The following is a 48,932-nucleotide window of genomic DNA, read 5'->3' on the forward strand; positions in this document are numbered from 1 at the left end:
TTTTCCACGCAGCCCACGCCTCACGAGTGTGCCTTGTGTCGCGTGGGCTCGGAGAGGTGTATAAGACACAGCTGCATAATCGCATCTTCAGACGATCCACTCGGACCTTGTGGGAGCGGGCTTGCCCGCGAACAAGGGCGAAGCCCTTGCCAGGCACCGGTGGTGTCGGGAGGGCCGCTGGCCGGCCAGGCAGGGCCTCCCGGGCCGGCTCAGAAGTAGTACGGGAACTTCAGGCTGAAGGTGAAATCCGGGGCGTCGTCGGTCAAGCCGATCGCCAGGTTCGGCACGATGGTCAGGTTGTCGGTGGCCGCCAGGGTCATGCCGATGTTGAAGTAGGCGGCGTTGGCGTCGCTGCTCTTGACGTCGGCCCAGCGGTCGCCGGTTTCCGCCGACTTGATCCGCGAGCGGCGGGCGATCAGGTCGGAGACCGAGAACGACATGGACATCTTCTCGTTGAGGGCGAAGGCGATACCGGCACCGATCTGGAAGCTGTCGCCGATCTTCACCTTGCCCGGCACTTTCTGGTTGACCGTGGAGCTGACGTCGCTGAACGACTCCTCGAAGGTGTGGGTATACGACAGGCTGCCGAACAGCACCGCCGGATCGTAGGTCTTGACCAGCGAGATCCCCGGGGTGATCGACCAGACACCGTTGCCGGTGGGCAGGTCCTCGGGGTAGCTGAGGTTGTCGTTCTCCGCGTCGCGCAGCAGCTTGATGCCGAACGGGTCCTTGCCGGTGGGCGCCTTGACCCGCACGCTGAACACCGCATCGGGGGTGTTCTCCGACTCGTCGAGGAACTTGTAGGCGATGCCGAAGTTGACGTCGCCCAGGGTCGGGTCGCGGGTGACGGTGTGCTCGGAAACCCCCTGGGCGTTGCCGCCGACGCCGCCGGATTGGTAGGTCGACTCGCGGTAGACGATCGGCACGTTGACGTCAAACTGCCAGCGCTGGTCGTAGTTGTAGCGGGCGGTCAGGTCCAGGGTCCAGTTGTCGGCCTTGATCCGGTCCAGGTTGATGTTGCCCAGGAAGATCGAGTCCAGCGCCAGGAAACCGTTGAGGATCAGCTGGCGGGTGTCGTAGCGGGCATAGGTGATGCCGGTCTCGACACTGAACTTGCCGCCGCCGAAGAAGCCGCTGGCCTCGTCGTACAGGTTGGAAACGCTCTGCGCCGGTTCCGAATCTTCCTTGAGCGACTCACCGTAGGAAGAGCCCGTGCCGGAGGCGGCGATGGCCTGGTTGTTGCGTGGCTGCGAGGCGGGTGAACGGGTCAAGCGCTGGGGTTGCGGCGTGGCGGGCTGCTCCTCCACCTGACGGACCCGCTGTTCCAGGACCATCAGGGCCTGCTGTTGGGCCTCGTAGCGCGCCTTGAGCGCCGCCAGTTCGGCTTTGAGGGCTTCCACCTGGGGATCGGCTGCCGCGTACAGCAGCGAAGAAGGCAACAGGGTCCCCAGGCAGACAACTGCTTTCAACGACATCGAACGATGCATAAGTTAGCCGTCCCTTCCAACTGCGATGATTGAGACGAAGCGTAGATCAATATCCCGAGATCCGTAGGCCCTTGAGCTGATCAAGGTTGCAGTTCAGCGCACCGGCCGAAGGCAGGTTGTCGCGCAGCACCACGTTGAGCTGGGTCAGGTTGTTGACCGCGTTGCTGCCGCCGAGCAAGGTGGTGGTCTGCAACAGGCCGCCATTGGACAGGCGTTGCAGGCTCTGCCCCTGGTTGTTGTTGGCCTGGATGGACATCTGGATGCCCTTGCCGGTGTTCGACACGCTGAGGGTGCCGGCGTTGTTGCTGTTGGTCAGGGTGGTGCCGGCGGCCAGGACCTGGCCTTGCGGCACGGCCGTGGGCGCCTTGCCGCCTTCGCTGACGTTGATGGCCACGTCGTTGTAGGCGCTATTGTTGTCGCCGGCGGCACGTACCGATTGGGTCACCCCCTGGGTATTGACCAGTCCGGCGCCGCCGTTGACCAGGCCGTTGCCGCGCCCGGGCGCCGCGCCGCTGCCGTTGTCCCCGGACATGGACACGTAGAACTGGGGCTTGAAGGTGTTCTGCTGGACCTGCAAGGTCGTGGTCGCGCCGATACGGTCACCGGCGGCGTTCTGCCAGGTACTGCTCATGACCACGCCGAAACTGATGATCCGCCCGGGCATCACATAACGCCCACGCAGCTCGGCCAGTTCCTGGTCCTTGATCTCGATGGGCTTGAACAATTGCGCCTGGGCGGGGAGGCTGGTGGCCAGGCACGCGGCGACCAGCCAGGTGGTAGTCTTCATCGCTGCTCCCCGGGGCTCCATGCCCCTTGTAATCATTAGAAGAAATCGCTCTGGATGAAGCCGAACTCCATCAACTGCGCGTCATCCACCGGGTAGAAACCGTTGATACGGTTGCGGGCGGTCACCGGCGCCGGCGGGTCGAGCAGGGCGTTGGCCTTGTCGTAGCCAGGGCCTATGACGGCGAAGATGATGCCGTTCCAGCCTTTTACGAAATCGTCGAAGGTGTAGCGTTTGTGGCCCAGCACCGGGTCGCCGATGTAGACCCAGCCCTTGTCGATGCGCTGCAGCACGACGAAGTGCTTGTAGCCACGGATGTCCATCAGCACCACCACCGGGATGCTCACCCGGTGCAGGCTGTCGGGGTCGACGCGGTAGCCACGGGCACGCATGCCGATGCTTTCCACGTAGCGCTTCATGTCGAGCATGGAAAAGCCCTGGACCTGGACGGTGTCCTGGTCGGAATGGGCGAGCATGCCTTCGATGACCTGGTGCTCATCCACGTCCAGCCAGTAGGCCTGCTTGAGGATGGTCGCCAGGGCGGCGGCGCCGCAGCTGAAATCGGTCTTCTGTTGCACCAGGTCGGCGAAGCGCCGCTCCCGTATGCTCTGCACCGGCTTGTACACGAGGGTACCGCCAGGCAGTGCCGCGATAGGCATCTGCGCGGCCTCGACGATGCCGGCAAGGAACACGAGCGTGGCAAGCAGGACAATGCGCATGACCCTCTCCACCTGGCAGAGACAGGGAAAGGGGCCCCGAAGGGCCCCGATCGACTGGTGTTACATGCAGGCTTTGCAACCTGCGGCGATGGACAGCGAGTTGCTCTGCTGGTTGCCGGAACCGGCCGAGACGTTGGCACCGACGTTGCCCGACACGCCGTTGAGCGAGTTGGACATGACGGCAGTGTTGGTCACAGGGTTTTTCCAGCCGTTGGGGGTCAGGACCTGGTAGGAGGCGACGCCAGCCAGGCCGAAGGTGCCCTCTTCGTGGAACTTCAGAGGATCCTTGTCGACCTTGCCGCCTTTGTGGCCATGGCCACCGCTGCGTTCGTCTTCCACGTAGCCCCAGCCGTTACCCTCGTAGCTGCCCCAGGCGGCGAAGCCTGCATGCAGGGTGTCCTTGCTGTAGGTGCGGTCGGCGTTGTTCTGCACGTTCAGGCCACTGGTGGTCTGGTTGGCGCCGGCGCTGGCCACGGCTACACGGCCGCCGGACACGGCGATCGCCAGGTTGTTTTTCTGCTGGTTGAAGTCGCCAGCGGTGACGTTGACGCCGATGTTGCCCGAGCTGCCATTGGCCGAATTGGTCAGGCTGGCGTTGTTGTAGGTGGAGTAGTTGGCAACGGTGTTGCCGCCGTTGGTCTGGGTCGCGGTGGACAGGGCCATGGCGCTGCCGAAGATGAAGTTTTCGTCGGCGGTGGCGATGGCGGCGACGTTGTCCTGCTGGTTGCCGTCACCGGCGGCCACGTTGGCGCCCAGGTTGCCTTGGGAGCCGTTGGCGGAGCTGTCCATCCGGGCATCGTTGCGGGTGGCCTGGTTGAGCACCTGGTTGCCACCATTGCTCTGGATGTCGGTCACGGTGGCGGCGGAGCCGGCAGTGATCAGCAGTTGCAGGAGCAGGTTGTCGTTGTTGTTGTGGCCGTTATGGCCGCCGTTGTGGCCACCGTGGTTGTCGTGACCACGTCCGCCGGCTTGTGCAGCAACTGCCATGACCGCAGCGAGGGCGAATACCAGAGGCTTGAGTGCCATTTTTGGTTTCATGGTGTTTCTCCGCTTTTCGTTGTTAAGTGTTGTGTTGCCACTCGGGTCAATCCGCGACCCGTACGCTCAGGGTGTTGGCCATTCGGTTGCCCACCCCGGCGCTCTGATTCAACTGGATCACTCCGCGGCTGCCGGTGAAGGCCTGGTCACTGGTGGTGACCTGGCGACTGCCGGGTGCGCGATCAGTTGCGTCGGAGCCGTTGGCCAGCGAGACGTTCTGCTGGCTGAGAAGGTTGTCGTCGATGCTTTGCGGCGCGGCGCTGATGCCGATCCGCACGGCATTGGCCTGTTGCGTGGCGGCACCGGCGGACTGGTTGATGCCGAGCATGCCGCTGCCGTGGCTGAAGGCATTGCCGCTGATGCTGGCGCGGGCATCCAGTGCCGGATTGGCCTGGAAGTCGCTGCGCTGGCGGATCTGCGTCGAGGCGTTGGCCTGGGTGCCGATGGCGATCGCCCGGGCGTTGGCCTGTTGCAGGGCATCGCCGGCGGCCTGGTTGATGCTCAGGTTGCCCTGGTAAGCGCGGCCACTGGCATCGAGGGTGGCGTTGTCCACCACCGGCGATGCGGCCAAGGCATGGCCTGCGGAGGCAGCCAGGCACAGCAGGGAGAGGGTGAGTGCGCGCATGTCATTGGCCCCGGGTCAGGATCTGCAGCGGCGCCAGGCCGCGCTGGACGTTCTGGTTGACCGTGTTGGCGATGCTGTTGCCGCCACTGGCACCGGCGGCCGAACCGCCGGCCATGCCCGGCAGTTGCGACTGGACGGTGCCCATGCCGCGCAGGTTGCCTGAGTGGTCGGGGGTGAGCATGCGGTTAAAGGTCGAGCCACTGGCCACGTTGGCGAAGTCACCATCGGTCAGCTCGTTGGTCTGGGCGATCACCCGAGGCGACTGGTCGGTGTTGACGGTGGTGGGGTAGGGGTCGGGTGTGCCGGTCGCTCGGGCGGCCTGGCGGGCCTGGACGTCGCGGGTCAGGACGATGATCCCGTTGCCGCCGGCCTCGGCCGGAAGAGGAAGGGTTGCGGCGGTCAGGCAACCCAGGACAAGCAGTGCAGGCAGTGTATTGTTCTTGTTCCCCACGGCGATGCTCCCTTTCTCTGTACGCTGGCCCTTGAGCGTTGGCAGAGGTAGAGCGAAAGCCGTGCCGCTTTTGCTTTTTGCTTGTTAATCAATAGCTTGTGGTGTGAACAGGGCGATGCCGGTGTTGACCTGTGTCACGGTTGATACACCACGGCCCCCGGTGAGCCGCCAAGCGTTGAAGAACCTGGCCCCGAGGGCTATTCGCAGCGCTGTATCAGCCCTGAGACACTTCCCCCGGATTTGCGTCAGCGGCCCCAGAAATGGGGCTTTGCGTCCCCGTCGCTGTATCAGCGCGTTAACACTCGGTGGCACAGGCTGGCAGCTGGCCATCGAGCAGCTTCGACACCGCGGCCAGGGCCTGGGCCTGACGTTGCGGCCAGCCGCCCTCGATCACCTGTAGCGGCTGGCGGTGGCGGCGTAGCCAGTCCAGGCTGTCGGCGAAGAACGCCTGGCGCTGCGGCAGGCCTGGCTGGCAGCGCTGGCCGTCGCCGACCCAGTCGACGCCGTGCGGGCTGAGCAGCAGGTGCAGGTCGTAGCGGCGTGCGAGCAGGGCTTGTTCGATCCAGGGCGGGCAGTCGCCGAACAGCACGCGGCTCCAGAGCAGGTTGCTGAGCAGGTGGGTGTCGAGGATCAGCAGTTCGGGTGCCTGCTGGCGGGCCAGGTCTTCCCAGGCGAGCTGGCCGCGGGCGATCGTCGGAATATCGGCGTAGCAGGTATCGCGTTGCTCGCGATCGATGAAGTGACGCACGTACTCGCCCACCACCAGGCCACCGAAATGCGCCTGGAGCTCGCCGCTGAGCCAGCTCTTGCCGCTGGACTCGGGGCCGCACAGCACCAGGACCTTCATGCGGCGCAGGCCAGCGCCGGGTCGCGCCGCCATTCCAGCCAGCCGCGCAAGGCGATGAGGGTGAACAGGGCATAGAGCGCGGCGGTCAGGTACAGGGCCTTGTGCAGGAACAGGCCGACGAAGACCACGTCCACCACGACCCACAGCGCCCAGCACTGCAGGCGCTTCTGCGCCATCCACAGCTGCGCCACCAGGCTCAGGCCGGTCAGGGTGGCATCCAGCCAGGGTTGGGCGGCGTCGGTCCAGTGCGCCATGGCCGCGCCCAGGCCCAGGCCGGCCAGCAGGCCGATCCCCAGGCCGCCGAGCAACGGCGCGGTGCCGAGGCGGGTCACCTGGCGCGCGTCCTCGACCCGGTCCGGGCGCGTCCATTGCCACCAGCCATAGAGCTGCAGCACGGCATAGACCAGTTGCAGGAGCATGTCGGAATACAGCTTCACCTCGTAGAAGACCCAGCTGTAGAGCAACACCATCACCAGGCCGATCGGCCAGCACCAGGGGTTCTGCTTGACCGTGAGCCATACGGCGATGACGCCGAGCGCGGCGGCGAAGAGTTCGAGGCCGGACATCGGCGATCCTTGGGGGAGGGAAAGGGCGCGATTGTAGCTTGTGGGGCGGGGAAGGTGAATCGTGGGGCTGCTTCGAGGTGATCGCCTTATGCAGGAGGTGTTCGGTCTGGCCTATTCGCGGGCAAGCCCGCACCCACATGGCCCTGCAAGCCGCATCATACGCGATCCACTCGGAACCTGTGACGGTTGACGCAGGACCCTGTGGGAGCGGGCTTGCCCGCGAAGGGCCGCAGAGCGGCCCCAGGCTACAAGGCTCAGACCCGAAACTGGCGCAGCAACTGCTCCAGCTCCTCGCTCAGCCGCGCCAGGGCCGCCCCGGCATCGCGCGACTGCAACGCCGCCTCGGCGGTCTGCTGGGACAACCCGGCGGTATCGAGGACATTGCGGTTGATCTCTTCGACCACATGGGACTGCTGCAAGGTCGCGCTGGCGATCGAGGCATTGAGCGCGGTCAGGTTGTGCAGCGCCTGGCTGATCGCGTCCAGGCTGCTGCCGGCTTCGCGGGCCTGCTCGACGGTCTGGCGCGAGGCCTCGGCGCTGGTGTCGATGGCCCTGACCGCCGCTTCCGACTGGCCTTGCAGGTGCTCGATCATGGTCTGGATCTCGGCGGTCGACTGCGCGGTGCGCTGGGCCAGCAGGCGCACCTCGTCGGCGACCACGGCGAAGCCACGGCCCTGCTCGCCGGCGCGAGCCGCCTCGATGGCGGCATTGAGGGCGAGCAGGTTGGTCTGTTCGGCGATCGAGCGGATCACTTCCAGCACGCCGCCGATCCGGGTGCTGTGCCCGGCCAGTTCACGGATCACCTGGACTGCCTGGTCGATCGTGGTCGAAAGCCGGTCGATCTGCTGCAGGCTGCCGTGGATCGCCTGCTGGCCGTGGCCGACCTGCTGCTGCGCGGCGCGCATCTCGCTGGCGGCCTGTTCGGCGGTCTTGGCCACGTCCTGCACGGCGTAGGTGACTTCGTTGACAGCGGTGGCGACCTGGTCCATCTGCAGCGACTGCTGGGCGCTGCGCTCCTGGGCGGAGCCTGCGTTGTCGCCGACGTGGCTGGCGGACTGGGCCAGGGCATGGGCGGCCCCCTGCAGTTGGCCGACCACGCCCTGCAGCTTGCCGTTGAAGCGATTGAAGTGCTCGCCCAGGTGGGTGATCTCGTCGCGGCCATGGGTGTCCAGGCGCCGGGTCAGGTCGCTCTCGCCGCTGGCGATGTTGCCCATGGCGTGCACCGCCTCCTGCAACGGGCGGGCGATGCTGCGGGCGATGAGCACGACCAGCAGGGCCATCAGCAGGGCGATCCCCAGGCCCACCAGGGACGCATCGCGCACCTGGCGGGCGAATTCGGCCTGCACGTCATCGATGTACACGCCCGAGCCGATGATCCAGCCCCAAGGCTCGAACAGTTGGATGTAGGAGGTCTTGGCCACGGCCTCGCTGGCGCCGGGCTTGGGCCAGCGGTAGTCGACCGGGCCTGCGCCCTGGCTGCGGGCCAGGGCGACCATCTCGTTGAACACGGCAAAGCCGTCGGGGTCGCGGACGGCGGAAAGGTCCTGGCCGTCGAGCTTGGGGTTGACGGGATGCATGACCATCCTCGGCCCCAGGTCATTGATCCAGAAATAGTCGTCCTTGTCGTAGCGCAGGCCGCGTATCACCTGCAACGCCTGTTGCTGGGCGGCCTCGCGGCCCAGCGTGCCGGCCGCTTCCAGGCCCTGGTAGTAGGCCAGCACGCCGGCGGCGGTCTGCACCACGTGGCGGGTCTTCTCGGCCTTGGCCTGGTACAGGCTGCCGTGCAACTGGCGCAACATCAGCAGGCCGAGGATCACCAGCATGGCCACCGCCACCACCAGGATCAACGACAGACGCCGGCTGATCGACATCGACCTCAGGGTCTTCATGAGTGCTCACTCCCGTATTCGTTCTTGTTATCAGGCGCATCCAAGCACGCTTTCGCGGCGGCCACACACTCGACCAAGGGCTAAGTGCCTGGCGCGGCGATCCGTGTTGCATGCGGCACAAGCCATTGGCAGGCCGCTCTGATAGGATCTCGGCCGCGCAAGATGAAACCTTTAGGCTCGCCGAACTTTTCCACTGGCTTGGCGATCGACTGTCGCTGTAATACAGCCGGGCCGTGCGCGGCAATTCATAAGCAAATCAAGAACAAGGGGCCTGCACGCCGCAGCGCCCCATTGGGGGAACGATGGATTTTTGGAATGCCTTCCAGGCAATCATCTTGGGGATCGTCGAGGGATTGACGGAGTTTCTGCCGATCTCCAGTACCGGCCACCAGATCATCGTGGCCGACCTGATCGGCTTCGGTGGCGAGCGCGCCATGGCCTTCAACATCATCATCCAGCTGGGAGCGATCCTGGCGGTGGTGTGGGAGTTTCGCCGCAAGATCTTCGACGTGGTGCTTGGCCTGTCGAGCCAGCCCACGGCGCGCCGTTTCACCAGCAACCTGCTGCTGGCCTTCCTGCCGGCGGTGGTGCTGGGGGTGCTGTTCGCCGACCTGATTCACGCCTACCTGTTCAACCCGATCACCGTGGCCGCGGCCCTGGTGCTGGGCGGGGTGATCATGCTCTGGGCCGAGCGACGCGAGCATCGCATCGAGGTCGACCATGTCGACGACATGCGTTGGAGCCACGCCTTGAAGATCGGCTTCGTCCAGTGCCTGGCCATGATCCCGGGGACCTCGCGCTCGGGCTCGACGATCATCGGCGGGCTGCTGTTCGGCCTGTCGCGCAAGGCCGCCACCGAGTTCTCGTTCTTCCTGGCGATGCCGACCATGGTGGGTGCTGCGGTGTATTCGGGCTACAAGTACCGCGAGCTGTTCCAGCCGGACGACCTGCCGGTGTTCGCCATCGGCTTCGTGGTCTCGTTCATCTTCGCCATGATCGCCGTGCGTGGCCTGCTCAAGTTCATCGCCAACCACAGCTATGCGGTGTTCGCCTGGTACCGTATCGTCTTCGGCCTGCTGATCCTGGCGACCTGGCAGTTCGGCTGGGTCGACTGGGCCACGGCGCAGGGCTGACATGGCGCGGGTGCAGAGTGCGGCACGGCGGGGCGCCGGCCGCGAGGCAGCGGGCGTGCGCAACCTGCGCCTGAAGCTGCTGGCGTTGGCCGGATTGTGCCTGCTGCCGGGGCTGGGCGCGGCGCAGATGGCCTGGAGTGGGCAGTCCTGGTTGCCGCTGGCGCTCTATCCAGCGGTGAGCCTGGTCAGCCTGCTGCTCTACTGGCAGGACAAGCACCAGGCCCGTACCCAGGCCTGGCGTACGCCGGAGAAGGTGTTGCATGCCAGTGAGCTGTGCGGCGGCTGGCCGGGGGCTCTGCTGGCCCAGCAACTGTTCCGCCACAAGACGCGCAAGCTGTCGTATCAGTTGACCTTCTGGGGCATCGTTGGCTTGCACCAGGTGTTCTGGATCGACTATCTGGTGCTGGGCGGGCGCTGGCTGGGGTTCATGGGCGTTAGTGGTTGAGCTGGCGTCGTCCCCATCGCCGACAAGCCCCCACGGATTTCTGTGCATGGCGCAGATTCGGGAACACCGCTGGCCCGTGTGGGAGCCGGCTTGCCGGCGAATGGGCCGGCTCTGACAGCATCGGTGTATGGCAAGGGCTGCGCCCTTGTTCGCGGGCAAGCCCGCTCCCACACGGGCCCTGCAAGCCACCCATGCGTGATCGGCTTGGCGCCACAGTGGCACAGGGCTCGGATTTGCGAGCAGCACTGCTTCACCGGGGTGAGTCGAGCACACATGATGCGGTTTGCAGGGACCTGTGGGGGCTTGCTGGCGATGGGCTGCAACGCAGCCCGCAAGTCCCCTCACTCGATCACAGCAATCCCACCTGCAACCGCCTGGGCAGCCGCCTCACCACCAACTGGTGCGAGCGCTGCAACAGCTCGCTCAGCTCTTCGCGCCCCATGGGGTAGGGCGGTGCCATGCTGATCCAGCGTGCCCGTGCCAGGTAGGGCGCCGGGCGGATGCCAGGGCGGTCGCAGTAGCCGAGGAACAGGTCGTCGGCCACCTTGAACGACAACCCCGCTCCCGCCAGGTCGAGCACCGCGAACATCTTGTTGCCTGCCACCGAGAACACCCGGATACCGCCCCACTTGTAGTCTTCCCGTGCCCCGGGCAGCCCCAGGCAGAAGGCCGCCACTTCGTCCGGTGTCATCTTCCTAGACATAGCGCTCTCCACAACCCTCGAACGACGCCGCCAGGTGGTCGATCCACACGCGCATCGCCGGCAGCAGCCCACGCCGGTGAGGGTAGACCGCCTGCAGCCACCCGCCTGGCAGCGACCAGTCAGGCAGCAGGCGTACCAGTTCGCCACGCTCCAGTTCCTCTTCGCAGAACATGCTCGGCAGGGCCGTGAAGCCCAGCCCGGCGCGCACGGCCGCCTTGCGCACGACGAAGTCGTCGATGGCCAGGCGTGGCTCCAGCGCCACTTCCTGTTGCTGGTCATTTGGCCCGATCAGGCGAAAATGCACCAGCCGATCGGCCTCGGTCGCCCCCAGCACCGGCAGGCTGGCCAGCTCCGACGGGTCTTGCAGGTGGTCGGCGAAGCCCGGGGCGGCCACCAACTGCATCTGTGCCTGGCGCAGCCGGCGCGTGACCAGGGCCGGTTCTTCGTCGCCCAGGTCCCGCACCCGCAGGGCCACGTCGATGCCCTCGGAAATCAGGTCGACCCGGCGGTTGAGCAAGACCATGTCCAGCTGTACCAGCGGGTACTGTGCGAGGAAGCGGCTGATGACCTCTGGCAGCAAGGCATGGGCCAGGGCCACCGGGCACGACACCCGCAGGCGCCCGCGCGGCTCGCTGCTCATGCTCGCCACCACTTCGTCGGCGGCCTCTGCCTCCAGCAGCATCGCCTGGCAATGGTGCAGGTAGCGCTCGCCCACGACGGTCAGCTTCAGTTGCCGGGTGGTGCGCTGCAGCAGTCGGGTGCCCAGGCGCTCTTCCAGCTCGGCGATACGCCGCGACAGGCGCGACTTGGGGATGCCTAACTGGCGGCCGGCGGCGGCGAAACCACCGGCCTCGACCACCTTGGCGAAGTAGAACAGGTCATTGAAGTCTTGCATTGGCGTATCTCATCGTTCCATACATAGGACAAACTAATGCATTTTTGCAGGCTTATCAGCCATTCGATGGGCCTATAGGATTCTCTCCATCGTGATCGCCCACCGCCGCGGTCTTCATTCACAGGAGAGTCCCATGAAACTGTTGCATATCGATTCGAGCATCCTGGGCGACAATTCCGCCTCCCGCCAGCTCAGCCGCGAAGTGGTCGAGGCCTGGAAAGCCGCCGACCCGAGCATCGAGGTGGTCTATCGCGATTTGGCCGCCGACGCCATCGCCCACTTCTCCGCCGCCACCCTGGTCGCCGCCGGCACCCCCGAGGACATGCGCGACGCCGCCCAGGCCTTCGAGGCCAAGCTGAGCCAGGAAACCCTGGACGAATTCCTCGCCGCCGACGCCGTGGTGATCGGTGCGCCGATGTACAACTTCACCGTGCCGACCCAGCTCAAGGCCTGGATCGACCGCATCGCCGTCGCCGGCAAGACCTTTCGCTACACCGAAGCCGGCCCGGAGGGCCTGTGCGGCGACAAGAAGGTGATCCTGGTCTCCACCTCCGGTGGCCTGCACCATGGCCAGCCAACTGGCGTCGGCCACGAGGAGTTCCTCAAGGTCCTGCTTGGCTTCATCGGCATCACCGACCTGGAGATCGTCCGCGCCCATGGCCTGGCCTACGGCCCGGAGCAGCGCAGCCAGGCCATCGACGCGGCCCAGGCGCGGATCGCCAACGAGCTGTTCGCCGCCGCCTGATCGTGGTCTTGTAGAAAACCGGCTGGCGCCTCGTGCGTCAGCCGGTTTTTTCATGGGGCTTGCAAGCGTCGGCCACGGCGGGCGAGCAACAGGCTCAGGCCCACCCCTGCCAGGGCGAGCAGGGCGGCGGCACAGAAGATCGAGGCATAGCCCAGGTGCACGGCCACCGCGCCCATCACCGGGCCGGCGATGGCCAGGGCCAGGTCGAAGAACACCGCATAGGCGCCGAGCCCCGCACCTCGGCTGCTGCTGGGCACCTGCCTGATCGCCTCCACGCCCAGGGCCGGATACACCAGCGACAGGCCGAAGCCGGTGAGGCCGGCGCCGAGCAGCGCCCAGGCCGGCGAGGGCGCCAGCCACAGCAAGGTCAGCCCCAGCACCTCGGTGGCCATGCAGGCGATGGCCACGTTGTAGCCGCCGAAGCGGTTGACCGCGTTGACGAACAGCAGCCGGGAGAGGATGAAGCACAGGCCGAAGGCGCTCAGGCACCAGGCCGCGCCAACCCAGCCGCGTTCCAGGTAATAGAGGGTGACGAAGGTGGTCAGGGTGCCATAGCCGATCGACGCCAGGGTCAGCCCCAGGCCACAGGGCGCCACCCGGCCGAAAGCCGACCAGAAGGGCAGCCGCTCGCCCTGCACGACCACCGCGTTCGGCCGGGTACGCAGCACTAGCAAGGCGAGCAGGGCCAGTGCCAGCAGGGCCGGGCCGAGTGCACTGAAGCCCAGCCCGTCCACCAGCAGCACGCCTGCCGGCGCGCCAATGGCGATGGCGCCATAGGAGGCGATGCCGTTCCAGGAGATCACCCGCGCCGTGTGCTCGCTGCCCACCTGGCCGATCCCCCAACTCAAGGTGGCCACGCCGATCAGCCCCTGGGCGATGCCCAGCAGCAGTCGCCCACCCAGCAGCAGCAACAGGCTCAGCCAGGGCAGGGCGAGGGTCCAGGCCGAGAGCAGGGTCAGCACGCCGCAACCGGCGATGCCGTACAAGCCATAACGGATCGCCCGCTTGCCGCCCAGGCCGTCCGCCACCCGTCCGGCGAAAGGCCGGCTGAGCAGGGTGGCCAGGTATTGCAGGCCAATGGTCAGCCCGGCGATCACCGCACCGAAACCCAGTCGGTCGTGCACGTAGCTGGGCAGCACGGCGATCGGCAGGCCGATGCAGAGGAAGGCGATGAAGGTATAGAAGACGATCGAAAGGATCTGCTGGGTGATGCCGAAGGTGCTGCTGGGGGCGGGCTGATGCGCGGTCATGGGCTCGTTCGCGGGTGGGCGGTGGGGCAGGAGCCCATCATGGCGGGTGCCGGATGGAAAAGAAAGCAGGCTAACGATTTTTTCGTCTGCCGGTCAGTCGGGTGGGGCTTGAGGCCTTGGGGCCGCAAGCGGCCCCAGGCACGACCAAGCGATGCCGGACGAGGTCAGACCACGACCCCCTGGCTACGCAGGTAATCGTCGTAGGTGCCGCTGAAGTCCACCACTCCATCCGCCGTCAGCTCGATGATCCGGGTGGCCAGCGACGACACGAACTCGCGGTCATGGCTGACGAACAGCAAGGTCCCTGGGTAGTTCTCCAGGGCCAGGTTCAGCGCCTCGATCGACTCCATGTCCAAGTGGTTGGTCGGTTCGTCCATCACCAGCACGTTGGGCTTTTGCAGGATCAGCTTGCCGAACAGCATGCGGCCCTGCTCACCACCGGAGATCACCTTCACCGACTTGAGGATCTCGTCGTTGGAGAACAGCATGCGCCCCAGGGTGCCGCGGATCAGCTGTTCGCCCTGGGTCCACTGGCCCATCCAGTCGAACAGGCTCAGGTCCTCCTCGAAGTCATGGGCGTGGTCCTGGGCGTAGTAGCCCACCTCGGCGCTGTCGGTCCACTTCACCGCACCGGCGTCCGGCGTCGTCTCGCCGACCAGGGTACGCAACAGGGTGGTCTTGCCGATGCCGTTGGGGCCGATGATCGCCACCCGCTCGCCGGCTTCGACGACGAAACTGAAATCCTTGAACAGCACCTTGTCGTCGAAGGCCTTGGCCATCTTCTCCACGGTCACCGCCTGGCGGTGCAGCTTCTTGGTCTGTTCGAAGCGGATGAACGGGCTGACCCGGCTCGAAGGCTTGACCTCGGCCAGCTGGATCTTGTCGATCTGCCGTGCCCGCGAGGTGGCCTGCTTGGCCTTGGAGGCGTTGGCCGAGAAGCGGCTGACGAAGCTCTGCAACTCGGCGATCTGCGCCTTTTTCTTGGCGTTGTCGGCCAGCAGCTGCTCGCGGGCCTGGGTGGCTGCGGTCATGTACTCGTCGTAGTTGCCCGGGAACAGGCGCAGCTCACCGTAGTCCAGGTCGGCCATGTGAGTGCAGACGCTGTTGAGGAAGTGCCGGTCGTGGGAAATGATCACCATGGTGCTGTTGCGCGCCGTCAGCACGTTTTCCAGCCAGCGGATGGTGTTGATGTCCAGGTGGTTGGTCGGCTCGTCGAGCAGCAGCACGTCCGGATCCGAGAACAGCGCCTGGGCCAGCAGCACCCGCAGCTTCCAGCCCGGCGCCACTTCGCTCATCGGGCCGAAGTGCTGCTCCAGCGGAATCCCCAGGCCCAGCAGCAGTTCACCCGCACGGGACTCGGCGGTGTAGCCGTCCATCTCGGCGAATTCGGTTTCCAGCTCGGCGACGGCCATGCCGTCTTCCTCGGTCATTTCCGGCAGGGAGTAGATGCGATCGCGCTCGGCCTTGACCTTCCACAGCTGCTCGTGGCCCATGATCACCGTGTCGATCACGGTGAATTCCTCGTAGGCGAACTGGTCCTGGCGCAGCTTGCCCAGGCGGGTGTTGGGTTCGAGCATCACCTGGCCCGCGGACGGCTCCAGGTCGCCGCCGAGGATCTTCATGAAGGTCGACTTGCCGCAGCCGTTGGCGCCGATCAGGCCGTAGCGGTTGCCGTTGTTGAATTTGACCGAGACGTTTTCGAAGAGCGGCTTGGCGCCGAATTGCATGGTGATATTAGCGGTGGAGATCAAAGAACTTACCTATCAATAACTTACGTGGCTTCTTCGCAGCTACGGACCAATTTCGGACCAATTTGGAGCTTTTCCAGCTCCTGCCAGTCGTTGGACGAGTTAATCCAGCGCGCATAAGTCGATAAGAGCATCTGCACGCTATGCCCGAGCTGTTGGGCGATAAATGCGGGGTTGAGTCCAGACATTAAGCATATTGTCGCATAGGTGTGGCGGCAGTTATACGGGGGGCGGTATCTGATCCCCAGGCTCTTGAGGATTGGGCGCCACTGATGGTGCAGGTCTGAGGTCTGCTTGACGTGCTCCCCATTCTTGCCTGGCGGGAAGACGAACGGCGATTCGGTGAACTGCCCTTTGCCCTGCTTGCGGCGCTCCGCGTACTGCTTGGCGAACTCAAGGGCATGCAGAGCCCGGTCGTTGAGCAGCACGAAACGATCCCGCCCAGTCTTTGTCCTTTCCTCAATCACCCCCAACGCAACCGTTCGCCGCACGTGAGCAGTCTTCTTGTCCATGTCGACGGCATCCCAGCGAAGCGCCAGGCCTTCGGACAGGCGCAGTCCAGTGAAGAACATGAACTCGAAGAACGCAGCGTAGATCTGGCTTGGCCAGTGCTTGTGTTTGTAGATCTCTGCGATGATGGAGTTGGCTTCTTCCAGGGTGAATGGGTCAACTTCCTTCTTGGAGCGTGCTGGTAGCTGGAGGGCTTCCGCTGGATTCCGGGTTATCAACCCGTCCAGCACCGCTGAACGCAGAATGGTCGATAGCTTGACCATCGCGTTGCGCTTTACCGAGGGAGTGGTCCAGTTGATCGACGCGACGATCCGACGGAGAAGGGTGGTGGTGATCAAATCTATGCGTACCAGGGCAAGGTGTGGAACCCAGTACAGGTTGAGCGTGCCCTTGTAGTTCAGCCTGGTGCCCGCGGTGATCTCTCGGCTGTCGAGCCACAACTGAGCATATTCGCCAAAGGTCGGCACTCCGCCTACGACAGCAGCGGAGCTGGGAAACAGCTCCGCGTATTTGTCGTGATCGAGCAGGTTTAGTTTCAGCAGGCTGTTTACTTTATCGCGAAGCTGGGATGCAGCCTTGATGCCTTTTTGTGTCGGGGGGTAGGGAAGGGTCTCACTTCGGCGAGTACCCTCCCACATGAACCTGAGCCGGAGCGAGCCGTAGTGCAGGTCAATTCCTTGGGGTAAATCCATTGGCTTTCCAGCCATTCGTCATACCTCTTTTTGCTGTAGATGATGCGGCCGCCGTGCTTGATCCAGACACCTTCGGGAATCACCCCGCGCAGGCGCCGGCCCTCCAGGGCGCGCTTGGTGCAGCCAAGCAGGTCGGCCATGCGTTGCTCGGTGACCTTGTCGACGTCACCGGTGCTTTCGGTTTCCATGGGAACTCCAGCGCCGCCGGCGGCGGCAGGTTGATATCAAAAAATGAAGCGGAAAGGGGCAAGGTGTGCGGCCGGCAGCCTGACCAGCACCGGCCCTTCGTCGAACTGGTCGCCGGCTGGTGGCGGATCGCGGGGCTTGTCGGCCTGGGTGACGGCGAAGGCGCCGGAGACAGCGCCCAGGTAGAAGCCCAGGGCCAGGGCGGCGACCAGGCAGACGATGATGGTCCGGGCTTTCATGGCGCTGCCCTCAGTAGCTCCTCAATCTCCTCAAGCAGGCCGTGCTGCTCCAGCGTGCCGCGCAGCTTTGCGACCTTCCGCAGTACTTGCTCGGCACGGTCCATGCGCTCATCCCGCGCCGTCAGGTCGGCCTGCAGTTGGTCGATCAGCGCGGACGGCTTGCGCCCCAGGTCGCCCCGGGCGTTCCACAGCTGGCGGGCCAGGTCGATGGGATCATCCCATCCGGCTTCCATGGCCTTCTGGAATGCGGCGTTGAAGGCGGCGAGGTCGTCGGCCCCGGCGGGTTTGCGCTCCAGGGCGGCGCGGTCCAGCAGGCGCTGTACAAACAGGTCGAATTCTTCTTGCGTGAAGGTGTATCCGTCGCCATCTTCTGCTGGCTGGCCTTCTTCAAACGCCATCTGGTTGATTTCATCCGGGCTCAGAGCATCGAGTTCAACCGGCGTGCTCGGGCTTTCCTCGTCTAGCCGACAACCATTCGGGCACCCGCCACATGCGCCGCAGGACTTCGATGGCTCTGCGCTGACGGATAGGGCGGCTTTGATCCTGCGCTTCAAAGGGGTTCCCAGGTCATACGGCCACACCTCATGCAGAAGCGCCTCCAGCTCGGCCAGCTGGGCGCGCAGGGTGTTGCGTTCCGTGCGCAGCTTCCAGCGGTCGCCGTCACATTCGTCCAGAGCATCGCGCAGCCGATCAACCTCGCCAGGATCGGCGTTGGTGTAGAGCGGACGGGTCAGCGTTGCCAGCGCAAGTGCGGCCGCCCCGCCTTTTGAAAGTGCATAGGCCTTATGCTCCCCCGTACACATCCGGCTTTCATTTTCCGGGTCTTGCCACGCCACCGGCTCGCCCTGGTGCTGCTCGGCTGGCTTGCCGGTGACCCGCGCCTCGATGGCTGCCCAGGTCGGCTCGTACTCAGGCCAGTCACTTTCGATGACCAGGCACTTGCGCGCCGGACAATCCCATGCCGCCATGATGGAGTCGACGTGTTCGAGGCTGGACAGTGCCAAGTCACGATCAATGGGAGACAGCTTGTCCAAGTCGCTGCGCTTGATGACGATGTAGCGGTCTTCGCGCTGGAATTCAGTGCTCATTGCCTTTCTCCAACAGTTCGATGATGTCGAGGTAGCCCTGCACGGTGCTGCCGGGCCTGCCGGTGGCTGCGCGCTTCAGGGCGTTGATGACCTGGGCCAGGCCGTTGGTGCTGTCCAGCGTGGCCCGCAGGGAGCGCACCAGGTCGGTGGCGTCCTCGCGGGCCTGCAGGCGCATGAAGTGGTTGATGGGGCCCGTGGCCACCGGCATGGGCAGCGGCTTGTCGGGCTTCGGCGCCGCCATCGTGCTGAATGTGGGCGCAGGGGCAGGGCGGCGGGCCCGGTCAGGGGCCGCCTGGGCAACTGGGTTCATGATGGGCTCCGGCGAGCGCCGGTTGCCCGGCGCGGCATGGTCAGGAGTTGCTGACCTGGGAAACGCTCAACCCCACCCCTACCTGGCGAACCCAGATCGGCAGCATGCTGAGCATGAAGGTTTCGCCCTGGGCGGCCAGGAGCAGGGTGGTGCCCATTACGTGGGCGATTGCTTCCGCCGCAGCCGGCGGTACCGCATTGCCGATGCGCTCGCTCCAATCCTTGTCGCTCAGGCCATCGAGGATCAACTGTTCTTCCGGCTCGACCAGGCTTTGCAGGGCGGCCTTCTCCAGAGTGGTGAATGGGCGATGCCAAGTGCCGTCCAGGCTACGAATGATGCAGGTCAAGCGATCGCCTGCAGCAGGGATACGAGGGTCGGCAACCGAGAACGCGCCGTTGGTTGGGCCGCTGGCTCCGGCGATGGTGCCGGAAGTGTCGCCCCAGCCGTGTACGCCGAGGTAACCGTGGTGGTACTCCGGCACGATCACCAGGTCGCGCAGGTACCCGTCCTCGATCGCTAGCTCGTTGAGGCTGCGCCAATCGCTCCCGGCGCGAACCAGAGCGAGCCGAACCCAGGTCTTCCACTGCAGCGATGGGATGCGGTGCATCGGTCCGCCGGTCTCAATGTCGCCCGGCAGTGGCATGCGGCCGAGGATGTCGCCGACCGCGCGCAGGGTCTTCTTCTCCGGCTCGTAGAGGAAGGGCGGCACTTTCTCGACGTGGCGCGCCACCAGCAGGAAGCGCTTGCGCGACTGGGCAAGTCCGCCCAACTCGCCGCAGTCGTGGGTGGTTTCCGCCACGGCATAGCCGTAGTGGCCGAGCAGGCTGTTGATCTGGTCCAGCAGGTGCCGGCCGCGGGTGGCCAGGCGTGGCACATTCTCGAACACGATCAGCGACACCGGATCATCCGCCCATGCCTCGCCCATCAGCCAGATGCAGCGCAGCGTCAGCTCGTTGAGCGCCTGGTACTTCGGGGTCTGGGCAAGCTGTTCGGACAGCAGGCCGCTGGCCCCCTTGCATGGCGAGCTGATGAACACGGCATCGGGACGCTTGCCCTGGGCGGTCTTGCGGACGTCTTCCGGCGTGGCCTCCTGCCAGCCGGACGGCGGCTCCTTGCCGTGGAAGCGGATGTACTGGTCGCGCGTGAAAAGGTCCATCAGTGTGCCAGGCACGCCCGCCAGCTGCTGGAAGTCGCGCAGGCCTGCGGCGTCTACGTCGATTCCGCCCAGGCATTCCCAATGCGCCTGCATGCTGCCGACGATGGGCTTGGCCCGATTGAAGCCCTTGGCGCCGCCGCCCAGGCCGCAGCAGAAGTGAAAGTGTGTCAGTTTTTTCTTGATCAGCATGCTGCCGTCCTTGAGGAGATGGCGCCAGGAGGGCCGGCGCGGGGATGGGATCAGGCCGCTGACTGGTACGTCTGCAGCTTGAAGTACACACGGGCGCAGGCCTCGGCGTCCGGGCGGGCGCGGTGGCCACCAACCAAGTCCTCACCGGTGAAGAACTTCAAGGCCTCGGCCACGGTGGGCTGCTTGAACAGGTGCCCGCGGCCGGAGGCGATCATCTTCTCGGTGGGGGGGCACTGGACGATGTTGGTGGTGGCCTGGCAGGTGCAGAACTTGGCGGCCTCGCGATAGGACTCGGCGACCCAGGCGTCTTGGAAGCGCTTGAAGCCGATGCGCATGATGCGGTCGTCGAACGAGACGTTGTGCGCAACGCGCAGGCCGGCACGGTTCCAGATGTCGAGGAAGCCTTCGATGGCCGCCGCCTCGGCGATGCCGTGCTCCAGGGCGAGCTCGTTGGTGATGCCGTGGATCACCGACACTTCGTTGGGAATGCTCCAGCCATCGGGGCGAACCATGGCTTCGAAGCTGTCGACCAGCTCGCCTTCGGGGGTGTAGAGCAGGGCGCAGATATCGACGATGTGGGGTTGGTCAGGGTGGTCGCTGGGCTGCTTGAAGGCTGGGAGCCCAGTGGTTTCCGTATCGAACACACAGATCAGTTGGGACATGGCGGGGTTTCCTGTAGGCGAAAAGAAGGCGCCCGAGGGCGCCTGTGGGTCATGCTGGTGGTGGGTCAGCTGGCTTGCTGCATTGGCTGGTCTTGTTGGGCGACACCGCCCTCGATCCATACCGCGCTGATTTCAGGTGGCAACTTGGCTGGCTTGGCCTTGAGCGTGCCCAGAACGATGGCGCTTTCGATCTCGCCGGCCTTGGCCAGGCTGACCAGCATGCCGAGCAGTTGGCCGCGCGCAGGCAGGTCCAGCACGTCGAAGCGATCGAGCATTACCAGCTTCAGCCCCGAGTGCACGGCGATGGCCAGGGCCAGCAGTGTGTCGCAGCGCCATTGCTCCGACTCGCTCAGCAGCTGGTACATACGGCCACCAGCGGTGATTTCCATGTCGGTGGCCACCTGAACCATGGGCCAGCCCGTGAGCTTGGAGGTGCGGGCCAGGCTGGCGTTGAAGGGCTGCAGGGCGCCAGCCAGGATCTCGCCCGGAATGCCGTCGGGAGCCAGGGCTTTCTCGATCAGCACCCAGTCCTTCACGTCCTGGTGGTGCTGGGCGGCCTTGGCGGTGTTCTCGTCGGCGGACTTGGCTGCGATGGCCTGATCCATGAGGGCCGTGTACTTAGCGCGCAGATCGCCTTCCAGCTTGCGCAGCTTGTTCAGCGACTCGACAGAGCGGTTGTATCTGTCCTGGTCGAAAGCTTCGGCCTGCTGGCCTTCCAGGCTTTTCAGCTCATCGCGGGCAGCTTCGGCCTTGGCCACGGCGGCCATGTCGTTCTGCAGGGTGCGGCGCAGCATGTCGATGCTTTGCTGGACCTTGGTAACGTCCAGAGCCAAGGTGGTGGTGGCCGTGGTGTCCTCCTTGAGGCCCTTGTACAGCTCCAGCTTCTTGCCGACGATCTTGAGCCCGGCGCCGCAGGCCGGGCATTCGCATCCGCCGGAACCGGCCTGCTGGTCTTTCAGCTGGGCTTGCAGTTCGGGCAGGCGCTGCTCCAGCGCCGCCAGATCCTGCTCGGTGGTGGTGCGTTTTGCCACTGCCCGATCGTAAAGCCCGGCGGCTTGCTCCAGTTCGGTCCTGCGCTGATCCAGCCCAGCGGAAGCCTGGCGCTTGGCGTCTTGTTCGCCGATGAAGCGGTTGCCGTTCTCGATGTCCTGCAGCACCTTCTTGTGCTCCGCGAACACCTTCTCGCGCTCTGCCTCGCTGGCGACCTCGCCGGCCGGCAGTTGCACTGACCAGCCTTCAGCCTTCTCGCTGCCATAGGCTTCGCCGGTGATGGCCTTCCAGGCGCCGCGCGACTCGGCGGCATAGGTCTTGGCCTGCTCCTGGGCGGCAGCGAAACCGCTCAGCAGCAATGGCTTGATCTTCTCGACCTTGGCCGGGTCTGCCTTCCGCTCGGCCAGCTTGCCGACCACTACGTCAGGCTTGGCGCTGGCGCCCATCAGCTTGAACAGCGTGGCGCGCCGGCTCTTGTCGTCCAGGGCCGCGAAGGCGCCCGGGGTCAGCACGAACGGCAGGTAGTCGTCGCCGGGTACGCCGTGGCGCTCGGCGGTTCCCTTGGGCAGGGTGAAGCTGCTGGCCGCGCCGTCGTGGCTGACGATGATCTGGGCCTTCTTCTCGCCCTCGGTGATCAGCTTGCCATAGTCCTTCTTGTGCTGGACGCGACCGGAGCCGCCCAGTGCGAAGCCAATGGCCTCGCGCAGGGACGACTTACCAGCGCCGTTGAGGCCGGCCACCAGGGTGATCGGCGTGGCGAGGTCCAGGCTGGCGCTGCGCAGGCCCTGGAAATTCTCGACGAAGATGTGTTCGAGGCGCATGGCATCACTCCAATTCCAGGCCAGCGACGTCGGCCAGGGTGGCCACGACGCGGTATTTGTACTCAAGGCGGTCTTCGGCTTCGCTTTCCAGCTCGATGACCTTGTCGTCCAGCAGGCGCAGCAGCAGCGAACTGGCACTGTCACTGTCGATGCTCAAGCGGCGTTGCAGCCAGGCCACATCGATGACCTGAGCGTGCAGGCTGACCAGGTTGGCGGCATCTTCGTAGGTGAAGCCGCCGAACTCCTTGCCTTCCGGCCTGGTCTCCACGAACTCGGCATCAACTGCATCGCTATCGTCGACCGGTGCTTGCTCGGTGACAGGCTCGGTGTGCCGCTGTTCCTGCTTTCGATCCAGTCCGGCCCCGGCAATGATCTCGGATGCGCTCAGCGGCAGGTCGTACTGATCACGCTCAGCCTGGATGCCGTCAGTGCCTTCGGCGTAGTCGTTCGGTGCAAGCACCATCAGGCACAACTTGCCAGCCACATCGATCAAGCCATGCCGGTTGGGGTCCTGGGCGTCGATGGAAGCGGTTACGGTGATGGCCTTCGCCTTGAACTTCGCGTCAACCACGGTCATCGGGATGGTGTCGACGCTGCGGGTGCTGATGATGCCGACCGCTGTGCTGACAGCCTCTTCCGCGATCTTGGTGATGCGGTCGATCACCTCCTGCTGGTCGTCCTCGCCCAAGCGGCTGAACGGAACCTTGATGTTGCGCAGTTCGAACAGAGCCGCATCAACTAGGTCGTGCACCATCAGCTCATGAGCGAAGGTCATGGGGTGCATGCCGTGACGGCGGGCGCGGTCGATGGCTTCTTTGTGCTCAACTTTCATGGGCTTTCCTCAGTATTTGGCGATCTCTTCCAGCTTCTTCTGCTGGTGAACGCTCAGAAGGGTGCGCGGGCCGTGGCGCTTGAAGTTGGCCCGCATGTTTTCGACGAACTCGTTTTCCCAGGCGCCGTCGGCATGCAGCTCGGCGGCAGCCAGCAGGGAAGTGAATTCCTCGACACAGTCGTACAGCTCTTCCACTGCTTGGCTGGCCATGGCGGGTTACTCGAACTGGAGGTTGCTGGTGTCGGTTTGCTCGAGCTCGTCCGGCTCTTGCTCGACGTCTACCGACTCGACCTGACCGTTCTTGGTGATCTCGCCGGCCATGGTGTCGAGGCGCTCGTCTGGGTTGTGCTCCAGGGCCTCGGCCTGTGGCTCGACTGGCTGCTCTCCGGAACCCTGTAGATCCTCAAGCGAAACCGAGAAGCTTCCGTCTGTTCCGCGCTGAGCGTCGTAGGTATCGCGGATCTCTTCCTCGGTGATAAGGCCCATGCCAAGGTCTGGCGCGTATGCGCGTTGCCAGAAGGCGGCAGCGCGGTAGATGAACATCTGATCCTCCATGGTCATCCACTTGCTGCCGTTCTTGCTGGCCCAACCTTCGGCCTTGACCATCTTCCAGGTGACCCAGATGCCATCCAGGCGCTCGCCAGTCTCCTTTTCCACGGCCCACGCACGGCAGCCATAGTCGTCCTTGCCCTTGGTGCCACACCACTCATAGCGCAAGGTGCTGTAGCGACCGCAGGTGTTCACCGTGGCGATCAGGAACTTGCTGGACCATCCCGGTGTGCCGTGAACGATGTAGAGGTTCTGCATGACCATGAGAGGGTTGGCGCCGATTCGACGGGCCATATCAAGGGCGATCATGCAGTTCGGCAGGTTACCCTGGTACTGCTTGGGCACCAGGTTGGAGCTGGCGAAGGCCTTCGCGATGCGCTGCATCAGCTCGAAACCTTCCAGGTCGAAGAAGCTCATGGATACCGGTGGACGGGACTGCTTTGGGGTGGCGACAGCGCTGGTCTGCATCTGCGCCAGGGTGGTGGGTTGCGACATGGTGGACCTCATTGGTGGTAAGGGCAGGTGGACCAGCGCGGGCAATACTTCGCGCTGCAAAGGAAGCTCTGGGGGTTGGGCGGAAACAGTCCGGAGCGCAGCATGTCGGCGCCGATCTGGATCAGCCCGGGAAAATCCTCGGTGCCGACCATCATTTGCTTGGCGCCGATGATCTCGCCGATGCCGGTTTCGGGCTTGCCCTTGGTCTTGAGTCCGATGATGTGGGCAGGGGCGGTGCAGGGTTCGCCGGTGGTGTGCTCTTCGAGGATTTCGTAGGTGCCAATCTGGGCCCAGTGGCCCTTGGTCTTGGCCACACCATCCACGACAGCGGCACCGCCGGTCTTTACGTCGGCAATGCCTTTGCCGTCGCCGGTCTTGCAGATCCGGGCTCGGTCAAGCTGGCCGGTCAGGCGGACAACGACACCGCCACCACAGTCGATTTCCAGCGGCTCGGTGGTCCGCTCAACAGCAACGAACTCGTAGCGCGGGCTGATCTCGTTGCAGTAGCGGGTGTGCAAGGGCAGCGCAATGCGCTCGGCCTCGGCCAGCGTCAGCTTGTCGGCCTTCCAGTCGATGTCCTGATCGGGGTTGCGCAGCGTGTGCACCAGCAGCTCGGCGGTGTCGTAGGCCGACAGGTTGCTGCCGTTCATGCGGGACACGTCGAAAGCTGCTGTGCTGGCATGAATGGCCGTGCCCAGGTGAGAACGACCGCTGCTGGGTGACCGATGCCCGAGGATATGGATGTATTCCCACTTGTAGGCGCAGTCGAACAACGACCCCCAGGAAGAGGCACGGATGGTGGTTACAGGCATGCTTCTACTCCAAGGGAGCGCAGCCCCCGCTGTTCGCGCATTTGCCGCTTGGCTTCCTTGTCGCACCAGTTGTTCACCCACTGACGCGGCGTTGCTTTGCCCTTGTGGGCCTTGACGTGATTGATCTTCAAGAAGAAGCCATGCTCCTTGCGCAAGGCCTCTACTCGAGCGATGTGTTGGTCGATGATTGGTGTGGACGGGCGTATGCGAGCCTCGAAAGCATCCCGAATGGCCAAGCAATCGATGACCAGCACCAGACGGGTTTGCCGACCAAGGCGAAGCAACTGCCCGAAGGCCGGGTCTTCGCTCATCTGAATGATCGCCATGCAGGCCGCGACAATCTCCGCTTCGTGGGCCTGCGCGACCCCGGTGATAGGAAATGAGCTGTTCATGCGCTCTGCGTCGCCGCGAGCCCAGAAGGCCCCGCCAGCACACTTTGTTTCCGGGCAAAAGCTGGCGTCGGTGAACACCGTGACGTTTTCGATATTCATAGAAGAGGCTCTATCGGGTGATGGCGTCAGCCAGCCCGATCAGCACCAGCCAACCGAACCAGCCAAGGAGGGAATTAAGGGCGCCGCGCCAGATCAGGTGGCGGCGCCGGCGTTGGGCGGCGGTCATGACGAGCAACCCATCAGGTCATCGCCGTAGCACTCGCCGTTGCAGCCAATCGCGCCGCACTCGCGGCAGGCGTCTTCTTGGCCTTCCTCGCGCTGGCAGTTCTGGCCGCCACAGTGAGGGCACTCGGTGTGGGTGAGATTGCTGATCTGACCCATCCAGCGAATGCCGTATTGGCCGCAGTTTCCGCAGATCATCGTCATGGAAACCTCACAACAAGCATGTGACGGCGCACCTCGACATGGATCTGTCGTGGCAGGTCGTTCACCAAGAAAAAGCCCTGCGATTGCAGGGCCTTGACGAGATCGGGGATGTTGGGGGCGATGACCGCCCGGCATTTACTGGTCATAGCGGCGCTCCAGCATGATTTCGCGCTCGTCCGAGCGCCAGTCGCCGGCCTGGAACGGGTAATCGTCCGGCTCGGCATCGTCTTCGAAGGGCTCAGGCTCGTCGTCCAGGTCGGGCGGATCGAGCCACATGTCGTGGGCGCTCATGCCACTTGGCGCCGGCAGAGCAGGGCGACACGACGTTGGCGGGCAGCATGGATGCGCATATGCATCAACTTGGCCTGGTCGTGGGTGATATCGCCACGGAACAGCGCGTAGCTGACCATGCCGGCGGCGTAGCTCAGTTCGGTTTCGGAGGCCACCAGTTCGCCTGGCGGCACAGCAAGCGCTCTGTCGATGCTCTCGGCGAACACCTTCCGCGCGGTTGGATTGAACATGGTGAGAGCCTCAGTGGGGGGCGGGCGGCCGGCGCTTCCCGGCGTGCGTCTGGTCTGGCTGATCAGGCCCCGCGACTCGCCCGCATGACGGGTTATGCCTTGACGAACTTGTTGTTGTCGTCGAGGCGATAGGCAACGCCAGGCTCGATGCCGTCTTCGCCGACATAGGCGTTGTAGGTGCGGTAACGCTCCGACTTGCTGCACCACTTGCGGATGCGCAGTTCGGATTTCTCGCCGCCGGTCAGGGTCGAGCGGTTGCCGCCGGTCAGGGTCGAGCCGTCGCCGCCGGTCAGGGTCGAGCCGTAGCCGCCGGTCAGGGTCGAGCGGTCGCCGCCGGTCAGGGTCGAGCCGTCGCCGCCGGTCAGGGTCGAGCCGTAGCCGCCGGTCAGGGTCGAGCCGTAGCCGCCGGTCAGGGTCGAGCGGTTGCCGCCGGTCAGGGTCGAGCCGATGACCGCGACGCTAGCCGCCCTCGGTTCGTGCTCGAGCAGGTATTCCGTGGCGCTCTGCTTGTCGCCGATGTGGCGGATGGTGCAGGACGGGAACTTGACCTTGCCGCCCAGGGCAACCACGTCCTGAAGCGCGACTTCGACCACCAACCACTTGGCGTCCTGGCGGCGGATGCTGTCGCTTACGCCGGCGTCGCCCTGGCCGAACAGCCAGCCATGCAGGCCGTGTCCGCACTCGTTGTCGTTGCGCCAGTCGGGGGCTGTGACGATGGCGCCCACTTCGTTCGGCCATTGGAAGCCGCCGTGGCTGGTGAGATCGGCGTAGCAAGTCCGGAGGACCAGTACGGTCTCCGGGGTGTCGTTGTTTTTCATGGGGCGTTTCCTTGCGGGGGAGGGGGATCTGCATGGGTAGAGCGCTTTCCGCCTGTCTCCCTGAACCTGAATGGTTAGGGTCGAGAAGCGCTCTCCGATGCAGAAGGAAGGGGGATGCACATGCCCGCCGCGTGACCCGCGATCAGGTCGTGTCGGGATTTCACCGCTCGGCGGCGGGCATCTGCATCGGGGTTGAGCCTGCCGGGGACTGCGGGTCCATGAACGCCGAGCGCTTCGACGGCATGGATGCACCGTGGATCAACAAGCTCAACTCCGATGCAGCCTGGGATGGGGTCCAGGTGATCGGGCCGTCTTTCCGGCTGTCAAGGGAATCAGTGGCGCCTGATGATCTCGGCACGGCTGCGATGGGCGTTCTCGCCGACGTGTTCGGCCACGCTGTGGATCAAGGCAACCGCTTCGTCTTTGCCGTGGGTGGCTGCCAGCGCCAGGCCGGCCATGCTGATCAGCTTCAACGTCACGTTCGCGACGTCATCCATGTTTCGGGGCTTGCAGGCGTTGATGTAGGCCTCAACCAGCTTGTTGCACATGCGTTCAGCGATTTCTGGGGTAACCATTTGGGGTGATCCTCGGTCGATTTCCCGCTACGCCCGGTCGCCCAGGCGCAGAAGTGAAATGTTCCGTGGAGCTATGCCGCTGTTACACGCCACCTGCGGGCTGGGCGATGACTTGGTTCGGGGGCTCTGAGAGCCCAACAGCCGACCACGCTGCGTGCTGTCGGCTCTCATTTATGCGGTGCTCGACGCTGCGCACCCGGGGCGAGGCTTCCCCTGTACCGAATCGGCTTCGGCTCGCTGCCAACCGGTCAGTGTTTGCTAGGCCGGTTGAGCAGAATTTAGAAAACTAAACGAATCGCGTCAAGGAGAAATTTAGATATCTAAACAGCCGGGGCAAAAAGAAGCCCGCACGCGGCGGGCCTATGATTGTGGGGAATCGGCTAGCTGAATGCTTTCCATGCCAGCCAGCCGAAGAAGAACAGAGCGACGATCATGGTCAAGACATCTTCAAATTTGGCGCCGCCCTCGCGCCTCAACGCAGACACGAGGGCGCCGAACAAGAGCATCAGTAAGCTAACGATGAAGACATGTCCGGTTTGTGGGATATGAAGTAAATAGCCGGCCAAGCTAGTGGCTAGACCGACCAGGCCTGCGCCGAACACAATTGTCGGTATCGACCAGCTCGGCTTTTTTTCGGACTCCATGGGTTCCTCGCTGGCTTAGATTCCGCCGCCACGCCACACAACACGACCAATGATTTCCACGCCGCGCATTCCGTCGTCGCTGATAGGCATGTCGGGATAGCGTGTCTTGTCCTGGTTGTCTGACCGGATGATCCAGCCGCCAGACATATCCCTGATCAACCGCTTGATGATGACCTCGTTGTCGGGATCGTACATTGCGTACATCTTGCCATTGACTGGCTCAATCTTCGACACGTCCACCAACAGCACTTCCTCGTCGCTCAGTGTGGGCCAGTTGCTGTCGCCGTGGTTGTACATCACCCGCAGGTTCTCTTCTCGCAACGACATACCCTTGAGCCAATCGCGCTTGAAGGCCAAGCCGCCTTTGATCTCGACGTGGTCATTTAAGTATCCCTTGCCCGAGCTGCCGCGCGCACTGTACTGCGGGATCAGGGCGTAGTCGCGCTCGCTGGGCGAGTCCGTCGGGCTTTCGTCGCCCCCGATTTCCTCGTCACCCATACCGGAAGACAGCCACAGGGCCGTGCACTGTAGCGCTTCAGCCAGCGCCACGAGTCGCTTGCCACCAGCCTCATTCGTGCCGTTGGTCCAGTGGGTCACCGCACCCTTAGAGACGCCGACCGTTTCGGCCAGCTCAACGGCGGTGATACCCAGCTTTTTCATGCGCCTTTTGACGCGATCTGAGAATTCCATGTTTAGGATGCTAAACATCATCAGGTTTAGATGCCTTGCTTTGTACGGTTTACTTTTCTAAACTCCGCTGAAAACCCCACTCGGAGAGTAGACCGATGACATACCAGGAAGCCCTTGCCCACTTTGGCAGTGGCCGGGCTATCGCCGCCGCGCTCAGCTTGTCCCCTGGGCGAATCTCGCAATGCAAGTCGGCCGGAGGCTTCTCATTCCAGCAACAATGCGTGCTGGAGAAAGCCTCCGAAGGCACGCTGGCAGCTCGCCAGGAAGATGTGCCAGCCCAGTCGTCGGCGGCCTGATCATGTCGACGAACGAATTAAGCCAAGAGCGGGATGACATTGCCCGCGAGATCGAAACGCTGATCTTGCAGCGCCTTGCGCGCACCAGTCAGAAGGCGATAGCCCTGCAAACCGGTTGCAGCGAGTCGACCGTTTCCCGCTGGAATGACGGCGAGTACCAGCGCTGGGCCCAGGTCCTGTCGTTGCTCGATCTGCGCGTCGTGCCGAGCACTGCCGTGGTGGTCACCGCTGAATACCTGTCCGCCCTGGAAACCATGGCGCGCATCGGGTTGAAGGCTGAGCGCAAGCGGCCAGGACCACTGGGCTGGGACTGATCAATGCCTGCCTTCCAGATCAATGACGCGGAGTGGGGCGCCCTGGCAGATGAGCCAGCGGACGTCTTCAAGCTCTATTGCGCCATTCGCCGGTTTATGGACTACAGGACCGGGGTGTCTGGTGTCGTTCGCCGATTGAGCGAGCAAATGTTCCGTGAAGAGCTGTATATTGCTCCAATCCGCGGGCGGCATGAGTCTGGATCCCCTACCAGGCAGAAGGTCCGCTCCCTCGTTGATCGCCTGATCACCATCGGCGTTATCACCCAAATTGGACCCCTCGTTTACAAGCTGCCATATGCGGACTGGGATGGTGCGTCCAAAACATCAGCAACCGATGAGCAACCAGATCAGCAACCAGATCAGCAACCAGAAGGTGAAGCGCCAGAACCCAATGAAACCGAGGGTTTCAGCGATTCTGCTGACGGATCAGCAACCACATCAGAATCAGCCGACTCGCTGATCAGCAACCTACCTCCGATATCCGGTAAAAGCCCTACTACTCTCTCCGCGCGCGGCTACTTCGCGATGCATGACGGCTGGCAGCCAGAGCCCAAGACTTGGAACGCCACCGCACTGCGCAACGCCATCCCCAAAGCCGTCCCCGCCGACACGCTCAACGAATTCCGCTCGTACTGGATCGCACGCCCCGAAAAGGAGCAGTCGCAGGCCCAGTGGGAGCATCAACTCGCCCAGTCCCTGAAACACCACATACGCCAGGCGCAAGCCGGGGGGTACACCCATGGATCACAAGGACCTGCCACCGCAGAAGCCAATCAGCACCGCACCCGGGGTCAAGGACCTGCTGGGAAAGGCGGTGGATACCAGCGCGAAGATCGTTCGGCACCCGGCCGCGTCCGAGCAGCAATCGCTGAACGACAGCGGCGAGAGCAAGCTGCCGCAGGTGCTGCTGGACAAGCTGTGGCTGAAGATGTCGGAGATGTACGGGCACCGCTGGACGTCGAGTTTCGGCGAATCAGCTGACCAGGACCACAGCTGGGCCAAGATCCTGGGTGGGCTCACTGGTCGCCAGCTCGCCGTAGGCCTGCAGCAGCTGATCAAGCGCGCGGCCGAATTCGACTGGCCGCCGCCGGCGAACGTCTTCCGCGCCATGTGCCTGCACGTGCCAGGCCTGCCGCCAATCGACCAGGCCTGGACCGAGGCCCTGATGGGCAAGTACAGCCACGAAGCTGTGAAGGTCGCAGCAGAGGCCACCGGCACGTTCGATCTGCGCAGCGCCAAGCACAGCGACAGATCCCTGTACCAGCGCTTCGAGCGCAACTACGCCATCGTCCAGCGCCGCGCCCAGAACGCACAACCGCTCGACGGCAAGATCGCCCAGGGCATCGAGCACGACAGCGGCATGAAGGCCCAGCTGGCCCGTTCCCACCAGGAAGCCCGCGACCTGGTCACGGCACAGAACATTCCCACTGACGGCCAGGCGGCTCGCAAGCTGCTGCTGGCGAAGCTCGGAATCCGGAGAGTCGGCCATGCGTGAATTCCTTGAGTTCATTGGATGCGTGTTCGCGTTTGTTGTCGCGATGCTGTGTCTGGCGCTGTTGTGCATAGCCATTTACGACTTCGCCATGGGAAGTCTCTGCGATGCCGGATTAATCGGTCGCGTAGTTGACTGCAATTTGAGGACCGCACCATGAACTACGAACCCCAAGTCCGCTCGCCGCGCGGCGTAGACCCCCAGGTCAGGTGCCAGAGCGGCCGCTGCGACGTGTGCGGCAAGTCCCGCGCCCATTTCAAGCACGACAAGTGCTCCAAGGCACGCCAGGCCGCTGGCTTCCTGCGCTGGAAAGAGCCAGAGGGCAACCGCAAGGTCAAGTGCGTGCAGTGCCATGGCGAGTTCCGCATCGACTCGATGATGGGCAACACCTGCCGCGGCTGCCACGTGCTGGTGCTGCAGCAGGCCATTGGTGGGGAGGCGGGGAATGACTGATCGTCGCAACGGCCAGAGGCGCATGCAGGCCCTGGGCCGACTCAAGACCGGCGAAATGAACAAGACCGAGGCTGCCTACCAGCAGTACCTACAGGACCGCCAGTTCGTTGGCCAGATCGCCTGGTTCAAGTTCGAGGGCATCAAGTTGCGCCTGGCCGACAACACGTTCTACACGCCGGACTTCGCCGTGATGCTCGCCAACGGCGAAATGCAGTTGCATGAGGTCAAGGGCTTCTGGACTGACGACGCCAAGGTCAAGACCAAGGTGGCCGCCAGCATGTACCCGTTCAAGATCATCGCCGTCACGGCCAAGACCAAGAAGTCTGGCGGTGGTTGGGCGTTCCAAGAGTTCTGATCCACATGGCATACGCAGAACTACGCAAGGGGGCTGTATGAAGCTGTTCAGTGCACGACTCGCATGGCATGAGGCTTTCTACACGCCCTGGGACAGCGTCATGCACCACGGCCTGGAGGTGGCCCAGCTGGGCAAACGCGGGTACGTGGCGAACGAAACCCGGCCAGAGCGCTGGGAGAACCTGGGCAAGGTCGCCCATATGGCGTTGGCGGGTAGGGTGCAGGACGCTATCGCCAGCTTGCCGCCGCTGCATCAGCAGTTCGGGCACCACCTGTATGCGCCCGTAGTGGACGTGTCGACCTCGAACAACTGGGAGGAAAGCGCCATCGCGGTGCTGGCGAGTGCCGTCGAGCTGGAGCTGGAGCGGCGGGGACAGAAGCGGTCTTGCGACTTCGGCACCCGCGAGTGGTGGGTAGCCCGTGGCGTGCTGGTGCGCTACAAGCACATGGTCCAGGGCGGAATGGGCGCGAACCCCGACCCGATGAGCGACCCGTGGGTGTTCCGGGGCTGGCTGGCCGACACCCACGGCGTCGAGCTGGACAGTCGCAACTGGGCTCGGCAATGGGGCTGGCTGGTGCGTATGATGTTCGACCAGGCCGGGGATATCGATCGGCTGTGCTTGCTTCCTGTAGGGCGCGTACTGAGCGAAGAGCGGGAGGCGGCGTGATGGTAAATCCGAAATCCTATCGGCGGATGACTCCAGAGCAGTCAAGGCGCGCTATGAAGAACATGATAGGGCTGCATAGGTCGATTGCGATGGCCGGCGCGATAGGCATGACATTAGCTTTGGGCGGCCTAGCGCTGGCGGTCCTGAGATACATTTGGAGGATGGCGGCATGAGCGAAATGAGGGCCATCATCGAAAAGCTTGTCGGCAAGCATAACGACATCCTCCGCGACCTTGAGGGCAACCACATGAACGATCTGCAGCAGCTTGATGACTACCATGTGCCCAGCTTCGAAGAATGGTTCGAGGCCAAGTATTTCCGGACCTTCGACGAAGCGTACTGCGACGGCACCATGAGTCAAGCCGGCATACTGATCCACCACATCCGGCACAGCCGCGAGTACATGCAGGAGCAGCTGCAGGCTATCGCTGACAGGAGCAAGCCATGAATGATCGTGAACTGCTGGAACTGGCGGCGAGGGCTGGGAAAATCGAAGGTGAGTGGTGCGAGTTCCATGATGCGGCTGACGGTGGCATCGCAATAGGGATCGGCAATCCTCGAGTCTTTGCGAAAGGTGATGCTCTATGGAACCCGCTGACCAATGATGGCGATGCTCTGCGACTGGCGGTGAAGATCAGAATGGACGTCGAACAGAGCGTTCCTCAGGACCAAGACCGATGGGTCTGCGCAAGCGTTGCGGAATCTGACATCGAAGGCAGTACCGAGTGTTTCGAGGATGAGGCACAGCGGTTGACCGCAACTCGCCGTGCGATTGTCAGGGCAGCCGCATCAATAGGAAAATCGATGCCTTGACAGAAATGTGCGGGTTTCGGCATGATTTCCCCACTGTGCAGAGTTGCGCACAGACACCAGAAACCCGCCATTGAGCGGGTTTTTTGCTTTCTGCGGATGACCCGCCCAGGCAGCTGGGCTAAGTCGGTAGTGGCGTCCAGTCAAACCCGTGCGGTCACTGATGGACTACGCGATGAGAGTCTGGGGTACGTGACCCAGCGAGCCAGACCACCAAGCCGGACAAGCACCGGCCCTCCGCACCACCTCATTCAGACCCCGCCATCGAGCGGGGTTTCGCGTTTCTGGAGGCCCCATGAACGCCCCAGGCAGGAGTACCCCCATGTCGAAACCGGAAGGCATCGTAGAAGTGGTCGGCGCCTCGGTGGCGAACAAGGGCATGCTGGTCGGCGCCACGACTGGCGTGGCTGGCTGGCTCACCCAGGTCAACTGGATAGGCGTTGCTGGCGTAGCCATCGCGCTGCTGGGCTTCCTGGTCAGCACCTGGTTCCAGATCCGGCGTGATCGGCGCGAGGCCCGCGAGAGCGAGGCCCGCATCCAGGCCCTGCGGGATCAGTGCCAGAGATGAGCGCTCGCCAACGCATTGCGGTCGGCCTTCTGACCATGAGCCTGGCCGGATTCGGTGCCTGGAAGGCGCATGAGGGCTTCACCGATGTTGCCGTCATCCCCACCCAGGGCGACGTGCCTACCATCGGCCACGGCAGCACCCGCTACGAGGACGGCTCCCGCGTCCGCCTGGGCGACACCATCACCCGCCAGCGCGCTGAAGTCCTGGCCCGCAACCTGCTGACCCAGGACGAGAAGTTGTTCGCCGCCAGCCTGCCCGGTGTGAAGCTGCACCAGGAAGAGTTCGACCTGTACATGGACTTCGTGGGGCAGTACGGAATCACCAACTGGCGGTCGTCCTCGATGCGCCGCGACCTGCTGGCCGGCAACTACGTCCAGGCCTGCCACGACCTGCTCAAGTGGCGCAGGGCCGCCGGCTACGACTGCTCCACCACGATCAACGGCCAGCCGAACAAGCGCTGCTGGGGCGTATGGCAGCGCCAGCTCGATCGCCATGCCAAGTGCCTGGAGGCCCAGCAATGACCCCGATGAACGTCTCCATGCCAGTCCTGCTGGACGAGCACGGTCACCTGCACTACTGCGATGCAGGCTTGCCCAAGGGCTACGTAGAGCGCGTGCTGAAGGTCTATGCCGGCATCGCCTGTGTCTCGCTATTGGCGTTCGCCGGCTTCCTGCTGGTCACCTTGCCGGTGGCAGCATGAACCGCTACCTGATCGCCGCCCTGGTTGCCTGCGGACTGCTCATGTACGGCGGCTGGCAGAAGATGCAGCGCCAGAGCGACCAGCTCGAGCAGCAGGCCCAGGTCATCGACACCCTGGAGCGAGCCGCCGAGTCGCGACGCAACACCCAGCGCCTGCTGGTCCAGCTCGACACCGAACACACCGAGGAACGCGAACGTGCGAACCAGACCAATGCCACTCTTCGTGCTGCTGTCGCTGCTGGCCAGCACCGGCTGTCAGTCCTCGCCACCAGCTGCAGCACTGCAGGATCTGCCCCCGCCGCCGGCCTGGGTCATGCAGAAGCGCGAGCCGAACTTGACCCAGCGGCTGCTGAACGAATTGTCCGAATCGCCAACGACGGTGACGACGCCATCCGCCAACTGACAGCCCTGCAGGACTGGGTCAGCAGGGTCTGTCCCATCGCGCACTAAGGAATTCCCATGGCCCTGACAGCCAAGCAGCAGCGTTTCGTCGTCGAGTACCTGGTCGACCTGAACGCCACCCAGGCTGCCATCAGGGCCGGATACGCTCCAGCCAGGGCCAGGGAGCAGGCCTACCAGCTCATGAAGAAGCCAGAGATCAAGGCGGCCATCGAGAAGGCCATGGGCGAGCGGAGCAAGCGCCTCAAGGTCGATGCCGACTACGTCCTGCAACGCCTGGTGGAGATCGACCAGCTGGATGTGATCGACATCCTCGAGGATGATCTCTCGTTCAAGCCGCTCAAGCAGTGGCCCAAGGCCTGGCGCCAGTACCTGGCGGGATTCGATCTGGCTGAGATGTTCGAGGGCCAGGGCAAGGACCGGGACATGGTTGGCATCCTCAAGAAGATCAAGTGGCCCGACAAGGTCCGCAACCTTGAGCTGCTGGGCAAGCACGTGAACGTGAACGCCTTCAAGGAGCAGGTCGATGTGACCGTGACCGGTCTTTCGGCGCGGATGGCCAAGGCCAAGGAGCGTGTGCGTGACCGCTCCAGTCGAGGTTGACGACGAGCAACTGCTGGTCGACGACATTGTCGGCTTCGCTGATGACCCGCTGGGATACGTGCTCTATGCGTTCCCGTGGGGAGAAGAAGGCACAGAGCTGGCCAACAAGACCGGACCCCGCGATTGGCAGGTCGACGTACTCGAGTCGATCGGCGAGCAGGTTCGGGCCGGCGCCAAGGATCTGGGCGAGGTTATCCGCGAGGCGGTGGCCAGCGGCCACGGCATCGGCAAGTCGGCGCTGGTGTCCTGGATCATCCTGTGGGCTTTGAGCACCGCAGTTGATACCCGTGGCGTCGTCACGGCCAACACCGAAAGCCAGCTGCGTACCAAGACCTGGCCCGAGGTAGCCAAGTGGCACCGGCTGTCGATCAATAGTCACTGGTTCAAGCTCGTAGGCACGGCCCTGTTCAGCACAGAGCCTGGGCACGACAAGAACTGGCGCATAGACGCGGTGCCTTGGTCCGACACCAACACCGAGGCATTCGCCGGCCTGCACAACGAAGGCAAGCGCATCCTGCTGATCTTCGATGAGGCTTCTGCCATCGCCGACCTGGTGTGGGAAGTGGCAGAGGGCGCGCTGACCGACGCCGACACTGAGATCATCTGGGCAGCCTTCGGCAACCCAACCCGAAATACCGGGCGCTTCCGCGAGTGCTTCACCAAGTACAAGCACCGCTGGCGGCACCGCCAGGTCGACAGCCGCACCGTCGACGGCACCAACAAGACGCAGATCGCCAAGTGGATTGCCGACTACGGCGAGGACAGCGACTTCGTCCGTATCCGCGTACGCGGCATGTTCCCGAGGGCTTCTGACTTGCAGCTCATTCCAACCGACTGGGTGGCCGAGGCCATGCGGCGCGAAGCCGTGTTCGGCATGGACGACGCCCTGGTGTGCGGCATCGATATCGCCCGCGGCGGCATGGACAACAACGTGATCCGCTTCCGGCGCGGCATGGATGCCAAGAGCATCAAGCCGATCAAGATCCCGGGCAGCGAAACGCGGGACACCACCAAGTTCATCGCCCGGGTGTGCACCGAGGTGGCGGAGCGAAAGCCCGACGCGGTGTTCGTCGACTCGACAGGTGTTGGCGGCCCCATTGCCGACCAGCTACGCCGGCTCCTTCCTGGCGTGGTGATCATCGATGTGAACTTCGCCAGCCAGGCCCCGGACCGGCACTACGCCAACATGCGGACCTGGATCTGGTGGCGCATGCGCGAGGCCATCAAGTTGGGCTTGGCCATAGAGAAGGACACCGAGCTAGAGGCCGAGCTGGCCAGCCCCGAGTACACGCACAACGCGCACGACCAGTTGGCCCTGGAGAAAAAGGCAGACATCAAGAAGCGCCTGGGCATCAGTCCAGACGACGGAGACGCGCTGGCCCTGACCTTCACCATGCCGGTGATAAAGGCCCAGTACCAAGGCGGGCGAGGGGGCAGTAGCCACCAGTCCGACTATGACCCATTCAACAGTTGAGGTAACAGCCATGTGTGGTGGCGGCGGACTTGGCGGCATTGTGGACACCATCAAGAAGATCGACCCCTTGCGGGGCGGGGACGTAGTCCTCGACAAGTTGGGCCTGCCCAACCTGCTGGGCGACGAGAACGGCCTGATGACCAGCAACGACATGGTGTTGCAATCGGGATCGCCAACGACCGAACAGGCCACCAACGTTGCCGCTGATGTCCAGGCGGCCCGCGACGACGAGAAACGCCGCCGCGCGGCCGCTGCCGGCATGTCCAGCACCATCCTGGGTGGTTCGATGGCCGGCACCCAGACCGCTCGCAAGACCTTGCTGGGGCAATGACCATGACCGCAGAGAGCCCACGCAAGCAGGCCGAGAAGCGCCTTGCCTCGCTCAAGAACGAGCGTTCGTCGTGGGAGCCGGGTTGGCGCGAGCTGTCGGACTTCATCCAGCCCCTGCGCTCCCGCGTGCTGTGCGACGACACCAACCGTGGTGACCGCACCACGAACAAGATCATCAACAACACGGCCACCATGGCCAACCGGACCCAGGCGTCGGGCATGGTCAGCGGCATCACTTCGCCGGCGCGTCCATGGTTCAACCTGAAGCCGGTGACCAGGGCCATCATGGAGTTCGGCCCGGTCAAGTCCTGGTTCTACGAGTGCACCCAGCGGATGCGGGACGTGTTCCTGCGCTCCAACCTGTACCAGGTGTTGCCCACCTGCTACCTGGAGATGGGTTCCTTCGGTACCGGCTGTATTTGGGTTGATGAAGACCCCATGACGGTGATTCGCTGCGAGGCCTTCACCATCGGCGAGTACTACGTCGCCAACGGAGCCAGTGGCCGGGTTGACTCGATCTACGTGGAGTTCAAGTGGACGGCCAACCAGCTGGCCGAGAAGTACGGCAGGGATGTGCTCAGCCCGACAGCCAAGAGCCTGCTCGAGGGCAACAACGGCGACACGCTGATCAGCTGCGTCCAGATGGTTGAGCCGAACCGCAGCCACGACCCGAACAAGCGTGGCGCCCGCAACATGCCGTTCAAGTCCCTGGTCTGGGAGTGTGGCGCGCCGGGCGACATGGTGCTCGAACATCGCGGGTATCACGAGTTCCCGGCCATGGTTCCGCGCTGGGATCTCCTTCCGGGTGACGCCTACGGGTATGGTCCTGGTAAGGTCAGCCTGGGCGACAACAAGGCGCTGCAACTATTGGAGCGCCGGGCGGCCCGCATGGTCGACACCGGATCGAACCCGCCCTTGCAGGCCCCGGCCGAGCTGAAGGGCATGCCGAGTAGCACCATCCCCGGCGGCGTCACCTACGTACCGATGATCGGCGGCCAGAACCAGATGACGCCGATCTACGAGCCTAACCCGGCATGGCTGAACCCGGTCGAGGCCAAGATCCAGCAGCACGCCGCCCGGATCAACCAGGCGTTCTTCGCCGACCTGTTCTTGATGGTCAGCCAGCTGGACACCGTGCGCACCGCCACCGAGATCGCGGCGCGCAAGGAAGAGAAGATGCTGATGCTGGGGCCGGTGCTCGAGCGCATCAACGACGAACTGCTCGACCCGCTGATCGACCGCACCTTCAACATCATGCTGCGCCAGTCGCTGCCGATCTGGCAGGGCATCATCGAAGGCGAGCCGTTGCTGCCTGAGCCGCCCGAAGAGCTGATGCAGACCGAGATCCAGGCCGAGTACGTCTCGATCCTGGCCCAGGCCCAGAAGTCGCTGAATGTGACCGGCCTGGAGCGCTTCGCCGCCTTTGCCGGCAACCTGTCTGGCGCCTTCCCCGAGGTCCGAGACAAGCTCAATGCCGACCAGATGGTCGACGAGTACGCCGACGCCATTGGTGCGGTACCCACCGTGGTTCGCGGCGACGATGAGGTCGACGCGATCCGCCAGCAGCGCAACCAGCAAGCCCAGATGCAGCAGGCGGCCCAGGCCATCGGCAGCACCATCCAGGGCGCCAAGCTCCTATCCGAAACCGAGGTCACCCCAGACAACGCGCTGGGCCGGATGCTGGGGGCCTAAATGGACGACAACGACGAGATCCTGCTCAAGCGGGAGGAAGAGAAGCGCCTGCAGCAAATGCAGGCCGAGCAGGACTTCAAGTGGCTGATGGGCGACGCCCGAGGCCGCCGCCTGGTCTGGGCAGAGCTCTCCGCTGCCCGCGTCTTCCACCCGGTCTTCGACCAGAACAACGCCCAAATGGCCTTCAACGAGGGCAATCGCCAGCACGGCCTGCGCCTGCTGGAGCGAGTCCACACCCTGTGCCCGCACCTGTACCCGGTGATGGTTCAGGAGAACACCGCCAAACCAGACGAGGCAAACGCATGAACCTCTTCATCCACGGCCGTCTCGGCCACTTCCTCATGAACGAAGCCGGTGCCGATGGTGCCGATGCTGGCGGCGGTGCTACGCCTGCCGATGGTGCTGACGGTCAGCAGGCCGCAGCCCCAGCAGCTGACACCATCCTTGGCGCTCCGCCAGCAGGCGAACAGGGCGCTGATCCCACCAAGGCGGAAGGCGAGCAGAACAAGACCGACGATCAGGCCGCCAAGCCCGTGGTGCCGGAGAAGTACGCCTTCGAGAACCTGCCCGAGGGCTACGAGCTCGACGAAGCCGCCACTGCCGAATGGTCCGGTGTGTTCAAGGAGCTGGGTTTCACCCAGGAACAGGTTGACAAGCTCGTCGCCATGGACGCCAAGCGCCGGCAGGGCATGGTCCAGGCCTACCAGCAGCAGATGCAGCAGCACCGCCAACAGCAACTGGGCGAGTGGGCGAGCGAGCTGCAGGCCGACCCCGAGTTCGGTGGCGCCAAGTTCGAAGCCAACGTTGCCATCGCCCAGAGAGCCCTGGGCGAGTTCGGTACCCCTGAGCTCAGCAAAGCCCTGGCCGAGACCGGCATGGGCTCCCACCCCGAAGTTGTTCGGCTCTTTCACCGGATCGGCCAGCAGTTGGTCGAGGGCCAGCTGCACCGCGGCTCCGGCAACCCATCACGCAAATCCAACGAAGAAGTCTTCTACGGAAAACCCTGAGGAGTAAACCATGGCCGTTATCGCCAACACCGCGCTGACGCTGGCCGACTGGGCCAAGCGCCAAGACCCGGATCAAAAACAGGCCCGCATCGTCGAGATGTTGAGCCAGACCAACGAGATCCTCACCGACATGTTGTGGCTGGAGGGCAACCTGCCTACCGGTCACCGGACCACCATTCGCACCGGCCTGCCATCTGGCACCTGGCGCGCCTTGAACAGCGGCATTCCGCGCAGCAAGTCCACCACCGCCCAGGTCGATGAGACCTGTGCTCTGCTGGAAAACCTGGGAGTCGTTGACGAGAAGCTTGCCGAGCTCAACGGCAACACTGCAGCGTTCCGCCTTTCCGAGAACTCGGCGTTCATCGAGGGCATGAACCAGGACATGGCCACTGGCCTGTTCTACTCCAACAGCGCACTCGAGCCGGCAAAATTCCTCGGCCTGGCGCCGCGCTACAGCGACAGCACTGCGAAGAACGGCCAGAACATCATCAAGATGGGGGGATCGGGTTCCGACAATACCTCCATCTGGCTGGTGGTGTGGGGCGACCAGACCGTGCACGGCATTTATCCGAAGGGTTCGAAGGCTGGCCTCGATCACAACGACATGGGCATCGAACTGGTAGACGACGGCACCGGCAAGTACTTCCGCGCCTACCGCGACCACTACAAGTGGGAGAGTGGTATCGCCCTGCGCGATTGGCGCTATGCCGTGCGGCTCTGCAACATCGATATCAGCGACCTGCTGGCCGACACCAATGGCAGCAGTGTCAAGCTGATCGAGGCGATGATTCGTGGGGTGCACCGCATCCCGAACCTGCGCATGGGCCGCGCCGCGTTCTACATGAACCGCACTATTCGCGAGTGCCTGGACATCCAGGCGATGAACAAGGCCAACGTCCAGCTCTCGATCAAGGAGTACGACGGCGAGTTCATCACCAGCCTGCGCGGCGTGCCGTTCCGTACCGTAGACGCCCTGCTCAACACCGAGGCGCCGGTCATCTGACCGGTTACGCCCGCCACTTCCTGGAGAATCCCCATGATCACCGACAAGCTGAACATGTTCAGCGGCTTGGCTGGCCAGGCCGTGACCGCTTCGGCGGCCTCGACCGACGTTATCGACCTCGGTCCGCTGACCCATGGCAACACTCGCCGCGACATCGGCGCCGGCGAACCGATCTACCTCGTCGTTGCCGTGCTGGATGCAGCAACTGCTGAAGGCGCTGCCACTGTCAATTTCCAGCTGCAGACCAGCGACGACAACTCTACCTGGGTCACCCTGTACGACTCGGGCGCCACCGCATTGGCCGACATGGCTGCCGGTAAGCGACCGGTCGCTGTGGCAGTCCCACGCGGCGTCCGCCGCTATCTCCGCGTCAACTATTCGGTTGGCACCGGCCCACTTACCGCTGGCACCTTCTGGGCTGGCCTGGTCAAGGATGTCCAGGACAACACCATGTACGCCGGCGGCTTCGATATCGAGTAAGGAGAGGCCATGAAAGTCATCGCAATCGAGCGCGGTTACTACGGCGGCAGGATCCGCGAGCCGCAAGACGCGGGCGGCGAGCCGTTCGACATCATCAGCGAGAAGCACCTGGGCAAGTGGATGGAGCCGCAGGGCTGGAAGCCTGCTGGATCGAGCAAGCCAGAGGCATCTGCCTCCGGCGGCCAGGGCGGCACGACCCCGGCCTACACCGCCAAGCACAACGGTGGTGGTCGCCACATCGTCATCGACGCCAGCGGCAAGAAGGTCGGCGATTTCGTCGGCGCCAACAGGGAAGAGGCGCAGGCTGAAGCTGACCGCCTGATTGCCGGCGGGGCTCCGTACGTGAAGCCTGCCGATTCCGGCGCCGGCGGCCAGGGCGGCACGCTGGCGGGCGAAGGCGCTGCCGGCGATGAGAAAGACGACCCAGGCCTGCCGGACGCCTGACAAGCACCAACCCTCAAGGGCCCTTCGGGGCCCTTTTTATTGGAGCCGCATTCATGTCGTCCGTCGTGGAAATCTGCAACATGGCGCTGTCCCACATCGGGCATAGCCACCGCATTGACGACCTTGCCGAAGCCAGCCTGGAGGCTGAGCAGTGCAGCTTGTTCTACGAGCATGCCCGGGATTTCGTGCTGCGCGCTGATTGTGACTGGGGCTTCGCCACGGCCTTTGCGCAACTGGCCGAGGTCGCCACGAACCCAAACCCCGAATTCTCCTACGCCTATGCGGTCCCGAACGACTGCATGCGCGTCCGCCGCATCTTGCCGCCAGCATTCCCGCAGGGCTTTCTGCCGCATGACCGGTGCATGCCGACGATGCCCGAAATCAAGTTCCGCATCATCAATGGCAGCAGCCAGCGGCTGATCAGCACCACAATCTCGCCCGCGACGCTGGAGTACACGATCAAGATCGAGTCCTCGGAGATGTTCGACCCGATCTTCGTCTCGGCACTGTCCTGGTACCTGGCGTCGCTGGTCGCCGCTCCGCTGGCCAAGGACACATCCGTGGCCCTGAGCTGCTACCAGCAGTACCAGGGTGACGTGCTCCGGGCCGCCGCCGCTGCGCTCAACGAAGGCACTGCGGAGCAGTGGCCGGAATCGTCCTTCATCACGGGGCGCTACTGATGACGGATATCCTCCAGCCCTCATTCAGCGCCGGTGAGCTGGCGCCGGCCACTCAAGCGCGGGCGGACCTGACGCGCTACTTCACCGGGCTCAAGACCTGCCGCAACTTCATGGTGATGCCGGAGGGCGGGGCCCGTAATCGTTCCGGCTACCGCTTCCTGGCCGAGACCAAGATCAGCAGCCGCAAGTCAAGGCTGATCCCGTTCCAGTTCAGCACCGAGCAGACCTACGCCATTGAATTTGGCCACCTCTACGTTCGGTTCTACACCAATGGCGGCCAGTTGCTGGATGGCGCCTCGGTCTATGAGGTGGCCACGCCATACCAGGAGCAGCACCTGTTCGAACTGTGCTTCACCCAGTCCGCCGACGTGCTGACCATTGCACACCCAAGCTACGAGCCGCGCGAGCTGAAGCGCTTGGGCGCCACCAACTGGACGCTGACAACCATCAGCTTCATGCCCAGCATCGCCGCTCCCACGGGCCTGACTGCGACACCGCTCACAGGCGGCAGCGGCGATACCACCACGTTTCGCTACGTCGTCACGGCAGTGGCTGCTGGGGAAACGGCAGAGGAATCCGTGCCTTCGGCGCCGGCAACCGTGGCTGCCTGGGACAACAAGTCTGGTGCCAATCTCAGTTGGAGCGGCGTCAGTGGCGTCGACCACTACAACGTGTACAAGGAGAACAACGGCTCCGGCGTCTTCGGCTTCATCGGCATGGCCACCAACACCGCGTTCACTGACCTCAACATCACCGCCGAGAAGAACGACACCCCGCCAAGCTACCAGAACCCCTTCGCCGACGGAAACAACCCCGGGGTGGTGGGCTACTACCAGCAGCGCCTGGTGTTCGCCGCCAGCGAATCGAAGCCCCAGACCATCTGGATGAGCCGGGTAGGGGCCTTCAACAACTTCGGCTACTCCCAGCCGCGCAAGGATGACGACGCGATCGAGCTGACCATCGCCTCCAACCAGGTCAATCGGATTCGCTCCCTTGTGCCGCTCAAGGAGCTGCTGGTGTTGACGTCGGGCGCCGAAGTAACCATCTCCGGGGATGCGACCGGGATCAAGCCCACCAACGTGCGTGCCATCTTCCAGAGCTACATCGGTTCAAGCCCGGTCCCGCCAGCGGTCTACGGCAACACGGCACTGTACGTCCAGGCCCGAGGCCAGAAACTGGCTGATCTGGCCTATTCGTACACCAGCGATGGCTTCCAGGGCCAGGACCTCACCGTGCTGTCGTCCCACCTTGTGCGTGGCTACGAAATCACGGCCATGGCCCTGGCCCAGGTGCCCAACAGCGTGTTGTGGTGCGTGCGCAACGATGGCGTGAAGCTGGGCTTTACCTACCTGCCGGCCCAGGAGGTGTTCAGCTGGCACCGCCACGACACCGACGGCGCGTTCGAATCGATCGTCTCGATACCGGAAGGCGATGAGGATGCTGTCTATGCCATCGTGCGCCGGACCATCAATGGCGCGACTAAGCGCTACGTGGAGCGCCTGGCGTCCCGCGAACTGCGCCGCTTCGGTTCCGGCGAGTATTGGTTTGACCGAGCGTTCTTCGTCGACTCTGGGCTGACCTACGATGGCCGCCGGTCTGGCACTGCCGTGCTCACCGGCGGAACCGACTGGAAGTACCCGAACCCGCTGACGCTCACCGTCGGTACATCGACGTTCAACGCGGGCATGGTGGGGCGCAGCGTGATCCTGTACGGCGGCGGCACGCCCAGTCGCATTGGGGATCTGCTGACCGTGAAGATCCTTGCTTACACGTCGCCCACGGTGGTCACCGTTGAGCCACAGACGGTGGTGCCGGCGTCGTTGCGTGGAATCTCTGCCACCCGCTGGGGGTTGGCGGCCACGATGATCTCCGGCCTTGACCACCTGGAGGGCAAGACGGTCAGCATCCTGGCCGACGGCAACGTTGCGCCGCAGCAGGTGGTGAGCAGTGGCGCGATCCAGCTCGACGGACCATCCCTTGTGGTGCACGCCGGCCTGCCCATCGTGGCCGACTTCGAGACCCTGGACGTTGCGCTGCCGAACAATCCGGCGTTCCTGGGCAACCGCAAGCGGACCAACGAACTGACTGTCTTCTGTGAAGAGAGTCGCGGCTTCTGGGCCGGTTCAGACGCCGACCACCTGCGCCTGTACGAGTACAAGCAGCGATCAACCGAGAACTATGGCGAACCGATCGAGCTGCTCACTGGTAGGGCGCCGATGAAGATTCCTAGCCCGTGGGGCGACTCTGGGCGCGTCTTCATTCGCCAACTTGACCCTCTGCCGCTGTCCATCCTGGGAGTGATGACCAATGTCCAGGCTGGCGGCTGAACTCGTCCCCGTGCTGGAGGAGCACATTCAGGCCCTGCTGACCGACATGCGCGAGGCAGACCTGGTGGAGCTTCGAGCCATTCGCGGCTGGGCGCCAGAGCGCGAGGTGCGCCATGCCGTGTCCACCGCTTCGCATTGCGCGGCCTGTGTCGTCGGCGGGAAGGTTGTGGCGATCTTCGGTGACAGCCCGCATGACGCCGTGTATGGCCTGCCCTGGATGGCCAGCACGACCTGGATCAACCAGTACCGCCGTCAGTTCCTTGCCGAGTGCCGCCCGGTCATCGAGGGCATGCGCAGCCGGCACCAGGTGCTGCTGAACCTGGTGGATGTCCGCAACACCCTGGCCATCCGCTGGCTCAAGTGGCTGGGCTTCCAATTCCTGCCGGCGGTGCCCTACGGCATCAACGGCGAACTCTTCTACCCATTCCAGATGGAGGGCACTGCATGTGCGCAGTAGCTGCTATCCCGTTCATTGCCATGGGCGCCTCCGCGTTGATCGGCGCCCAGCAGGCGCAGCAGCAGGGCGCTGCTACCGCCGAGGCCAACCTGCAGAACGCCGCCTTTGCCGACGCGGCCGCCAGCGACGCCATCAAGCGCGGCGAGTTCGAGGCTGATCAGTCGCGAATCGACACCAGGGCCATGATCGGTGCCCAGCGTGCTGGTTTCGCTGCTAACGGTATCGACGTCAACAGCGGGTCGGCTGCTGATGTCCAGGACGATACGGCCGCCCTGGGCGAACAGGACGCCCTGACCATCAAGAACAATGCTGTGCGTGAGGCATGGGGTTATCGAACCCAGGCCCAGCAGAACCGGATGGCCGCGAGCAATGCTCGAAGGTCGGGCCAGGCCGGCATGTTCGGCTCCCTGCTCACCGCCGGCGCCCAAGGCGCCAGGGCATATGGCGCACTGAGGGGCTGACGATGGCTACCGTACCAACCTGGCAACGTCGGGTCGCCCAGCAGGGATTGCCGCAGGTCCGCGCCACGCCGCAGTTCGTCGACAACAGCGCGCTGCAGCAGGGCCTGCAGGATATTGGCAATGTCGCCGTCGACATTGCCGTGAAGCAGCGCGAGGAGGCAGACACCACCGCCGTGGTTGGCGCCGACACCAGCCTGTCGAAGTGGACCAATGACACGCTGTTCAACCAGCAGACGGGCGTCTACTCGCGCAAGGGCAAGAACGCCCTGGACGTCACCAACACGACGCTGGACGCTTATGACCAACAGGTGCAGGCAACGCTCGAGTCATTGACCAATGACACCCAGCGCAAGCGCTTCCAGGTCATCGCGGCCCAGCGCCGCGAGTCGCTCAACTCGAAGCTGAACCAGTACGAGTACGGCCAGATCCAGCAGTACCAGAACGACACGGATGAGGCGGCGCTCAGCACCGCAGTCGACACCGCGACGCTTAACTTTGCCGACCCGAACGAGATCAGCCGCCAGCGCCAAAAGGCCATGGCCATCGTCCAGTCGCAGGCCGAGCGCAATGGCTGGTCTCCGGAGCAACTCCAGCAGGCGCAGACCCAGATCAGCAGCCGCATCCTTTCCGGCGCCATCACCCGCATGGCCGAGACGAACCCGGGCCAGGCCAAGCAGTATTACGAGGCATCCAAGGATGGGTTGGATGCCAGGGCGCAGATCGGCTTGAGTAGCACCATCGAACAGGCCTTCCGGCGCCTGGAGGCCGAAGCCAGACAGCGCCAGATTGCAGCACGCCAGCTCCAGGCCATCGCCCGGGTTGAGCTCCAGTCCCGCGTGCAGGATGCTCAGGCCGCCTACCTGCAGGGGTATGAGTTCGACAACCCGCCGAACAAAGCCGAGTTCGAGGCTGCTATGGGTGCTGAAAAGGGCGCTCAGGCCTATGAGTCGTTTGCCAAGTACCAGGCCATGGCCCCAGCAATCCGTGAGTTCGCGACAGCTACCCCTGCCGAGCGCCAGGAGATTCTGGCCAGTTTCAATCCAGCCTCGGCACAGCAGCCGTCGCCCTTCTACGGCAAGCCCGCGCAGGGGATGCTGGAGCAGGGCAACATCGACCTGAACAGTCGCCCGCGCGTCAAGAATGAAGATGGCTCGATCAGCACCGTCCGCTCGATGTCGGCGAACTTCGATGGTCAGGAGGTACTGATCCCCACCGTCAGCGATGACGGTCGGATCATGAGCGATCAGGAAGCGATCGACATCTACCTCAAGACCGGGCGCAACCTGGGCAAGTTCGACACGCCAGAGCACGCCACGGCCTACGCAGAAGCGCTGCACAGCGACCAGGCAAAGCAGTATGTCGACGGTGCGACAACGGTCGGGGCCGGCTTCAAGGAGGATGCGCAGCTTTATCGACACCTCGTCACAGTTGGCTCCGCGCTGATGAAACAGCAGCAGGAAGATCCTGCCGGCTACGTGGCCAAGTACAGTGCACCGGTGCGCGAGGCATTCGCCGCGGCCCAGCAAGCCGGAACGCCAGAAGCCTTCCAGGCCTATGCCGATGCTACGCTGGCCGAACAGCAGCGCCTGGGCGTGCAGTCGCCAAAGCTACTTCCTGATGCAGCGGCAGACCAGATCGCTGCCGGCTTCAACGCGCAAGTTGCTGGCGGGGAGAATGCCGCCACGTTGATCGAACAGCAGCAGGCTCAGTGGGGCAAGAACTTCCCGCTGATCGCTCAGCAGCTCGGCAAGAAACTGCCACCCGAGGCCCAGGTTATCGCCACGTCCTTGCCCAAGGACCTTGCCGAGCGCATGGCTTCGGTTGCCAACTTGAGCGAGGCGGACCTTAAAAAGGGCCTGGACAAGGGTGTCGCATCTAGCGTGACAGAGGCAGTGCAAAGCGCCATGGGGCCTTTCGCGCAGTCGCTGCAAGGCCAGGCCGGCGGCATCAACACCTTCAACACCATGTTCGAGGCTGCCAACAAGGCAGCACTCTCCTATGTCCGCCAGGGCATGGATCCGCAGAAGGCCGCGCAGCGCGTGGTCGACGGGATGGTCAACGACAAGTACGACTTCTTCGATACATACCGCGTGCCGAAGGAGCTGAACACGGCCGCCATCAAGCGCGGCGCTGACTCAGCCCTGGAGAGTATTGGTGCCGCCGACCTGATGGCATTGCCTGGGCTGATCGGCGTAACCGATGAGACCAACTTGGAGCAGTTGCGCGAGGCGGTGGTATCTGGCGGTCAGTGGGTTCCGACCAATGATGAGTCCGGTTTGTCGCTGACGCTCAATGGCTACCGGGTCCTGGGCAGGGATGGCCGCCCGATCACCCGCACCTGGGATGAGCTGACCGCCGATGGTCTTGCGCGGCGGGAAAGCAACGCTTCACGCATTGGTCGCGTGCGCGGCCTGGGGATCAACAATTGACCATCTACGCAGGCGACGCACCGGCGCTTGACCGGCGCACGCTGCTCGATATCCCAGCCGACAGCGGGGATGTGTTCGGTGCAGCGTTCGACGAGGCCTTCTCGACCAACCCTAGTACCTCGGCCTTCCGCCTGGAAGAGCTTGCCCAGCAGCAAGAAGGGCGCGCCGTGGTCATGGGGCCCGAGTCTTATCTGGCACCCAATGCTGGCCGCCTGGAGCCTGAGACGCCACTGATCAGTGCCGAGCAGGCGCGCAACCAGGTGGCTGATGCTGGCCTCGACATCAAGATCCCCGACCAGGGTATCCGACAGGGAGCGCTCGATGTCCTGATCGAGCGTCACCGCGAACAGCTGGCGCGCCAGCAGATCATGATCCGGGCAAACGGCGGCTCGCTCCCCACGAAGATCGCCGGCAGTCTGGCAGCTTCGCTGCTGGACCCGCTCAACATCGCATCGGCCTTCGTGCCGGTGATTGGCGAGGCGCGGTACGCCCGGCTGCTGGCCGGTGCTGCCACGCCGCTTGGGCGCGCGTCGGTGCGCGGGGGCGTGGGCGCCTTGGAGGGGGCAGTGG

63 protein-coding genes and 2 pseudogenes are annotated in these 48,932 nt (G+C 64.0%); 31 read left to right on the forward strand and 34 right to left on the reverse strand.

All coding sequences use genetic code 11. From position 1 onward, the window contains the following. Window positions 1–209 precede the first annotated feature (209 nt). From WCE05_RS19145 to WCE05_RS19185, 9 genes are all read right to left on the reverse strand, one after another. Complete coding sequence (locus WCE05_RS19145; protein WP_225787721.1) at window positions 210–1,487, reverse strand: hypothetical protein; 1,278 nt, start codon at window positions 1,485–1,487, stop codon at window positions 210–212. 46 nt (window positions 1,488–1,533) lie between these two features. Further along, window positions 1,534–2,274 carry a hypothetical protein gene (locus WCE05_RS19150; RefSeq protein ID WP_225787722.1) on the reverse strand — a complete coding sequence of 247 codons (741 nt, stop codon included), beginning with the start codon at window positions 2,272–2,274 and terminating at the stop codon, window positions 1,534–1,536. Between the two features lie 35 nt (window positions 2,275–2,309). Continuing rightward, window positions 2,310–2,990, reverse strand: a complete 681-nt coding sequence (locus WCE05_RS19155) for a C39 family peptidase (RefSeq protein WP_225787723.1) — start codon at window positions 2,988–2,990, stop codon at window positions 2,310–2,312. A gap of 60 nt (window positions 2,991–3,050) precedes the next feature. Further along, window positions 3,051–4,028 (reverse strand): heme utilization protein, encoded by a 978-nt coding sequence (locus WCE05_RS19160; protein ID WP_225787724.1) that lies wholly within the window; start codon window positions 4,026–4,028, stop codon window positions 3,051–3,053. A 46-nt stretch (window positions 4,029–4,074) separates the two neighbouring features. Continuing rightward, entirely contained in the window at window positions 4,075–4,653 is a 579-nt protein-coding gene (locus WCE05_RS19165) for an adhesin (protein WP_225787725.1), read from the reverse strand. A 1-nt stretch (window position 4,654) separates the two neighbouring features. Beyond that, on the reverse strand, window positions 4,655–5,104 hold the full coding sequence (locus WCE05_RS19170; protein WP_225787726.1) for a hypothetical protein: 450 nt from the start codon (window positions 5,102–5,104) through the stop codon (window positions 4,655–4,657). Between the two features lie 295 nt (window positions 5,105–5,399). After that, window positions 5,400–5,951, reverse strand: a complete 552-nt coding sequence (locus WCE05_RS19175) for an AAA family ATPase (protein ID WP_225787965.1) — start codon at window positions 5,949–5,951, stop codon at window positions 5,400–5,402. Continuing rightward, window positions 5,948–6,517, reverse strand: a complete 570-nt coding sequence (gene pnuC / locus WCE05_RS19180) for a nicotinamide riboside transporter PnuC (protein ID WP_225787727.1) — start codon at window positions 6,515–6,517, stop codon at window positions 5,948–5,950. Before pnuC ends, WCE05_RS19175 begins: the two co-directional genes overlap by 4 nt. 254 nt (window positions 6,518–6,771) lie before the next feature. Then, window positions 6,772–8,406, reverse strand: a complete 1,635-nt coding sequence (locus tag WCE05_RS19185; RefSeq protein WP_253090758.1) for a methyl-accepting chemotaxis protein — start codon at window positions 8,404–8,406, stop codon at window positions 6,772–6,774. Window positions 8,407–8,708: 302 nt separating this feature from the next. On the opposite strand from WCE05_RS19185, the gene WCE05_RS19190 reads away from it, so the two are divergent. Further along, window positions 8,709–9,539, forward strand: coding sequence for an undecaprenyl-diphosphate phosphatase (locus WCE05_RS19190; protein ID WP_225787728.1), 831 nt, complete (start codon window positions 8,709–8,711; stop codon window positions 9,537–9,539). 1 nt (window position 9,540) lies between these two features. Then, on the forward strand, window positions 9,541–9,984 hold the full coding sequence (locus WCE05_RS19195) for a DUF1294 domain-containing protein (protein ID WP_368816355.1): 444 nt from the start codon (window positions 9,541–9,543) through the stop codon (window positions 9,982–9,984). A gap of 349 nt (window positions 9,985–10,333) precedes the next feature. On the opposite strand, the gene WCE05_RS19200 is transcribed toward WCE05_RS19195, so the two are convergent. After that, on the reverse strand, window positions 10,334–10,675 hold the full coding sequence (locus WCE05_RS19200; protein ID WP_368816396.1) for an MmcQ/YjbR family DNA-binding protein: 342 nt from the start codon (window positions 10,673–10,675) through the stop codon (window positions 10,334–10,336). Window positions 10,676–10,679: 4 nt separating this feature from the next. Beyond that, window positions 10,680–11,582, reverse strand: a complete 903-nt coding sequence (locus tag WCE05_RS19205) for a LysR substrate-binding domain-containing protein (RefSeq protein WP_253081746.1) — start codon at window positions 11,580–11,582, stop codon at window positions 10,680–10,682. A gap of 133 nt (window positions 11,583–11,715) precedes the next feature. Here WCE05_RS19205 and WCE05_RS19210 point away from each other — a divergent pair, with 133 nt between their 5' ends. Then, on the forward strand, window positions 11,716–12,327 hold the full coding sequence (locus tag WCE05_RS19210) for an FMN-dependent NADH-azoreductase (protein ID WP_225787731.1): 612 nt from the start codon (window positions 11,716–11,718) through the stop codon (window positions 12,325–12,327). 50 nt (window positions 12,328–12,377) lie between these two features. Here WCE05_RS19210 and WCE05_RS19215 read toward each other — a convergent pair whose 3' ends face one another. The 20 genes from WCE05_RS19215 to WCE05_RS19310 form a co-directional block, all read right to left on the reverse strand. Further along, window positions 12,378–13,577, reverse strand: coding sequence for an MFS transporter (locus WCE05_RS19215; RefSeq protein WP_368816356.1), 1,200 nt, complete (start codon window positions 13,575–13,577; stop codon window positions 12,378–12,380). 164 nt (window positions 13,578–13,741) lie between these two features. Further along, entirely contained in the window at window positions 13,742–15,328 is a 1,587-nt protein-coding gene (locus tag WCE05_RS19220) for an ABC-F family ATPase (RefSeq protein WP_225787967.1), read from the reverse strand. A gap of 20 nt (window positions 15,329–15,348) precedes the next feature. After that, complete coding sequence (locus WCE05_RS19225; protein WP_368816357.1) at window positions 15,349–16,473, reverse strand: tyrosine-type recombinase/integrase; 1,125 nt, start codon at window positions 16,471–16,473, stop codon at window positions 15,349–15,351. Next, window positions 16,383–16,715: a hypothetical protein gene (locus WCE05_RS19230; protein WP_368816358.1), complete on the reverse strand. Its 333-nt coding sequence runs from the start codon at window positions 16,713–16,715 to the stop codon at window positions 16,383–16,385. The genes WCE05_RS19225 and WCE05_RS19230 overlap by 91 nt, the downstream gene beginning before the upstream one ends. A gap of 36 nt (window positions 16,716–16,751) precedes the next feature. Then, window positions 16,752–16,952 (reverse strand): hypothetical protein, encoded by a 201-nt coding sequence (locus WCE05_RS19235; RefSeq protein WP_368816359.1) that lies wholly within the window; start codon window positions 16,950–16,952, stop codon window positions 16,752–16,754. Then, window positions 16,949–18,040, reverse strand: a complete 1,092-nt coding sequence (locus WCE05_RS19240) for a hypothetical protein (protein WP_368816360.1) — start codon at window positions 18,038–18,040, stop codon at window positions 16,949–16,951. The genes WCE05_RS19235 and WCE05_RS19240 overlap by 4 nt, the downstream gene beginning before the upstream one ends. Beyond that, the gene (locus WCE05_RS19245; RefSeq protein WP_368816361.1) at window positions 18,030–18,350 is read right to left on the reverse strand and encodes a hypothetical protein; all 321 of its coding nucleotides are present in this window, start codon (window positions 18,348–18,350) and stop codon (window positions 18,030–18,032) included. Before WCE05_RS19245 ends, WCE05_RS19240 begins: the two co-directional genes overlap by 11 nt. 40 nt (window positions 18,351–18,390) lie before the next feature. After that, complete coding sequence (locus tag WCE05_RS19250) at window positions 18,391–19,692, reverse strand: DNA cytosine methyltransferase (RefSeq protein ID WP_368816397.1); 1,302 nt, start codon at window positions 19,690–19,692, stop codon at window positions 18,391–18,393. Window positions 19,693–19,745: 53 nt separating this feature from the next. Next, a complete protein-coding gene (locus tag WCE05_RS19255) occupies window positions 19,746–20,357 on the reverse strand; it encodes a 3'-5' exonuclease (protein ID WP_368816362.1) in 612 nt (203 codons plus the stop codon). Between the two features lie 65 nt (window positions 20,358–20,422). After that, window positions 20,423–22,168 (reverse strand): AAA family ATPase, encoded by a 1,746-nt coding sequence (locus WCE05_RS19260; RefSeq protein ID WP_368816363.1) that lies wholly within the window; start codon window positions 22,166–22,168, stop codon window positions 20,423–20,425. A gap of 4 nt (window positions 22,169–22,172) precedes the next feature. Beyond that, window positions 22,173–23,000: a DNA translocase FtsK gene (locus tag WCE05_RS19265; protein ID WP_368816364.1), complete on the reverse strand. Its 828-nt coding sequence runs from the start codon at window positions 22,998–23,000 to the stop codon at window positions 22,173–22,175. A 9-nt stretch (window positions 23,001–23,009) separates the two neighbouring features. Then, entirely contained in the window at window positions 23,010–23,210 is a 201-nt protein-coding gene (locus WCE05_RS19270; RefSeq protein ID WP_253099444.1) for a hypothetical protein, read from the reverse strand. Between the two features lie 6 nt (window positions 23,211–23,216). After that, window positions 23,217–24,044, reverse strand: coding sequence for a hypothetical protein (locus WCE05_RS19275; protein ID WP_368816365.1), 828 nt, complete (start codon window positions 24,042–24,044; stop codon window positions 23,217–23,219). A gap of 8 nt (window positions 24,045–24,052) precedes the next feature. Continuing rightward, entirely contained in the window at window positions 24,053–24,856 is an 804-nt protein-coding gene (locus WCE05_RS19280; protein WP_368816366.1) for a PD-(D/E)XK nuclease family protein, read from the reverse strand. Then, window positions 24,847–25,347, reverse strand: a complete 501-nt coding sequence (locus WCE05_RS19285; RefSeq protein ID WP_368816367.1) for an RNase H family protein — start codon at window positions 25,345–25,347, stop codon at window positions 24,847–24,849. Before WCE05_RS19285 ends, WCE05_RS19280 begins: the two co-directional genes overlap by 10 nt. Window positions 25,348–25,470: 123 nt before the next feature. After that, window positions 25,471–25,674 (reverse strand): hypothetical protein, encoded by a 204-nt coding sequence (locus WCE05_RS19290; protein WP_368816368.1) that lies wholly within the window; start codon window positions 25,672–25,674, stop codon window positions 25,471–25,473. Beyond that, window positions 25,671–25,820, reverse strand: coding sequence for a hypothetical protein (locus WCE05_RS19295; protein ID WP_253080015.1), 150 nt, complete (start codon window positions 25,818–25,820; stop codon window positions 25,671–25,673). The genes WCE05_RS19290 and WCE05_RS19295 overlap by 4 nt, the downstream gene beginning before the upstream one ends. After that, window positions 25,810–25,965: a hypothetical protein gene (locus WCE05_RS19300; protein ID WP_368816369.1), complete on the reverse strand. Its 156-nt coding sequence runs from the start codon at window positions 25,963–25,965 to the stop codon at window positions 25,810–25,812. The genes WCE05_RS19295 and WCE05_RS19300 overlap by 11 nt, the downstream gene beginning before the upstream one ends. Further along, entirely contained in the window at window positions 25,962–26,195 is a 234-nt protein-coding gene (locus tag WCE05_RS19305) for a hypothetical protein (RefSeq protein ID WP_368816370.1), read from the reverse strand. The genes WCE05_RS19300 and WCE05_RS19305 overlap by 4 nt, the downstream gene beginning before the upstream one ends. Window positions 26,196–26,287: 92 nt before the next feature. Continuing rightward, window positions 26,288–27,013, reverse strand: coding sequence for a hypothetical protein (locus tag WCE05_RS19310; protein WP_368816371.1), 726 nt, complete (start codon window positions 27,011–27,013; stop codon window positions 26,288–26,290). Between the two features lie 218 nt (window positions 27,014–27,231). On the opposite strand from WCE05_RS19310, the gene WCE05_RS19315 reads away from it, so the two are divergent. Continuing rightward, the gene (locus WCE05_RS19315) at window positions 27,232–27,597 is read left to right on the forward strand and encodes a hypothetical protein (protein WP_368816372.1); all 366 of its coding nucleotides are present in this window, start codon (window positions 27,232–27,234) and stop codon (window positions 27,595–27,597) included. A gap of 371 nt (window positions 27,598–27,968) precedes the next feature. On the opposite strand, the gene WCE05_RS19320 is transcribed toward WCE05_RS19315, so the two are convergent. Both WCE05_RS19320 and WCE05_RS19325 read right to left on the reverse strand, forming a co-directional pair. Beyond that, complete coding sequence (locus WCE05_RS19320; RefSeq protein WP_368816373.1) at window positions 27,969–28,232, reverse strand: hypothetical protein; 264 nt, start codon at window positions 28,230–28,232, stop codon at window positions 27,969–27,971. Window positions 28,233–28,247: 15 nt separating this feature from the next. Next, window positions 28,248–28,922, reverse strand: coding sequence for a helix-turn-helix domain-containing protein (locus WCE05_RS19325; protein ID WP_368816374.1), 675 nt, complete (start codon window positions 28,920–28,922; stop codon window positions 28,248–28,250). Between the two features lie 298 nt (window positions 28,923–29,220). On the opposite strand from WCE05_RS19325, the gene WCE05_RS19330 reads away from it, so the two are divergent. From WCE05_RS19330 to WCE05_RS19440, 23 genes and pseudogenes are all read left to right on the forward strand, one after another. Next, a complete protein-coding gene (locus WCE05_RS19330) occupies window positions 29,221–29,532 on the forward strand; it encodes a transposase family protein (RefSeq protein ID WP_253099473.1) in 312 nt (103 codons plus the stop codon). Between the two features lie 334 nt (window positions 29,533–29,866). Beyond that, window positions 29,867–29,992, forward strand: a complete 126-nt coding sequence (locus tag WCE05_RS19335) for a hypothetical protein (protein ID WP_368816399.1) — start codon at window positions 29,867–29,869, stop codon at window positions 29,990–29,992. Between the two features lie 65 nt (window positions 29,993–30,057). After that, window positions 30,058–30,198, forward strand: a pseudogene (locus tag WCE05_RS19340) (DnaT-like ssDNA-binding domain-containing protein); the annotation flags it as partial. Window positions 30,199–30,271: 73 nt separating this feature from the next. Beyond that, on the forward strand, window positions 30,272–31,027 hold the full coding sequence (locus tag WCE05_RS19345) for a hypothetical protein (RefSeq protein WP_368816375.1): 756 nt from the start codon (window positions 30,272–30,274) through the stop codon (window positions 31,025–31,027). A 153-nt stretch (window positions 31,028–31,180) separates the two neighbouring features. Continuing rightward, the gene (locus WCE05_RS19350) at window positions 31,181–31,477 is read left to right on the forward strand and encodes a hypothetical protein (RefSeq protein WP_368816376.1); all 297 of its coding nucleotides are present in this window, start codon (window positions 31,181–31,183) and stop codon (window positions 31,475–31,477) included. Then, a complete protein-coding gene (locus WCE05_RS19355) occupies window positions 31,470–31,832 on the forward strand; it encodes a DUF1064 domain-containing protein (RefSeq protein WP_368816377.1) in 363 nt (120 codons plus the stop codon). Before WCE05_RS19350 ends, WCE05_RS19355 begins: the two co-directional genes overlap by 8 nt. Before the next feature lie 37 nt (window positions 31,833–31,869). After that, window positions 31,870–32,499, forward strand: a complete 630-nt coding sequence (locus tag WCE05_RS19360; protein WP_368816378.1) for a hypothetical protein — start codon at window positions 31,870–31,872, stop codon at window positions 32,497–32,499. 169 nt (window positions 32,500–32,668) lie between these two features. Continuing rightward, window positions 32,669–32,947 carry a hypothetical protein gene (locus WCE05_RS19365; RefSeq protein WP_368816379.1) on the forward strand — a complete coding sequence of 93 codons (279 nt, stop codon included), beginning with the start codon at window positions 32,669–32,671 and terminating at the stop codon, window positions 32,945–32,947. After that, entirely contained in the window at window positions 32,944–33,312 is a 369-nt protein-coding gene (locus WCE05_RS19370) for a hypothetical protein (RefSeq protein WP_368816380.1), read from the forward strand. Before WCE05_RS19365 ends, WCE05_RS19370 begins: the two co-directional genes overlap by 4 nt. A gap of 319 nt (window positions 33,313–33,631) precedes the next feature. Next, on the forward strand, window positions 33,632–33,877 hold the full coding sequence (locus tag WCE05_RS19375; protein WP_253080000.1) for a holin: 246 nt from the start codon (window positions 33,632–33,634) through the stop codon (window positions 33,875–33,877). Beyond that, window positions 33,874–34,398: a glycoside hydrolase family protein gene (locus WCE05_RS19380; protein WP_368816381.1), complete on the forward strand. Its 525-nt coding sequence runs from the start codon at window positions 33,874–33,876 to the stop codon at window positions 34,396–34,398. Before WCE05_RS19375 ends, WCE05_RS19380 begins: the two co-directional genes overlap by 4 nt. Then, entirely contained in the window at window positions 34,395–34,577 is a 183-nt protein-coding gene (locus tag WCE05_RS19385; protein ID WP_368816382.1) for a hypothetical protein, read from the forward strand. The genes WCE05_RS19380 and WCE05_RS19385 overlap by 4 nt, the downstream gene beginning before the upstream one ends. Then, window positions 34,574–35,026, forward strand: a complete 453-nt coding sequence (locus WCE05_RS19390) for a lysis system i-spanin subunit Rz (protein ID WP_368816383.1) — start codon at window positions 34,574–34,576, stop codon at window positions 35,024–35,026. The genes WCE05_RS19385 and WCE05_RS19390 overlap by 4 nt, the downstream gene beginning before the upstream one ends. A gap of 9 nt (window positions 35,027–35,035) precedes the next feature. Beyond that, window positions 35,036–35,578 carry a terminase small subunit gene (locus tag WCE05_RS19395; protein WP_368816384.1) on the forward strand — a complete coding sequence of 181 codons (543 nt, stop codon included), beginning with the start codon at window positions 35,036–35,038 and terminating at the stop codon, window positions 35,576–35,578. Continuing rightward, a complete protein-coding gene (locus tag WCE05_RS19400) occupies window positions 35,556–37,052 on the forward strand; it encodes a terminase (protein WP_368816385.1) in 1,497 nt (498 codons plus the stop codon). The genes WCE05_RS19395 and WCE05_RS19400 overlap by 23 nt, the downstream gene beginning before the upstream one ends. Window positions 37,053–37,092: 40 nt before the next feature. Continuing rightward, complete coding sequence (locus WCE05_RS19405) at window positions 37,093–37,383, forward strand: hypothetical protein (protein ID WP_368816386.1); 291 nt, start codon at window positions 37,093–37,095, stop codon at window positions 37,381–37,383. A 2-nt stretch (window positions 37,384–37,385) separates the two neighbouring features. Continuing rightward, window positions 37,386–39,074 (forward strand): portal protein, encoded by a 1,689-nt coding sequence (locus tag WCE05_RS19410; RefSeq protein WP_368816387.1) that lies wholly within the window; start codon window positions 37,386–37,388, stop codon window positions 39,072–39,074. After that, entirely contained in the window at window positions 39,075–39,380 is a 306-nt protein-coding gene (locus WCE05_RS19415) for a hypothetical protein (RefSeq protein WP_368816388.1), read from the forward strand. Then, the gene (locus WCE05_RS19420) at window positions 39,377–40,081 is read left to right on the forward strand and encodes a hypothetical protein (RefSeq protein ID WP_368816389.1); all 705 of its coding nucleotides are present in this window, start codon (window positions 39,377–39,379) and stop codon (window positions 40,079–40,081) included. Before WCE05_RS19415 ends, WCE05_RS19420 begins: the two co-directional genes overlap by 4 nt. A gap of 10 nt (window positions 40,082–40,091) precedes the next feature. Then, window positions 40,092–41,084, forward strand: coding sequence for a major capsid protein (locus WCE05_RS19425; protein ID WP_368816390.1), 993 nt, complete (start codon window positions 40,092–40,094; stop codon window positions 41,082–41,084). A 33-nt stretch (window positions 41,085–41,117) separates the two neighbouring features. Next, a complete protein-coding gene (locus WCE05_RS19430) occupies window positions 41,118–41,564 on the forward strand; it encodes a Bbp16 family capsid cement protein (RefSeq protein WP_368816391.1) in 447 nt (148 codons plus the stop codon). A 9-nt stretch (window positions 41,565–41,573) separates the two neighbouring features. After that, window positions 41,574–42,008, forward strand: coding sequence for a hypothetical protein (locus WCE05_RS19435; RefSeq protein ID WP_368816392.1), 435 nt, complete (start codon window positions 41,574–41,576; stop codon window positions 42,006–42,008). A gap of 53 nt (window positions 42,009–42,061) precedes the next feature. Then, entirely contained in the window at window positions 42,062–42,688 is a 627-nt protein-coding gene (locus WCE05_RS19440) for a hypothetical protein (RefSeq protein WP_368816393.1), read from the forward strand. Window positions 42,689–42,989: 301 nt separating this feature from the next. On the opposite strand, the gene WCE05_RS19445 is transcribed toward WCE05_RS19440, so the two are convergent. Next, complete coding sequence (locus WCE05_RS19445) at window positions 42,990–43,067, reverse strand: hypothetical protein (protein WP_368816398.1); 78 nt, start codon at window positions 43,065–43,067, stop codon at window positions 42,990–42,992. A 1,928-nt stretch (window positions 43,068–44,995) separates the two neighbouring features. On the opposite strand from WCE05_RS19445, the gene WCE05_RS19450 reads away from it, so the two are divergent. From WCE05_RS19450 to WCE05_RS19465, 4 genes and pseudogenes are all read left to right on the forward strand, one after another. Further along, window positions 44,996–45,472, forward strand: coding sequence for a hypothetical protein (locus WCE05_RS19450; protein WP_253079984.1), 477 nt, complete (start codon window positions 44,996–44,998; stop codon window positions 45,470–45,472). Then, entirely contained in the window at window positions 45,460–45,933 is a 474-nt protein-coding gene (locus WCE05_RS19455) for a hypothetical protein (protein WP_368816394.1), read from the forward strand. The genes WCE05_RS19450 and WCE05_RS19455 overlap by 13 nt, the downstream gene beginning before the upstream one ends. A 2-nt stretch (window positions 45,934–45,935) precedes the next feature. After that, the gene (locus WCE05_RS19460) at window positions 45,936–48,362 is read left to right on the forward strand and encodes a hypothetical protein (RefSeq protein ID WP_368816395.1); all 2,427 of its coding nucleotides are present in this window, start codon (window positions 45,936–45,938) and stop codon (window positions 48,360–48,362) included. Next, window positions 48,359–48,932 (forward strand): annotated as a pseudogene (locus WCE05_RS19465) (hypothetical protein); the annotation flags it as partial. The gene WCE05_RS19460 and the pseudogene WCE05_RS19465, both read left to right, overlap by 4 nt.

The organism is Pseudomonas sp. I2 (assembly GCF_040984075.1).
GTDB classification, from domain to species: Bacteria; Pseudomonadota; Gammaproteobacteria; order Pseudomonadales; family Pseudomonadaceae; genus Aquipseudomonas; species Aquipseudomonas guariconensis_B.

Excerpts from the sequence above, each read along its gene's own strand:
- WCE05_RS19240 (WP_368816360.1), bottom strand. The coding sequence starts at position 18,040 with ATGAGCACTGAATTCCAGCGCGAAGACCGCTACATCGTCATCAAGCGC.
- WCE05_RS19275 (WP_368816365.1), bottom strand. The coding sequence starts at position 24,044 with ATGTCGCAACCCACCACCCTGGCGCAGATGCAGACCAGCGCTGTCGCC.
- WCE05_RS19350 (WP_368816376.1), top strand. The coding sequence starts at position 31,181 with ATGAACTACGAACCCCAAGTCCGCTCGCCGCGCGGCGTAGACCCCCAG.
- WCE05_RS19375 (WP_253080000.1), top strand. The coding sequence starts at position 33,632 with ATGTCGAAACCGGAAGGCATCGTAGAAGTGGTCGGCGCCTCGGTGGCG.
- WCE05_RS19325 (WP_368816374.1), bottom strand. The coding sequence starts at position 28,922 with ATGGAATTCTCAGATCGCGTCAAAAGGCGCATGAAAAAGCTGGGTATC.
- WCE05_RS19425 (WP_368816390.1), top strand. The coding sequence starts at position 40,092 with ATGGCCGTTATCGCCAACACCGCGCTGACGCTGGCCGACTGGGCCAAG.
- WCE05_RS19235 (WP_368816359.1), bottom strand. The coding sequence starts at position 16,952 with ATGAAAGCCCGGACCATCATCGTCTGCCTGGTCGCCGCCCTGGCCCTG.
- WCE05_RS19460 (WP_368816395.1), top strand. The coding sequence starts at position 45,936 with ATGGCTACCGTACCAACCTGGCAACGTCGGGTCGCCCAGCAGGGATTG.
- WCE05_RS19455 (WP_368816394.1), top strand. The coding sequence starts at position 45,460 with ATGTGCGCAGTAGCTGCTATCCCGTTCATTGCCATGGGCGCCTCCGCG.
- WCE05_RS19335 (WP_368816399.1), top strand. The coding sequence starts at position 29,867 with ATGAGCAACCAGATCAGCAACCAGATCAGCAACCAGAAGGTGAAGCGC.
- WCE05_RS19225 (WP_368816357.1), bottom strand. The coding sequence starts at position 16,473 with ATGTGGGAGGGTACTCGCCGAAGTGAGACCCTTCCCTACCCCCCGACA.
- WCE05_RS19255 (WP_368816362.1), bottom strand. The coding sequence starts at position 20,357 with ATGTCCCAACTGATCTGTGTGTTCGATACGGAAACCACTGGGCTCCCA.
- WCE05_RS19345 (WP_368816375.1), top strand. The coding sequence starts at position 30,272 with ATGGATCACAAGGACCTGCCACCGCAGAAGCCAATCAGCACCGCACCC.
- WCE05_RS19395 (WP_368816384.1), top strand. The coding sequence starts at position 35,036 with ATGGCCCTGACAGCCAAGCAGCAGCGTTTCGTCGTCGAGTACCTGGTC.
- WCE05_RS19290 (WP_368816368.1), bottom strand. The coding sequence starts at position 25,674 with ATGACGATGATCTGCGGAAACTGCGGCCAATACGGCATTCGCTGGATG.
- WCE05_RS19355 (WP_368816377.1), top strand. The coding sequence starts at position 31,470 with ATGACTGATCGTCGCAACGGCCAGAGGCGCATGCAGGCCCTGGGCCGA.
- WCE05_RS19200 (WP_368816396.1), bottom strand. The coding sequence starts at position 10,675 with ATGACACCGGACGAAGTGGCGGCCTTCTGCCTGGGGCTGCCCGGGGCA.
- WCE05_RS19265 (WP_368816364.1), bottom strand. The coding sequence starts at position 23,000 with ATGAAAGTTGAGCACAAAGAAGCCATCGACCGCGCCCGCCGTCACGGC.
- WCE05_RS19320 (WP_368816373.1), bottom strand. The coding sequence starts at position 28,232 with ATGGAGTCCGAAAAAAAGCCGAGCTGGTCGATACCGACAATTGTGTTC.
- WCE05_RS19430 (WP_368816391.1), top strand. The coding sequence starts at position 41,118 with ATGATCACCGACAAGCTGAACATGTTCAGCGGCTTGGCTGGCCAGGCC.
- WCE05_RS19230 (WP_368816358.1), bottom strand. The coding sequence starts at position 16,715 with ATGGAAACCGAAAGCACCGGTGACGTCGACAAGGTCACCGAGCAACGC.
- WCE05_RS19300 (WP_368816369.1), bottom strand. The coding sequence starts at position 25,965 with ATGAGCGCCCACGACATGTGGCTCGATCCGCCCGACCTGGACGACGAG.
- WCE05_RS19415 (WP_368816388.1), top strand. The coding sequence starts at position 39,075 with ATGGACGACAACGACGAGATCCTGCTCAAGCGGGAGGAAGAGAAGCGC.
- WCE05_RS19145 (WP_225787721.1), bottom strand. The coding sequence starts at position 1,487 with ATGCATCGTTCGATGTCGTTGAAAGCAGTTGTCTGCCTGGGGACCCTG.
- WCE05_RS19305 (WP_368816370.1), bottom strand. The coding sequence starts at position 26,195 with ATGTTCAATCCAACCGCGCGGAAGGTGTTCGCCGAGAGCATCGACAGA.
- WCE05_RS19435 (WP_368816392.1), top strand. The coding sequence starts at position 41,574 with ATGAAAGTCATCGCAATCGAGCGCGGTTACTACGGCGGCAGGATCCGC.
- WCE05_RS19440 (WP_368816393.1), top strand. The coding sequence starts at position 42,062 with ATGTCGTCCGTCGTGGAAATCTGCAACATGGCGCTGTCCCACATCGGG.
- WCE05_RS19160 (WP_225787724.1), bottom strand. The coding sequence starts at position 4,028 with ATGAAACCAAAAATGGCACTCAAGCCTCTGGTATTCGCCCTCGCTGCG.
- WCE05_RS19185 (WP_253090758.1), bottom strand. The coding sequence starts at position 8,406 with ATGAAGACCCTGAGGTCGATGTCGATCAGCCGGCGTCTGTCGTTGATC.
- WCE05_RS19450 (WP_253079984.1), top strand. The coding sequence starts at position 44,996 with ATGTCCAGGCTGGCGGCTGAACTCGTCCCCGTGCTGGAGGAGCACATT.
- WCE05_RS19285 (WP_368816367.1), bottom strand. The coding sequence starts at position 25,347 with ATGAATATCGAAAACGTCACGGTGTTCACCGACGCCAGCTTTTGCCCG.
- WCE05_RS19295 (WP_253080015.1), bottom strand. The coding sequence starts at position 25,820 with ATGACCAGTAAATGCCGGGCGGTCATCGCCCCCAACATCCCCGATCTC.
- WCE05_RS19190 (WP_225787728.1), top strand. The coding sequence starts at position 8,709 with ATGGATTTTTGGAATGCCTTCCAGGCAATCATCTTGGGGATCGTCGAG.
- WCE05_RS19210 (WP_225787731.1), top strand. The coding sequence starts at position 11,716 with ATGAAACTGTTGCATATCGATTCGAGCATCCTGGGCGACAATTCCGCC.
- WCE05_RS19385 (WP_368816382.1), top strand. The coding sequence starts at position 34,395 with ATGACCCCGATGAACGTCTCCATGCCAGTCCTGCTGGACGAGCACGGT.
- WCE05_RS19330 (WP_253099473.1), top strand. The coding sequence starts at position 29,221 with ATGTCGACGAACGAATTAAGCCAAGAGCGGGATGACATTGCCCGCGAG.
- WCE05_RS19195 (WP_368816355.1), top strand. The coding sequence starts at position 9,541 with ATGGCGCGGGTGCAGAGTGCGGCACGGCGGGGCGCCGGCCGCGAGGCA.
- WCE05_RS19205 (WP_253081746.1), bottom strand. The coding sequence starts at position 11,582 with ATGCAAGACTTCAATGACCTGTTCTACTTCGCCAAGGTGGTCGAGGCC.
- WCE05_RS19165 (WP_225787725.1), bottom strand. The coding sequence starts at position 4,653 with ATGCGCGCACTCACCCTCTCCCTGCTGTGCCTGGCTGCCTCCGCAGGC.
- WCE05_RS19365 (WP_368816379.1), top strand. The coding sequence starts at position 32,669 with ATGAGCGAAATGAGGGCCATCATCGAAAAGCTTGTCGGCAAGCATAAC.
- WCE05_RS19380 (WP_368816381.1), top strand. The coding sequence starts at position 33,874 with ATGAGCGCTCGCCAACGCATTGCGGTCGGCCTTCTGACCATGAGCCTG.
- WCE05_RS19310 (WP_368816371.1), bottom strand. The coding sequence starts at position 27,013 with ATGAAAAACAACGACACCCCGGAGACCGTACTGGTCCTCCGGACTTGC.
- WCE05_RS19245 (WP_368816361.1), bottom strand. The coding sequence starts at position 18,350 with ATGAACCCAGTTGCCCAGGCGGCCCCTGACCGGGCCCGCCGCCCTGCC.
- WCE05_RS19175 (WP_225787965.1), bottom strand. The coding sequence starts at position 5,951 with ATGAAGGTCCTGGTGCTGTGCGGCCCCGAGTCCAGCGGCAAGAGCTGG.
- WCE05_RS19445 (WP_368816398.1), bottom strand. The coding sequence starts at position 43,067 with ATGGTCAGCACGTCGGCGGACTGGGTGAAGCACAGTTCGAACAGGTGC.
- WCE05_RS19215 (WP_368816356.1), bottom strand. The coding sequence starts at position 13,577 with ATGACCGCGCATCAGCCCGCCCCCAGCAGCACCTTCGGCATCACCCAG.
- WCE05_RS19390 (WP_368816383.1), top strand. The coding sequence starts at position 34,574 with ATGAACCGCTACCTGATCGCCGCCCTGGTTGCCTGCGGACTGCTCATG.
- WCE05_RS19155 (WP_225787723.1), bottom strand. The coding sequence starts at position 2,990 with ATGCGCATTGTCCTGCTTGCCACGCTCGTGTTCCTTGCCGGCATCGTC.
- WCE05_RS19270 (WP_253099444.1), bottom strand. The coding sequence starts at position 23,210 with ATGGCCAGCCAAGCAGTGGAAGAGCTGTACGACTGTGTCGAGGAATTC.
- WCE05_RS19420 (WP_368816389.1), top strand. The coding sequence starts at position 39,377 with ATGAACCTCTTCATCCACGGCCGTCTCGGCCACTTCCTCATGAACGAA.
- WCE05_RS19410 (WP_368816387.1), top strand. The coding sequence starts at position 37,386 with ATGACCGCAGAGAGCCCACGCAAGCAGGCCGAGAAGCGCCTTGCCTCG.
- WCE05_RS19260 (WP_368816363.1), bottom strand. The coding sequence starts at position 22,168 with ATGCGCCTCGAACACATCTTCGTCGAGAATTTCCAGGGCCTGCGCAGC.
- WCE05_RS19150 (WP_225787722.1), bottom strand. The coding sequence starts at position 2,274 with ATGAAGACTACCACCTGGCTGGTCGCCGCGTGCCTGGCCACCAGCCTC.
- WCE05_RS19360 (WP_368816378.1), top strand. The coding sequence starts at position 31,870 with ATGAAGCTGTTCAGTGCACGACTCGCATGGCATGAGGCTTTCTACACG.
- WCE05_RS19370 (WP_368816380.1), top strand. The coding sequence starts at position 32,944 with ATGAATGATCGTGAACTGCTGGAACTGGCGGCGAGGGCTGGGAAAATC.
- WCE05_RS19315 (WP_368816372.1), top strand. The coding sequence starts at position 27,232 with ATGAACGCCGAGCGCTTCGACGGCATGGATGCACCGTGGATCAACAAG.
- WCE05_RS19280 (WP_368816366.1), bottom strand. The coding sequence starts at position 24,856 with ATGCCTGTAACCACCATCCGTGCCTCTTCCTGGGGGTCGTTGTTCGAC.
- pnuC (WP_225787727.1), bottom strand. The coding sequence starts at position 6,517 with ATGTCCGGCCTCGAACTCTTCGCCGCCGCGCTCGGCGTCATCGCCGTA.